Genomic DNA, 57,185 nt, shown 5'->3' with positions numbered 1-57,185 from the left:
GTGGAGAACCTTCACTTTGAACTTATAGAAGGCGCAGAACACCGCTATGAATTTTTTAGAAAGAGAATCCCATCAATGCTTTCCTATCTATATTCAGACCTCAACAAAACAGGTATGGCGGATTAATCGCCATACCTGTTTATTTAAAATGGTTTTAAAATCATCAGGATAATGATAATAATAAAAATTACATTTGCCACGTTTTCAGTTCGGAATAGGGCTTTGGATAAGCGCCAATATTCCTCAGGGATTTCATCACCCTTATGGGATTCTAACAGGGCTTTTACCGGTTTGGACCTCGGTGATAGCAGGAGCGGACCAGACGCAAGAGCTACCAAAAATAGAATAAGACTTATGACATACCAACCCATCCGAAACAGGCTTGGATTAAGAAAGCCCATGATTAGACCTGTCACAAGTAAAAGCGTACCGCCGATCATCACATAAATATGTAACTTGTGACGGATTCTATAGGAATGCCGTAATTCGGTCATGGTATTTCCAGATTTGACAACTGTCGTTAAAATAAAACCGGGCCCCATCCCGATGATAGCTGAAAAAATATGAATAAAAACAATGACTTTGTAGAATGTAATCATTTTTAAGACGACCTCCAATCTCTACAAAGACATTTTAACACATAATATCTCTTCTCATGAATCGACTTTGTTACATATTCATGATTTATAAATGCAAAACCATATGCTCATCTGCATAATACACACCATTTATTTTCACGGCCTTTTCCTCGTATCCATACTCTTTAAATCCAAGTTTTGTATAGAGCTTTTTGGCCTTTTCATTACTGGCAATAACAGATAAGTTTATTTTTTCAATGGCTTCGACCAATTTTGCTTTCTTTATTGCCTCGGTCATCAGTGCCTCGCCGACGCCCGTGCCGCGTTTTGAAGGTGTTACATACATAGCATAGATATTGGCCCGGTGCTTGATTTTTTCCGCCTGTTCTTGCAGTAATGTGACAACTCCAATCAGCTCCCCATTTTTAAACGCTCCAAATGTATAGTTTCCTGGTGCGCTGAAATTCCGGGCTGTCTGCTCAATCGGATTTTCTCTTTTTATCGCATCTTCATAGCTTGTTAAAAAGGCCTCTGGATTTTGTTTTAACGCTTCTAATCTTAGATCCCAATACTTTTCGGCATCAGTTGCGGCTAATTGTCTTATTTCCATGTGGGTTCCCCCTTTGTGTTAAACAATCTTTCCACTTCTATTTTTAATTCCTCTAACAAGGTAAAGGTGGATTGGATGCCTAGGCTTTCTACGATTTTCGTATAATACCACTTTTGCTGATCCTTCCCGGCATTAAATCTCTCCCATACTTCTTCGCCTACTTGTTCATAATCGTTTAAAATGGAACGGATATTGTGGAGTTTATCGGCACAGGCTACTGCACGGATACTTTTCGGAAGCGGTCTTTAAAAATTCTATCGTATGCTCCTTCCTAGCTTTCCAAGGCAGTGATTTATCTGGTTCGGAGCAGCCTGCCACAACTTCAGCAATTTTTGCCCCAAACTCCCGCTCGATGTCTTCTAATGTTAGTTCCGTATCTTCCACTGTATCATGCAGGATCGCCGCTGCGACAACGTCTTCACTGTACCCCGCCTTCAATACCAGCATCCCGACTGAAGCAGGGTGAGCGATATAAGGAATATCGGTATTTTTCCTGAATTGGTTTTGGTGTGCTTTACTAGCAACTTGAAGCGCTTTATCAATTACGTCCATTTGAATGACCTCCCTTACTGATATTTTACATCGCAAAGTGGAGAAATGGAAAAAACAAGCAGAACGCTGCTTGTTTTTAAATAGAAAAATCCTCCGGTATAAAAACCTTCAACTGTTTTGGTTTTACGTACACTTCTTCCCCCGTTTTTAGATTGAGGCTTCGAAAGTGTTCTTTTGTTAATTCCGCTTCTAAAAAATCACCATTATCATTTCGGATAAGTTCAAGCTGAACCACTGCTCCAACCAAATGGATATAGCTGATTTTTGCAGCAACTGAATCAAGGCTTTGTTCCCGTTCAATGCTGATATCATAGGGCCGGACATAGCCAACTGCATCCGTATTCATCGATTCCGCAAATTCAGGCGGTACGTCAACCTGAAAATTCCCATGGTGCAGTTTCCCATTATGCAAACGTCCCTTAAATAAATTGACATTACCTAAGAAGTGATAAACAAATGGACTATTTGGATTTTCATAGACTTCTTCAGGCGTGCCAATCTGCTCAATTTTCCCTTCATTCATAACGACAATCCGGTCCGCAACATCAAGTGCCTCTTCTTGATCATGCGTCACAAAAATACTAGTAATCTGGTAATCATCATGCAGCTTTCGAAGCCATCTGCGAAGATCTTTCCGAACCTTCGCATCCAGGGCACCAAAAGGTTCATCTAATAGAAGGACCTTAGGTTCAACAGCTAAGGCTCTTGCAAGAGCGACCCGCTGCCGCTGCCCTCCAGACAAATTTGATGGATAGCGGTCGGCATAAGCCTCGAGCTTTACTAGTCTCAGTAATTCATAGACCTTGTCTTTTATTTCTTGTTTGGAAGGTCTTATTTTTCTAGGGCGCACCTTTAACCCATAGGCAATATTATCAAAAACGGTCATATGGCGGAACAAGGCATAATGCTGGAAAACAAAGCCGACTTTACGCTCCTTCGTATGGATGTGGGTCATATCTTCATCCCCGAAAAGAATGCTTCCCTTATTTGCCGCTTCTAATCCAGCAATAATCCTTAGCAAGGAAGTTTTTCCCGATCCTGACGGGCCAAGAAGAGCAACGAGTTCTCCCGTTTGAATATCAATATTTATTTTTTCAAGGGCTGTAAAGGTGCCGAATGATTTTGAGATATTTTGAATTTGGATGCTCATTTTAGGAAGCTCCTTTCGCTTTCCATTCAATTACATTTTTTATGATCAAGGTAAAGATAGCGAATAACGACATTAACGATGCGACTGCGAAAGCTGCGGAAAATTGATATTCATTGTATAAAATTTCAATATGAAGCGGCATCGTATTGGTCATTCCGCGAATATGGCCTGAAACGACCGAAACGGCACCGAACTCTCCTATTGCTCGGGCTGTGCTCAAAATAATGCCATATAAAAGACCCCATTTGATATTCGGTAATGTCACGAGCCAAAACGTCTTCCAGCCGCTGGCACCTAATGTCATGGAAGCTTCCTCATCAGTGGTTCCTTGCGTTTGCATCAATGGTATCAGTTCCCTGGCGACAAAAGGCAGTGTCACCAATAGAGTCGCAAGTACAATCCCCGGTACGGCAAAAATGATTTTGATATTATGCTCCAGCAGCCACTGTCCAAACAGACCGTGAGCACTGAATAATAAAACAAATACCAGACCAGCGATGACGGGGGAGATGGCAAACGGCAGGTCTATAATTGTAATGAGAAGACTTTTGCCTTTGAACTGGAATTTGGTCACGACCCAGGCAGCCGTAACACCAAAGATGGCATTCAATGGAACGGTAATGATGGCTATTGTAGCAGTTAGCTTAATAGCCGCTAAGGCGTCAGGGTCGCTTATCGCATTTCCAAAAACCGCTATACCCTTTTCGAAGGCTTTTATAAAAATCGCTGCAAGCGGCAGCAGTAAAAACAAACATATAAATGCTAAGGCGATTGCGATTAGGAACCAGCGCACCCAGCGAGGTTCTGAATCTTGGATTTTGGTTTGGTTTTGTTGTGGAGCGGTTGAATATTGTAAAGAAACATGTCCGGCCATGGTAACCCTCCTTGCTAAATTTTTTTCTTTATTGTTTGCTATACGTTACCTTTTTCTTTGTTTTTAACCTTTTTTGTCACGTAGACCATTTCTACGTTACCTTTTCCTTGTTTGTAACTTTTTTTGGTCACGTAGACCCTTCCTACGTTACCCTTTTCCTTGTTTCTAACTCTTTTCGGTCATGTAGAATTCTTTCTTACCGAATTTCGCTAAATAAACTTCCGATTCGTCCACCACTGCAATAAATTAATAACAAATAACAATATAAAAGAAAAAATAAGCATAACGGCGGCGATAGCCGTAGCTCCCGCGTAATCATATTGTTCCAGCTTCGTCATGATTAACAGCGGGGTAATTTCTGTGCGCATTGGCATATTCCCAGCAATAAAAACTACAGAACCGTACTCGCCCAAGGCACGGGCAAATGCTAAAGCGAATCCTGTTAGTGCCGCCGGCAGCAGCTCTGGAAAGAGTACTTTCACAAACGTTTGCAAACGGTTCGCTCCTAAACTTGCGGAGGCCTCTTCAATTTCTTTGTCCAAGTTTTGCAAAACAGGCTGTACGGTTCGAACAACAAAGGGTAACCCTATAAAAGTTAAGGCAATGGTGATTCCTAGTGGTGTGAACGCCACTTTAAATCCTAAAAATTGCCCAATCCAGCCATTTTCGGTGTACAACGTCGTTAAGGCAATACCAGCGATCGCCGTCGGCAAGGCGAAGGGCAAATCCACCAGCCCATCAATGATTTCCCCCCCCGGAAAGCGATAGCGAACCAACACCCAGGCGATTAACACACCGAATACAACATTGATGACCGCTGCCAGTAAGGATGCACCAATACTGAGCTGATAGGAAGCCACGACCCTTGGTTCCGATATTGTCTGCCAAATTTTTGACCACGGGGCAGCAGCAGAATTAATAAATATCATCGATAATGGCAAAATGACAAGAAAACTAATGTAAAACATCGTAAATCCCAGAGAAAGACCAAATCCGGGAAGGACATGATTCCTTTTTAAAGAACGAAACATGAGGTTGACCCCTTCCGCATTAAACTTCTTGGGTAAATGAACCAATTCATTTACCCTTTAAGCACTTTTTTCCGTTTTTGGGGAAATGAAACACATTTTCATTTCCCTTATTAACTCTTTTTTTCCCGTTTGGGAAAATAAAGCGCCTCTTCATTTACCTTACTAGCTCCTTTTTTCCAGTTTGGGGCAATGAAGCGCCTCTTCATTTACCCTGCTAACTCCTTTTTTCCTGTTGAGGGAAATGAAATGCCTCTTCATTTACCTTATTAGCTCTTTTCTTCCCGTTTGGGGCAATGAAACACATTTTCATTGCCCCAAACAGGAAAATCTTTCTATAAACTCTTTTATTCAGTCCCAAAATTATTTCGGTTGATAAATTTGATCAAACGTTCCGCCATCATTAAAGTGCTTTTCCTGTGCTTTTTTCCAGCCGCCAAAATAGTCATCAATTGTTACAAGATTGATTTTTGGAAAAACATCCGCATACTTGGCGAGAATATCCTGATTACGCGGGCGATAATAATTTTTGGCTACAATCTCCTGCCCCTTATCAGTGTATAAGAATTTCAAATAAGCCTCTGCCGCTTCTCTTGTTCCCTTTTTATCTACCACTTTATCGACCACGGCAACAGGCGGTTCTGCAAGTATGCTTAGGGAAGGAACCACTATCTCAAACTTGTCCTTGCCTAACTCATTTAGTGTCAAGAAGGCCTCATTCTCCCAAGCTATTAAAACATCCCCAATACCGCGCTCAACAAATGTCGTCGTTGCCCCGCGTGCCCCGGAATCCAGCACTTCCACATTTTTATATAATTGGCTCATGAAGTTTTTGGTCTTTGCTTCATCTCCGCCGAATTTTTCCTGTGCAAATGCCCAGGCCGCTAAATAATTCCATCTCGCCCCACCTGAAGTCTTCGGGTTCGGTGTAATAACGGAAACTCCTTTTTTCGTTAGATCATCCCAATCCTTAATCCCCTTTGGATTTCCTTTTCTAACAAGAAAAACAATCGTAGACGTGTAAGGTGTAGAATTATCGTCCAGCTTCTTTTGCCAATCCTTCGATAATAAGCCGGCTGTATTAGCAATTTCATCGATATCATAAGCTAAGGCTAGCGTGACAACATCGGCTTCAAGGCCGTCGATGACTGCGCGCCCCTGTTTGCCTGAACCGCCATGGGACTGTTGAATCGTCACTTGCTGGCCGGTTTTCTTTTCCCATTCCTTCGCGAATTCCGCATTAACCTCTTCGTAAAGCTCTCGAGTTGGGTCATAGGAAACATTTAATAATTGAATTGGCGCTTTCTTTTTAGCCGCATCCTCCGTTTTCTTGGCAGGCTGACTACCCGCCTCATTGCTGCTGCATCCCGCAAGAACAAGAGCAAAAAGCATGAGAAAGAATGATAATTTGTAAGCAATTTTTCGACTTAATAACATTGTTAATCCCCCTTTTTTCTAATAAAAAAGGCTGCCTACTTTAGCTCAATGCATAAAAAAAGATTGCCTATTACCAGGCAGAAAACTCTCTTAGCATTGTCTAAAAATAAGCAGCCTTCAGTACGACTGATCGGCAACTTTCTTTGTAAAAATACGGTTTACATAGTGTGGTCACTTTTGGTTCTTTACACCCGCACTTTTAGAGGCAAAGCGCGTTTTTTCTGTCTTATCTATTTGTGTGATATTACCGTCATGGACGGTTATGATGACAGAACCATACTCCATATTTTTTAAAGTTGATAAAATAAAATTGGCTTTCGCTTGATCCACAATTGCCATTTAATCATCCTCCCCTTAAACTACATATTTCATATAAGTTTACTTGGTTTTAACAAAATAAAAATCCCTTTTAACTAACAACAATGTGGACTCCCCTTAATAATCGGGTAAATCATGATCAGCCACTCTCCCTTCTGAACAAAAAAAGGCCTACACCCAGCAAGTGAGTATAAGCCTTTGGTTATCCAATCAGCTTAATATTAAATTATCTTGCAAACTTTTAAATTATTACCATTTTATTCTGACTTTTCCGACCTGTCAAGTGTGTTTTCGAAAATTCTCTTATTCTTTAAAAGCTAACCGAAATGCCTTTACGACGATCCCATCATCAGCAGGCACAAAGTCCAATTGGGGCACACGTTGAAAGCCAAGGCGCTCATACAATCTCATCGCATCATCCATAAATTCTCCCGTATGAAGTCCGATTGCTTTATGTCCCTTTGCCTTCGACCGACCAATGCATTCATGAATCAAAGCTGTTGCTATCCCTTTGCCTCTTGCCTGAGGGTTAACCGCAAGCATACGGATTTCGGGATAATCCAGTTTTTCCACATATCCATCATAGGCATCCGTTTTGGCCGGAAACAAAACGACACTCCCCAGTATGGATCCATCTGAAACTGCCACAATCCGCTCAACATCTGGGTTAGTATCATTTTCTGATAAAATGCCCCGCTTCAATGCCTGCCAATGCCCATCAGGAATTTTTTTTGCATGTTCTTCGTAGGATATAACCCGCTGCTCCCGAATATACGGCATTTCCTCATCTTTAGCATCACGTATGATCATTTTTATGCCCGCCCCTCAATGGATTAAAAATTTTTCCGTTTTATTACTTAATACTTCACGGTTATGCTGCGAATGCAAACCTGACAAGTCCGGACCCTTCGGCAATATATGAAAGCTTTTTTGATCATCGCTAGCAATATGGTTGGATAAATGATAATGCACTTTAATAGCATGAAAATCTGTCGTATTCCCAAATCCAGGTGTTTGATAGAGATCACGCAAATAGCCCCATAGATTGGTAAAATCAACAATCCGATTCCGGTTTGTCTTGAAAGCCGAGTAATAGGCGGCATCGAAACGGACTAATGTGGCATATAGCCGAACATCTGAATCGGTAATATAATCACCAAATAAGAAGCGGCGAGTGGATAGACGTTCTTCCAATTCATCTAATCTCGCAAATAGAGTGTCATACGCCGCTTCATAGGCTTCTTGCGACTGGGCAAAGCCGCATTTATACACACCGTTGTTGACCTCATGGAAAATGATATCATTTAAAGCATCGATCTCCCCGCGCAAGTGTTCTGGATACAAATCAGGAGCATTTTCTTTATGTAATGGGGCCCATACGGTTTCCAGGTAATTGGTTAGTTTAAAATAATCATTGTTTACTACTTTTTGTTCCTTCACATCCACCATCACAGGTACTGTTGGGCGTCCAGAGTAATCAGGAGCTGTTTTTTGATAAATTTCACTCATGTATCGGATTCCAAGTAATGGATCTACTCCGCCCTTATCAAGTGAAAATTCCCAGTCTACATGAGGAACCTTCGGACGCATTGGACTGGCGGTTCCTAAACTGATGGCCTCTTCTAGGCCAAGGATGCTGCGAACGATTACCGAACGGTGCGCCCATGGACAGACAGCAGACCATAAAAGCCGATATCTTCCCGCCTCAATCGGAAGCTCTCCTTCTTTATTTCCGAACGGTGTCGTAAATCTATTTTTCTGGCGATTAAATGAACCATCCGAGTTGATTTCTTTTATTCCTTTTGACATAAGAAAAACACCTTCTTTAGCGATTTTATCCATTTTAGTATGATTAATTTTTATTCGTCAATAAATATCACTGACTATATGTAATATTCAGTTAAATATCCATTAATGATTTCTTCTTGGTGTAAAAATTGAAAAATTAATCCAATTTACTTAATTACTATTAATCTAAAAGTAGTTAAACTGTAAAAAAGCCTTTATTTTCGTTCCAGGAGAGTAGGTTGATTGAATGTCCATAGGAAAAGTGATTTATTATCACCGCAGAAAGCAAAATAAGACACAGGAACAGCTATGCCATGGCATTTGCTCGATTACACACTTAAGCAAAATAGAAAATAATACGAAAGACGCCAATCCCAAAACTCTGAAGCTGTTATGTGAAAGATTGCAGATTTCAATAGAGGAAGAAAACAAAAAGACCGAATTAATCAGGCAGAAGCTGGATATATTTTACGAGACAATTGAACGGATGCATCAGGAAAAGGCAGCTGCAATCTATAAGGAATTGCAGGAGGACAAGGAATACATCTATTGTACGGACATGCTTTATTTATTTGAGCTATATAAGCTTCGTTATTACCTCCTTTTGGAGGATCTTAAAGCTTTTGAAAAATCTTCATTAGGCATTCATCGGTACATCTCGAAGTTTTCTCCCTTTGAGGCTTTCTTATGGGACCTTCTTCAGGGAATCTATTATGGGAAAAAGGAACAATTCCCGAAAGCACTCCTCTTCCTGTCACGCGCGGAGGAACAGGAAGAGCAATATCAGTCAAAAATTACAGAGTATAATTATTTCCGGTCAGCCTTAGAAGGCCATTTATGCCACTATTCTTTATCCATTCATTATGCCTATAAGGCATTACGTGTGTTTCAAAATACAAATAACTTTTTACGGATTGTCTACGTGAAAATGATTCTTGCTGTTAATTTTATTTTTATTGGGGAATTTGATAAAGCTAAAGAAATGCTTCTTCATATTTTAAATGATGCAGAAATGCTTCAGGATACAGAGACGCGGTCCCTTTCCCTGCATAATCTTGGTTTTTTGCATTATAGACAAGGAAAAATAGAAGAATCGGTCAACTATTATTTGCTGGCCCTTCAACTCAGAGAAAAAAACACTCTTAATTATTACATAACGATATCCAGTCTGGCAGAGGCCCTGATTTCCGATTCACAACATGAAAAGGCAGCGGGTATCCTAAAAGAAGCGCTAGACTCCTTTCAGGATCAAAAGTCACCGCGTTTTATAGAATTGAAAATCCTTTATCATGAAGCAGTCGGCCCGAAAAAAACACTTATTCAATTTCTACTTAATCATGGATTATCTATCATTGAAAATCATATGTCTGCCGAGAGAGGAAGCAAATATCTTCAGATGATGGCCGCCTATTATGAGGAAAATCAAGACTTCCGTTCTGCCAACCATTATCTTCGGATTGCCAACCAGCATCTTAAGAATCGGCTTTTCAATATAGGGTCTCCCGTTGAACTTAAGAAAGCGAATATAATCGAGGAATACGTTCGTTAACTTAATAGATTGACAAAGGATAATTGCCCGCAGCAATTGTCCTTTTTTGTCGGCTAATTAGAATTGTCCCAAGTAAACCTGATGATAAGGCTTCGTTATTTTACACAAAGAACCCCTGCTTCTCAAAAAATCCTCCTTCATCCACCACCTAAAAGTGAGAATTGTCCCAATTAACAGTCAACTTAATTCACTCTATAATTTTTTTTTAGATAGATTGCAAGACAAATTTTTTTACAGAATAGGAGAATGCAAAATGGAAAAGCCTAGATTCAAGAAGTATTTTGCGGCGATGATGACTACTGCGCTTCTTACCGTCCCCACCCTTCAAGCGTTTGCGGATGACTCTAGTATAAATTTGGTAAAATCAGCAGACGGCTTTTCAGAAGTTCTACAGGGTATAAACGCAAAAGCAAGTACAGGAAAGCATGTCATCACGCTTATTACGGGGGATGTTGTCACTGTAACAGAGTTAGCCGATGGGCAAAGTGTCATTAGCGTGGAACCCGCTGATCATGCTGGCGGCGGGGCACGGATTATGACAATCAACAAGGATACATATGTCATACCCGACCAAGCAATGCCATATTTAGCCTCCGGATTCATGGATAAGGATTTATTCAATATTACTACGCTCATTGCTGATGGATATGATGATGCATCTCAAACTACTTTGCCTGTCATCGTCCAATATTCTGAGTCTAAAACTCGTTCCGCTGCTCCTAAACCTACACCAAAAGGAGCCAAGCAAACCCATGTGCTAGAAAGCATTAATGGTGTGGCACTTTCCACTGATAAAAAGGAAACGAAAACGTTCTGGCAAGACATCACGAAAGGAACGCAACAAGCCAAGGCTTCACGAGCAGCGTTGACTCCAGGAATTGAAAAAGTCTGGCTGGATGGCAAAGTCGAAGCCACCCTTGCAGAAAGTGTTCCACAAATCGGTGCACCAACGGCTTGGAATGCCGGTTATGACGGAAAGGGTGTAAAAGTAGCGGTGCTTGATACCGGAATCGATGCGGAACACCCGGATATTTCCGGTCAGCTGGATGAGTCAAAGAGCTTTGTTCCTGGTGAAAACGCAGAGGACCATCATGCACACGGTACCCATGTTGCCTCCACTGTACTTGGAACAGGAGCAGCATCACAAGGAAAGTATAAAGGGGTTGCCCCAGGAGCCCGTCTATTAGTAGGGAAGGTGCTTAATAATGAAGGCTTTGGCCAAGATTCCTGGATTATCGATGGCATGGAATGGGCTTCCCATAATGCCAAGATTGTCAGCATGAGTTTGGGAAGCAGCGAGACAAGTGACGGAACAGATCCAATGGCTCAAGCTGTCAATAACCTGAGTGCAGAGACAGGTTCTCTGTTTGTCATTGCAGCAGGAAATACTGGTGCTGAAGGTATTGGTTCACCGGGAGCAGCAGATGCAGCACTAACAGTTGGTGCGGTGGACAAGTCTGATCAGCTTGCTTGGTTCTCCTCCAGAGGACCCCGTAATGGAAATTCAGGACTAAAGCCAGACCTCACTGCCCCTGGCGTAGGGATCACGGCGGCACGGTCTCATTTTGCCACGAATGGACAGGGATCCTATCTCACAATGGACGGAACGTCAATGGCAACACCGCATGTTGCCGGAGCAGCGGCAATTCTTTCTCAGTGCCATCCTGATTGGACAGGCACAGAACTGAAGGATGCCCTGATGAGTACAACGAAGGAGCTGGGAGAAATTAAGCCTTTCGAGGGCGGAACAGGTCGTGTTGATGTTGCAGCCGCAGTATTAGGCAACGTGCGGGCCACTGGCTCCGTCGATTTTGGCTATTTCGACTGGCCGCATGATGGAGATGTTCCGGTTGAGAAAAAGGTTACCTACACGAATGACAGCGTCCAGCCGGTAACACTGAATCTCTCAGCAAAAGTAACAGATAACAGCGGTTCAGATGCCCCTTCAGGGTTCTTAAAGCTTTCAACAGATAAAGTTACGATTCCAGCAAAAAGTTCAGCTGACGTCACCGTCACTCTTGATCCTCAGCTAGGTGCACTTGGCGCCCGTTATCAAGGACAGCTTTCAGCAGCTGCAGACGGCAAAACAGTTGCCCATACTGCAATCGGCATGATTAAAGAAGAGGAAAGATATCCTCTTACGTTGACAGCAATCGATCGTGACGGAGCTCCTGCCCTAGCGTACATCAACCTCCTTGGTCCGGATGGAGTTCCACAGTTTATGGCCGTTGACGGTAGGAAGGAATTGCGACTGCCGCCTGGAACTTATTCAGTTATGTCCATGATGGATGTTGACGATAATACAGATCATGCCGGTGTTGCACTCGTCGGTAACCCCGAAATCGAACTAACTGGACCGAAAACAGTTGAACTGGATGCCCGTAAAGCGAACGAAATTACCGCTAATGTCCCAAAAAAGACCGAAGCGAATTTTAGAAAAATGGAATATCACCGCACGATTGATGGAAATAACGTCGAGGACATTTACGTTCTGCCCGTTTGGAAGGATCATATGTACGCTCAACCAACGAAGCAAGTAAAAAATGGTGAATTCACCATGAACACACGCTGGCGTCTTACAGAGCCGTTATTGATGATCAACTTCCACGGCCAGGAATTAGATGAAATCCCTCAAGCGGGAAGTACGCTTCTAAAAGGGAAATACAATTTGGATACTGTATATGCAGGCAAGGGTGTTGCAGCAGAATATAATGGACTGAATGTGAAGGACAAGGCCGTTGTCGTGGAACGCAGTAATGAAGTATCCGGTGCTGAGAGGGCTGCGGCAGCCAGTAAGGCCGGGGCAAAACTCTTGATTACTGTAAATGATGGACCGAAAGAGCTCAGCGAATATGTAGGAATTGAAAATGAAGATTTCTCACTTTCAGATAGTCCAATTGCAGTAGCTGCTATTAGTGGAACAGAGGGTAAAAATCTCATTGAAGCTGCCCGTTCTGGAAAATTGAAATTGAATGTTGAAGGTAATCCTGATAGTGAATTCGTTTATGATCTTGTCGATAACCATCCTAATGCGATACCAAAGGATTTAACCTATTCACCTAAAACAAAGGATCTTGTAAAAATTAATACTCAGTATAGATCAGACCGCAAGGCTCCAGGTGCGGAGTTCCGCTGGGATCTCCCGGCATACCGGCCAATTGGAGTAGGCTACCCTATGAGTCTATCCCTTCCAGCTGTCCGGACAGAATGGGTATCCGCCCAGGAGGGTACATCCTGGTATCACCAGGCAAGTGTGCTTGACGGCCAATGGGAAGTGCGTCAGTCTGTAGCCCAATACAAGCCAGGTCAACAGTTTGTAGAAGACTGGTTTGCTCCAGTAGTCCGCCCTCGCTTTGGTGATGGCTTCTGGGTACCTTACCGTTCAGGGAACAGCCTGATTATCAATGTTCCTGCATGGGCTGATTCTGGCCTAGGAAGCACTGGGGCAGAAATGACGTACCCTGGTCAGCAAACACTAAAGCTTTATCAAGGTTCTAAACTCGTGAAGGAGGGTATAGGACAAGCAATCTATTCTTTTGCAAACTATCCTGTTGAAAATACCCAATATCGAATAGTCAGTGATGCCTCCCGTGATGAGAAGCGCTGGCATACATCCGTTCGAACACATACAGAGTGGACGTTCTGGTCTAAACAGCAAGAGGAATTTAAAACAGATTTACCGCTGCTTTCGCTTGATTACCAAGTGGATACCGACATGAACGGAGACGCCATAGCCGGCCATTCAAGCAAAATTGGTTTGTCGGCAATTCAAATTTCAGGTGCCCCAGGAAATGGAAAAATCGGTGGCGCATCCCTTGAAGTTTCATTCGACGAAGGAAAATCATGGGAAAATGTTGGATTAGTTGCTGAAGGTAAAGGCTGGGCAGCCACGATCAAGCATCCAAATAAACCGGGAAGCTTTGTCTCCCTTCGGGCCAGTGCCTGGGATGATGCCGGAAATAGTATTAAACAAGAGATCATAAAGGCATACGGATTAAAATAGTGGAGATTTAAAAAATTGAATTAAGAATCTTTTAATATAAAAAAGTAAGCTTCCAATAGGAGCTTACTTTTTTAAGGTATTTTTCACATAAACACAAGAAACGTCTGCTTGATAAGCAAACGTTCTCAGGAGGTAAAAATTTTATTTAGATTTGGCTTTGGTGTAATAATATCTTATGTACAAGAAAGAAAAGTGAATAGACAAGTGCTGATAATGATAAAAAAAATTCAACAAAAAAAAGCCCTAACAGGCTTTTTTTGTTGAAAGTATTGTTTTCTTAGAAACAGATAACTGCTCCTACGATGATTAATAAAATAAACAATACAACGATTAAAGCAAAGCCGCCGCCGTAACCGAAACCGCCGTAGCCATAGCCGCCGCAACAACCACCAAATCCACCATAACCGAACATATATAGACCTCCCTTATACTTATTCCCTACAATTTATGTAAAGAAACTAAGATTGGGAAGGGCTCTTTACCTAGAAATTTTATGGAAAAAATACTTCGATTAGTATCTTTCAAGTAATTCGATGATTACTTTGTATGTAGCGGTCGTATCCATATATGCGTATCTGCCTTTGCCGTTCCAAAAATTCCCCCGTTGGATAACTGGATAGCCTAGATTCTCTAGCAATTTCACTTTTTCATCCATATCATGTACGACGAATGCAATATGGTGGACACCTTCTCCATGAGTTTCGAGATGCTTTTTCCATGTGCTTGGCGAATCATCCGGCTCAATTAATTCCAGCTGAAGTAAAGGCGTGTTAATAAACATATACCTCGACTTTGCATCGGTTGGCTGGCCTTCAAAAACAACCTGAGTCAGCTCGCTTGGACCTGAATGAATAATAGATGGTTTTTCCACACCCAATAATCTGCAGTACGCTTCAGCAGCTGCATCCAACTCTTTTACAACAAGCGCAAGCTGCTCTACTTTATTGGTTCCTAATAATGGAGTGAAGACATCGGCAGGTGGTGCGATGTCCCTTGGATCCGCACTTTCGAGCAATTCCACTAGTGTTTTATAATCGTTTAACGTATCCACATACACGTATCTGCCATCACTCGACGTAAATTCACCGCTCTGCAGGAGCGGATATCCGTTTTCCTCAAAAACTGGCAATCTATCTTTTATAGAATCAACGTCAAAAGCGATATGATGAATGCCTTCTCCGACTGTATCCAAAAACTCGCGCATGGTGCCATGCTCCTGGTTTGGTTCAATCAATTCAATTTGCACCGTCGGAGTGTTGATGAATACAAGTTTACTGCGGGAATCCGTTGGCTGGCCGCGAAAGACCACTTTTGATACTTCACGGTCTCCGGTTAAGAACCAATTGGGCTTCGGGATGCCAAGAAGTTTAGAAAATGCTTCTGATGCCTTCTCAATATCACAAACCACAAAAGCGATTTGATTAATGACGTTATTGCCAGCCAGCTGCTTTTTTTCCGTTAAGGATCCGGTCACGTCGATTCACCTCGGTTATAGATTTTTTTCAAAAAAATTGGGCGGTGGCACCCACCCCCCTATCCCAGACCGCGAACAGCCAGTCCTCCATCACTTGAAATTACTTCACCGGTAATCGCGCGTGCCTGATCGGATGCAAGCAGGATATAGGCGCCAACATGATCTTCAGATTTCATCGCAATTTGCAATGGGTTCCGCTTTCTAATGCTTTTCTCTTTTGTTTCGTTATCGACTATTTTGACAAAGGGCTGTAGAGGCGGAATGACATACAGTGCCGTTAGCGTTCCTCCTGGCGCCACCGCATTCACACGTATTTCTGGCGCTAATTCAAACGCCAATTGGCGCATTAATCCAATTTGAGCATGCTTGCTTGCGGTGTACCAAACCCCGCCGCCATCGGGATAGAAGCCTGCACCGGAAACGGTGAAAATCATATTCCCGGACGTTTTCTTCAGCTCTTCTACACTGGCTTTTGCACCGTTAAAATAACCCTTTACGTTGATATCCATCAACAGATCATATGCATCCGACATGGCATCTGGAGTGACATTCTCAAACTTGGCAAAGCCGTCGAATACGCCTGCATTGGCCACAAAAACATCCAATTTACCGTAAGTTTCAACCGCTCTTTGGACTGCCCTAACATGATCCTCATAGACCGTCACATCTCCTTCGATACATTGAACCTTGTCACCCAATTGTTGTTTAAGTTCATGTAATCCAGCTGCCGATTTATCGAGGATGGTGACGGTCGCGCCCTCCTTTACAAATGCCTCGGTGACTGCCTTTCCAATACCGGAGGCACCTCCAGTCAAATAAATTGATTTTCCGCTAAGCTGATCCATCAGGGCGCTCCTTTCTATTTAAAGCTGCTAATTTTTGAGTTTGGTATGCGAGAGTAAATACTGCTTATCCGAGAGTAAGTTTTGCTTTCGAGAGTAAACGCAGCATATTCGAGAGTTAACCCCGTTTATCCGAGAGTAATTGACTTCTATCCGAGAGTAAGTTTTGTTTTCGAGAGTAAACACAGCATATTCGAGAGTTAACCCCGTTTATCCAAGAGTAATCATCTTTTTATCCGAGAATCACGACAAATCAGTTTGACGTTAAACAAAAATAGCCAGGTTTCTTGTATTTAAAGTCGTTTGGTCGACGATGAAGACGCGCTTGGACAGCTTCCATTCCCCGTCTACGAATGTAAATTCATCCTGACGCTCCCCTGAAATTAAATCGTGGTGGATATCGGTGCTCCGGCTCCGATAAATGGTCAAATAACTGTTTACAACTGCTTTTTCATTTGGCGTATACTCAAGAAGGCGGACATTATTGACAGACCTTCGTGTCCTTGATGGCGGGATTTCAGCCCAAGCGTAATCCGTTTTTAAACGATCAACGCGTATTTTCAATAATTCAATGTCGTCATAAAATGCAAACATATCTAAGGAATAATCAGGTCGTTCGATCCCTTCCTTGTTGACCCTGACCGGCATGGAATAAGAAATATCAGGATGCAGCATGCTGAACCATCCATCAAAATCAATATCATCCAACAGTTTCGCTTCTAAATATAACCATTGCTCAAATTCATAGGTTGCAAGCATCTTCTCTAAACTCATCATGACTCCTCCTTACACTTTTTTTCTTTGCTCACTTCAAAAATCCTTAAGAAGTCATTAGATCAAGCCAGTAGCGATAAAAGTTTCTTTGATTGGCCTCTGTGAATTTATCATCATAAACAACCCCCGGCCCAATGAAATCCTCTACAGGCTTGCGATGTAAGCCCATCGTATAGTTAAAAGTCAGCTGTTTAACCAATGGCATTGTACCAGACGCGGCAGCGGTAATATCCGTAAATACCTCTGTGTCATCCTGTTCAAAAATTCCTGAAGGACTGAATGTTAAAATAAACGACTCACGGGAACGTCTTTTCCAGTCGCTTGAAGCGTTCTTCTCCACTAACAACCAAGTAATGACCTCCATCTTGTCGACACTAATCGGTCTCCATAGACGAACAGAAGTATTCGAAATCAACTGGCCTTTGACTTTTGTATGGGAAATTAAGAAAGATAAATTCGGAAAAATATTGCCAATCATATTTTTTAGATTGCACAAAACATCATACTGTTCATCTGTTAAATTAGATTTGTATTCTTCTTTTAATTCCTCCGGAAAAGCAAAATCAGGATTCGGAGTGCCCAGATTTAAGCCATGCCCATTGGTTGTATGGATTTGATAGCCTTTTTTGGAATAGGTGGCACTTGGGACCATTCCCAATTTAACAATGGAACCATGAGTAACCATCGTATGATACGAGTCCCCGACAAAATTATCTGCACCTATTTTCCAGTTCGAGTGAATAACGAATCGCTGGGGCGGCCCCACAACCTCCATTTCAGCCCGGCCCGCTAAAATATCGAGATACCATTTAAATTCACCCAAAAAGTCTTCTAAAGGTTCAGCCTGATCATTCCATGTTCCGAACAAAAGACCTTTGTAGGATTCGATTCTAATTTTATGAAGCCCTAATCCAGATTTATCGAAATCACCGCCATAAATATCCTTTTGCAGCGGTACCCCAATACAATCTCCATTGTTTTTAAAATTAAAGCCATGATATGGGCAGGTAAACGAAGATTTATTTCCTGCATCGGCCCGGCAAAGCTTCATCCCGCGGTGGGTACACATATTATATAGGCCGCGAATTTCACCATCTGAGCCTCGGGAAATAATCACCGAATAACCAGCAAGGTCCCTTGTAATGAAATCATTTTTGTTTGGAATTTCAGATTCATGACCGATAAACAACCATGTTTTTAAAAATACTTTTTTATGCTCAATGTCATAAATCTTTGGGTCACCTAGAAGTGAGGCAGGAATTGCGCCCATTTCTGGCTGAACGGATTCTTTTAAGTATTCAATCGCATCTTGCTGAGACATTTCTTCAAGATTTATGTTTGTTTTCATCATAGCCTATTCCCCCTAAGTACTAAATTCTTGTATCTTATTTTTACAGGAGAATGATTTCAAAAATCTTCGGGTTTCCCCTGTTTTCTTCTTTATTATAATTGAACATCCCCATCTTCATTCTAGCACTTATCCAACCTTGACCACTGCATCTTTGTTTTTCAAAACAGACAAAACACTGAGGGCAGCGAGGTAGCTTGTTCTTGGATTATTCGGCATTGGATCATTCTCGACAACCAGAGATAATTTTCCGAACGACCCGGCGGCCTCAATCGAGTGGCTGTTTTTCCGAGCAGCTGGATCCGATATTATTTTAACTACCGTTTTATCCGGACCCAAGCCCGCTAAGGACAAAATGATTGATACATTAATATTTTTCGGAAACAATTCAATCGCTTCATGAGCTGAGCCCTCGAACATCACTTGTTCGCAGTCGGCAGGAGCACCTGGCAGGGCTGCTGGCGGCTTCCTCGTTACAATCGAAACCGATTCCAGCTCGCCAATGGATTTAGCTGCCTTTAGGATATCCAATCCGCCGATCGCCCCTGATGGCAAATATATTTTTGTGCAGTTTTTTTTGCAAATTTCCTCAAGCTGCCGATAAAAATCCACATCGGCTAACGCCCCAACACTGCTAAGCACTAAATCCTTGCCGCTTGCAAGAATGTCGGCGCCATAATCCTTCACCACTTGTATTGTCGCCGCTTCAATCACAACGTCAATGTCAGGGGACTGGATCAACGAGTGCGTATCTAGAAAACTTTCTGTATCAAACTGTGCCGCAAGCTGCCCTGCCAATTGTTCGTTTCGAGTATGAAGGCCGACAATTTTACTTCCTGGAAGAAGACCATTGGTATTGATACTTTGGAGAAGAAACTTCCCAATATTTCCTCCGCCAATTAACCCTATTTTCATCTGGTTTCCTCCTTTTAGTTGGCCAAACCGTAAGAATCTGCGAAATATTCCAGCCCGCAATGCCTTGTTTCACGAGACAATCCGCTCTCCTTTAAACCTGGAAAATCAAGATGAAGGTCTTGGAACACGGTATGGTTATTATGGAATACGGCACCAGCCTCCAAGCGGTCCGCCAATTTGGCGGCAAGCGCTTCATCCTCTGTCCAAACAGACGCTCTTAAACCGAACTCGCTGTCATTGGCTTGCTTCACGACTTCATCGATATCAGAAAACGGGAGGATTGGAATAACAGGGCCGAATTGTTCCGCACGAACGATTTCACTTCTTTGCTCTACACCGGTAATGATAGTCGGCATAATAAAATAACCTTGTTCCCATGATTCCGGATCCAGCTGAATGCCTCCTGTAATGACGTTAGCTCCTGATTCGGCTGCTCGTTCGATTAGTCCTTTGACATAGTCATATTGAGATTTATTATTTAAAGGCCCCATTTCCACATCAGGCTGAATCCCATTTCCAACCCGAATACGGCTGAATTCTTTCTTTAATTTTTCAACCGCTTCCTCATATCTAGATTCGTGCACATAAATCCTTTTAATCGCTGAACACACCTGCCCTGCCGCACGAAGAACTCCAAAACGCAGACGCTTGATCGCTTCATCATCCAAATTTACATCCGGAAGAAGAATTGCAGCATCGTTCCCGCCAAGCTCCATGTACAGTTTCTTTACGGTGCCGCTGGCGGCGCGCATAATTTCCTTCCCCGTTTCCGTGCTCCCCACGAATGCAATCGTGCGAACCCTTGGGTCCGAACAAAGCGCATCCCCAATCACACCTCCGGAGCCTGAAACAACATTGATGACCCCATCCGGAAAATAGGAAGCGACGACTTTTAAAAACGTCATGATCGTTAATGGACAGCTGGTTGCCGGTTTCACAACGACCGTATTTCCAGTCAGAACAGCCGGGATGACCCGCTTAAAGGTCAGAATCATTGGTGAGTTCCAAGGCGAGATGATCGCGGCAACACCGCGCGGACGCTTGCGGATTTGCACCTTTTGATTCCCAGGCAGGCTTTCAGGCTGCCACCATTCTAGTAATTCCTCTGCCCCTTGCTTCATAATATCGACACATCGGAGTAAATCCTTTTTCGCTTCAACTAAGACCTTACCATTCTCGCGGACTAGCAGACTAACATTCTCTTCAGTGATGGCACGAATCTCCTCTGCTGCCAGCTGCATCCGGTTTGCCCGGTCCTCAATTTCACTTTGCGACCAGCTTTCATAGGCTTTAGCTGCTGTGGCCACCGCCTGGTCTACATCCTCCTTTGAACATAAAGCCACCTCGCCGACCACTTCACTTGTATGTGCTGGATTGATGACATTTGCTGTTTTTGCCGCTTGAATCCATTTTCCGCCAATCAGATATTTACCAGATACAGATGGATATGTTGAAATCACTGTCATTCCTCCTTATAACTTCTTTGGCTTGAAAGCATCAGCTGCACCCGGAGGACCACCAAATGGTTTCGCCATTGGTCCAACCGCATCCATGTCTACTACAATCATCGTTGGCTTTTTGTTTTCTACGGCCTTCTCGAGCTCTGTGACAAACGCTGCTGGTGATCCGATTCGTGATGCATCAAATCCCATCGATTGACTTAACTGCACAAAGTCAGGGCTCATCAAATCAACAGCAACTTGACGTCCATAAGCGGCACTTTGAATATTTCGAAGCACCCCGTAACCTGCATCATCAAACAGGACAATGATTAATGGCAGTTTTTCTTGAGCGGCGGTTGCCATTTCTCCGACATTGACCATAAACCCGCCATCACCTGCCATCAGGACAACCGGGCGATCCTTGTAACCCATTTGCGCACCAATCGCAGTTGGCAGCCCTTGACCAATTCCGCCGCCAGATGCGTGAATCGATGTCCTAGGTTCATAGATTTCAAAAAGGCGGCTGCCCCACACATTCGCTTGAACGGTGACATCGCGGACTAAAATCGTGTTTTGCGGCAGTACTTTTCGCATGCCATCAAGAATTTGTTCATATGGCCCAAGTGTGGCTCTTAACTGGGTACGCAATTCTTCGCGAACGGACTGTACTTCATCAAGATAAGCAGAATCCGGAACAATAGATGTATTAGATAATTCTTGATTTAACCCTTGTAAAATTTGTTTGGCATCCCCTACTAGCCCATAGCTTGCTTCATAGTTTCGATTGATCGCCAGCCAGTCGGCATCAATGGCGATGTGTTCTTTTGGAACAGTGACTTTCCAATTGGAGGTTTCATTCCCTCTAAAACGAACACCTATACTGATCAACAAGTCGGCCTTTTTCAGCAGGTCTTTCGTTAATTCATATGCGGCAAAGTGACCGATACACTGAGGATGGTCTTCTGGAATACTTCCTTTTCCAGACTGGCTTGTGATGACAGCCGCACCAATCTTTTCTGCCAGCGCTTGAACTTCATTTGATGCACCAGATGTAATCACTCCTCCTCCTGCCCAAATAACCGGACGGCGGGCTTGGGAGATTTTCATTAATGCCTCTTCAGGCAAATATGGAAGGGTTTGATTGGATGGACCTATTGTTCTGATTTCATCAATCGGATAATTAGGGATAATAGCAGATTGAAAATCAATGGGGATTTCAAGCGTTACAGGTCCTGCCGGATAGGCAAAGGCGTCCTGAATCGCTTGCCTGACAACTGCCGCTGCCTGCTCAGGCTTTCTTAAACGGACCGCTTTTTTACTGCACCCTTCCATCATCGACAGCTGGTCCTTACATTCATGGATATATCCTCTGCCAGTTCCTAGATAAGATGAAGCCACCTCACCAGTTAGATGAAGAACCGGCACCCCTGCTGCCCATGCTTCAATTAAAGAACCTGCGGCATTCCCTGATCCCGTTCCCGTACTTGTAATCACTACACCTAATTTCCCTGTCGCTCTAGCATAGCCGTCCGCCATATTGGCCGCGCCGCTCTCACCGCGGGAACAGACTAAATGAATGCTCCCTTCGCGAAGGATCGCATCATAGATTGGCATGTTGTGGATACTGACAATGCCGAAAGCTACTTCCACGCCGACACGAACAAGTTCCTTTACTACTGCATCTGCTGTTGTAAATTCCATTTGCATTTGTTCACTCATCATCTATTCCTGCCTTTACCCGAAAATTAAAGCGCTTTCCCTAGCGCTCCAGCTGTTTCAATCGTGGAACCCGATACATAACTTGCCTTCTCTGAAGCTAAAAATAAAATCACACTGGCTACTTCCTCTGCTTCCCCTACTCTTCCCAGCGGAATATTTCTCTTTTTCGCCAAGTCTGTATAATAATCTTCAGCATTCAACTCCGGCGCATTTTTCAATCTGCGTCGTTCCCATTGATCGGTCCGTATCAAACCTAAGCTAACAGAGTTAACTAAAATATTATCGGAAGCAAGCTCTTGGGAAAGGGTCTTGCTTAAATTCAGTAGACCTGCTCTTGTAGCTGCTGTAGCAATCATATGTCTTTCCGGCTCTTTGGCTAAGGTAGCATTGATATTAATGATTCTGCCGCCGCCCTGCTCGACCAAATAAGGATGAACCGCCTTCACCGCGTAAATGATGGCAAAGTATTTCAATTGGATTTGCTGCTCCCATTGTTCATCCGTCACATCAAAAAAGTATCCCATCACACTTTGTCCTGCTGCATTCACAAGGATATCAATCCCGCCAAAATGGGCTGCTGTCCCGTTGATGAACTCGTTGACATCCTCTTTACTCGTTACATCACATGTTGCCGCATAAATGGAATCTATGGAGCCAAATTGCAGAAGATGATCATAGGCTTTTTCCTTACGCTCGGTGTTTCTGCCGCAGACCGCTACTTTAGCCCCCTCCTGAAGGAACATTTCCGCTGTTTTTAATCCGACTCCGGAGGTTCCTCCCATTATGACAGCTACTTTATCTTTTAATCCTAAATCCATCGTAGCATCCCTCCGTTACACCAATTCTTTTGCATTGACCCAGCCTGGATCAGGCTGTCCAGCCATCGCTGCCCGTGTTTCCGGTTTAGGAGGTCCGGCAATTCCCCATTGATCCATCAGATGCGGAACCCGTTTCCAAACACGCGCTACCCATTCAGCCTCATCTTCAACGGTTTCCAAATAACACGTATACTCCATGACAAACTTCGCCGGATCCTGGAAGTAGCAGAAAACATTATTGCCGGGACCATGGCGCCCAGGGCCCCAAATTTCTAGATAGCCTGCTTTTCTTACATTGGCGATTCCTCTCATCACCTCATCGACCGTGTCCACTTCATAAGCGATATGGTTAACAGAAGCGTGCTGGTCCTGATTAAAAGCAATCGAGTGGTGCTTTCGGTTGCATCTCAGGAACGCCATTTGATGCTCACTCCAGTCGGTTACCTTAAACCCAAGGACATTTGTATAAAAATCGACAATCATGTCGAGATCTTTCGTATTCATCACCACATGGTTCAATTTAACCGGGTCGACGTTTTTCTTATTCCAAATCGTCGTATGCATTTCCACATAGGCCGATAATTCGATGCAGCGATTTTCCGGATCAACAAAGCGCAGGCCGTAGCCTCTTCCTTCTTCATCCAGGTAGCCCGGTTCGGAAACAATTTTGACACCCTTTGAAGCCAGGATTTCCGCTGCCCGGTCGACTGCATTTTTATCAACCATGCCAAACGCGATATGGTGTAAGCCGCTATTTTCACCGGCTTGGAGACTTAAAATATGATTTTCAGGACCTGCCCCGCGGAAGTAAACCGAGTGATCATCCTGAGATACTTTATCCAATCCCCAGATTTTTTCATAAAAATCAGCCTGTTCATTCAGTACCGGAGTGATTAAGCTGATATGCCGTAAATGTGTAATACCTAACATCTCGCCACCTCCAAAGTCTTTTGAAAGTCAACAGGGATGATCCCGCCTATAAGGTAAGTGGACCATCCCTGTCAACGAAGAAATTCCTAGGTAATCAGGGAGTTTGAGTATGGAAACCCTGCCTAATCTTACTTTCCGTTAATAATTGCTTCTCTTTCTTTTGCACGCTGGATGCGAAGCTCTTCTAATGCGCTTCCCTTTGGATAAGTAGGAAGGTTCGGCTTCACGGCTCCAAGCATAACAAGCATGAGAGCCTCTTCATCGCTGTCGTTGCGGATTCCGCGGTAAACGCCAGGAGGTGAGCTGATGCAGTCTCTTTCGTTTAAAACGATTTCATGAACTTCCTCTTTGCCCTCTTCCTGAATAAGAGCGGTTACACTTCCTTTTAAGATAAAGAACACTTCTTCTACATCATCATGTAAATGAAGCGGACCTTCACAGCCAGCAGGCAATACCATGGTGCTTAGCGTAAAGTGTTCTCCAGTAATCACATTGCTGTCATTGTTAGCGGTTGCACCGCGGCCGATATAGCGCATTTGTGCTCTCTTATATTTTGGGTCGATTTCTTCCTGGAACTTTAAGACGTTCCAATCAAGGCTGCGATCCTTTAGTCTCGCCACATATTTTTTCTCAAATGCTTCTACTGAAAATTTTTCTTCAGACATTTTCCAACACTCCTTTTGTTTGATTTGTTTTATATATAAAACAATGTTTTCTTTATAAACCAATAATAAATCCCAATATTATAATTGTCAATTAAAAATATTGAGAAAATTATACTTTTTAAAACTATGTTTTATATACGTAACGTTTTAATCACATTTAAACGGTTACACGATTAGGTGGTACATTTTCAAGTTTGAGCTCTGAAGCTTCTTTCTTTAAGGTAAACAGATAGGCAATGAATCCAAGCGAAGCAGCGATAATTAACATGACGATTGAAGGTCCGAAATCCCCTCCAGAAATATCAACCATCCATCCCATGATATAGCTTGAAAATCCGCCAAGAATGTTGGTAAAGCCCATCAAACCAGCAGCACGTCCCGCTGTTTCAGGAGTAGAGAATTTAACAATAAATAAATTACTTAAATGGAATACACCGCCCTGTGCTCCCATTGCTAACCCCATACATACTCCTGCCATAACCGGTTGAGGTGAAAGAATTGCCGCTGTTAAAAATAACGTCGTCAAAAGAAACAGAATAGTCGCAAGTAAACCTGGACGCTTTGTTTTATCTGATAAGTACCCACAAATTAAGACGAATCCTAAAGCAAAAAGCCAAGATAAAGAGGTAATTCCTGTCATTGCTTCTCTTGTGAACCCTTTCGCGCCGACTAAATAAGTTGGGAGCCAAATACTAATACCGAAAAATAAAAATGATGCCACTAACATACCAAACCAGACAATCCAATAACGGAAATCCTGCACAAAACTTTGTTTTTTCGTTGATCCTTTTGAATCTGACTGGCGAATATAAGCTAATTCTTCTTTATCTAGTCGTGGATGTTCTTCAGGAGTATCACGAGTAAGGAAAATAAACATTGGAAGTACAATCAAAACATTAAACGCCGCTAAAATGAAAAAAGCAGCTTGCCAATGGAAGGTAGCAATCACAAGTGTCAAAATAATCGCTCCGCATGCAGGTCCTAAATAGTTTCCTGCCAGCCAGGAAGATTGCGCTCTGCCCAGTTCACGCTGATGGAACCAGTTAGAGATAAACTTTCCGCAAATCGGGATCATCATTCCTTCACCGATACCTAGGATGATACGGCTCACGATAAACATCTCATACGAAGTAGATAATCCTCCAATTACCATAGTAATCGCCCAAGCAGTCAGACCCAGGATACCGGTCTTTCTTGCTCCAAGCTTGTCGATAATAAAGCCCCAAAAAATATTGGATAAGGCATAAGAAATGGTAAAGACAAAAGTAATCATTCCAATTTTGGCATTCTTATCTGCACCTGTTATTCCAAGATCATTTAAGAAGCCTTGATCCGTCTGGATAATAGAAATACCTAATTTATCAATTTGTCCAAAAAACCAAAAGAAGAAGATTGGTAAAGCAATATAAATCCACCTTTTGTTACCTTTTAGCATCAAATAGCCCCCTTTAGTTTTAAATGTTCATGAACGCGCTTTCAAAAATTTTATTAATAGTATACAGCATTTCAGCGGACCTAAACGGACGTATATTCCTCCTTTATTATTATTCGCAGTGCACTTTATGTTTTATATACAAAACGAAGTTTCCTGCTAAGTTCATTTTAAAATTTTGAGAAAATTGTGTCAACACTAATTATGAATTTTGTTTTACAATTTAAAAATCGTTTTATATACAAAACATTAAATGAAATTGAGATAATAAAAAGGCTTGCGAAATTTCGCGAGCCTTTTAGTTTATTTTGGCGTGGTAACCCATAAAGCCTGATAATTGATCCGAGACTTCAAGCACTTTTGGTAACGCAATTTTTTCAATAAATTCACTATTGAATGTTTTCTCGGTTGCCACGACATTGATCGCAGCCATGACTTGACCTGTGCGTTCAAATATAGGAGCAGCCACCGATTGAATTCCATGGTGAAATTCACCCTTTGTAATCGCATATCCCTCTTTCCGAATTGTCGCTAATTCCTGTTGAAATTCCAAGAAATCAGTTTGCGTTCTTTCCGTATAAGGTTGTAAATTAGAGCCAAATAATATCTGGTTTAATCGATCTTGAGGCTGAAAGGCAAGCTGCACTTTTCCATTAGCAATCGCATGTGCGGGCAGTCTCAGCCCTATATTCACATTCACTGCCGAAACACCTCTAACAGGTGCGCTCCCAACATAGACAACTTCATTACCATCCAAGATTGATAAATGACAAGAGGCCCCTGTTTCATCCCTTAATTTTTCTAAATAGGGCTGAGCAATTTCAGGGAGCTTTAGTGTACTTAAATAAGCAAACCCTAATTCCAACACCTTTGGAGTTAAACTATAGCGCTTAGTATGTTCATCCTGGTACAGATATCCTAATGTTTGGAGCGTATACAATAATCGGAACGGAACCGTCCTGCTGACATCCAGTTCTTTCGCAATTTCAACTAGGGATAATGTTGGGCGCTCCTCACTGAATAGCTTTAAAATTTCCAATCCTCTCACCAAAGCATTGGCATTATATCGTTCCTTTTCTTCTTTTGCCATAAGCATTTCACCATCTTATCGTTATTAATTACTATTCTACAATTTTACCAAATTTTAAGCAAAGCCTCTGGGAACTTTTATTTGGCCGCGGCTGAATTTAGAAAATTCAGGACGATAGAATTAAAACGAATGGGATCTTCTTGATAACACAAATGACCGGTACCAGGGATGGTAACGAATTTTGAATCCTTTATGGACTCGTGGAAAATCTGGGACTCACTTATGGGTGTTACGATATCAAATTCACCACAAATAACAAGAGTTGGAGCAGAGATAGAAGCTAGAATATCCATTTGATTCAAATGAAATAGAGAATACGCAACAGAGCGGAATCCCATTGGCCTGATTTGAGAATAGATTCTTTCTGCTTCCTTCTTAATTTCTGGATCCGGATTTGGGGAAAGAAGTTCCTTTACTCTTAGTGCTGCAAGCTCTTTCGGTTCCAAAGATTCAATGTTATTCAATCGATTTTTCAATTTCCGATCATTCTCTTCTCCGCTCAGGGCAGCTGCCCCTCTTGTCGCATCAGAAATAATTAATGCATCCACCTTTTCCGGAAAGCGGTAACAAAAATCAAGAGCAATGGCCGAGCCCATAGAATGTCCTAGCAGCGTAACAGATTCATAGTTTAAATTTTCGATAAATCCTTTTAATACATCAGCAAATTGCCTAAACTCCCTTAATTCCTCTTTTGGATCAGAACTCTTTCCATAACCGGGGGCATCCCACGCAATCACCGTGTATTGCTTCGATAACCCACTTAATTGTTTTTTCCACGATTGAGAATTGTTTCCCATTCCATGTAAAATAATTAATGGGTCCCCCTCACCTTCAATTTCATAATGAATTTGTAAATCTCCTACTTGTAAAAAAGCCATATTCACCCTCCTTGTGTTTTATAAGCAAAACATTGTTTTATATTTTTCATATTAAAACAATTACAGGATAAGTCAACAGAATTTTTAGAAAGTTAACGGATTTCACTAAAAAAGATTCACACAAATAAATAAGGCGTGCAACCTGTGCACGCCTTATTTAATCATGAAATATGATCTTATATAAATCCTTGATTCGATGTAATATCCTTTCTGCGATACACACTTAACACCACACCAATTAAAATCGAATTTAGCAGCGTGGGCATTAATCCATAGCTTATGAATGGCAAGGACATAGAAATCAAAGGAACAACGCCCAATGACATTCCGACATTAGTCCCCAGTTGGACGCCATAAAGAGCAACCGCACCAATCAGAAGCAATTTGCCAAAAGGATCATGGATTTTGTTCATAACTACAATGATTCTTGCAACAAATAAGGATAAGATTACAACCAGGGCAATGGCGAAAAGCCAGCCGTAATAGTAGGTAAAGCTTACAAAAACAAAATTGGTATGAGCCTCGGGAATAAAAACTTGTTTGTCCAGATGGTTTCCGAACCATCCTGCTTTTGACAGCAAGTCCTTAGCGCGCAATATTAAATAACCTGCACCATCATAATATTTTTCAGGATTTAAAAAGGCAAGGAACCTGACTAACTGATAATCCTTAAGAGTATTCCATGAAATGACTCCTAGGAGTATGAGGATACTGAATGAAAACGACCAGATGAATAGAACCGTTTTTCGAGTAAATGTGCTCCACCATAGCATCACAAAAACCATGACGGTATAAATATAGGCATTTGAAACACTTGGGAGAGCCAAGAAGAAAAACAAAGGAATGAGTAAAAGAATTCCAAACTGCCAAACCTTAAATCGATTGTTACTAAAAAACGAAGCCCACGCAAGAAAGAAAAAAGGCACAGCCATAAGGCTTTCAAACGTGATAGGAGGAATTCTTAAGAGCGGCAGCCCATTGACCGTCGTATTTGAAAAAAACCTTAACAGAAAAAGAATCAGCATTCCGATGGTGTAAAACACCCATCCATGCTTTTTCCACTTCCGATAATCAATCAGCATGATTCCTAGAGCAGCCGTACCACTGATAAGGGCAATGATCATCTTAAAGGTTGAAAAATGCCCTTCATTCATATAACCAAGTGAGAACAATGGCAAAAATCCGAGACCCAGCGTGGTAACGAACAGGATGACCAGCAGCCAGTCAATCTTCGGCCGATGGAGCTTGTTCAGCTGCTGTCCTAATTTAACAGGGCTTCCCATCTGCTCAACCGCTTTTATTTCCGCTTCTGATTCTGAAAGCCCCTTCTCAATCCAGACTTTCTTTGTTTCCTTCAAATGATACCCTAATTCCACGGCAACAAATTTCTTAGCTTCCTTGGACTTGATTTGATCGGTGACTTCATTTAAAAAGATATGTTTAATATTCTTCACTTTGGCCTCACCACTCTAATAGTTCTTTTAACACAAACTGTTTCTTTGACTGCTTCTTTTCAGCTTTCCTTAGAGCTTTTCTCCCTTTATCCGTTAGCTGATAATATTTAGCTTCAGTTTCAAGGCACCAGCTTGATTGTAAATAACCGGTCTGTTCCAGTCGATGCAAAAGCGTATATAAAAAACCTTCATTTTCTTCGAACTTTTGTATGCCCCTTCCCCTAAGAAGCTTCGTTAATTCAAAGCCTGTTCTATCCTGAGCAAGCAGCTGCATGACCGCTAAAAGGATCGTTTCTTCACTTTCATCTTGTCGCTTGATTTTTTCCAGAATGTTTTTTCGATGCTCTTCGGAGAAGTTCAACTCAGAAAATGTCTTCCGATCCATCGCTTTTTTTAAATTTCTCAATCGATTTTCCATCTTCAACCCTCCAATTGTACCTTCAGTAGTTCTTTTGCACGTCTGAGCCTGGTTTTAACGGTGTTATCACCGACTTCGGTTAACTGGGCGATTTCTTTGATTGGCAGTTCCTCATAATAGTAAAGATAAATGGCTTCCCTATATTTGATTGGCAGCTTCATGATGGCTGCAATCAATTGATCATCCTCTTCCTTTTGGATTATGGTTTGCTCGACCAATTCTTTTTGTGTTGTATTGTTTATCGGTTCTTCTTCTGTGATAACAACGTTCTTGTTATACCAGCTTTTCAGAAAGTCCTTGCAATGGTTAATGGCAATCCGCCATAACCATGTTCTTAGTTTCGCTTTACCGCTGTATGTATGAAGACTTTGATAACACTTAACAAATATATCTTGAGTCAAGTCCTCTGCTACGGCTCGATTATTCACGTAGGAAAAAACAAGCTTCAGGACCTCCTGGCCATATCTGTTCATAATTTCATCGATAAGTGCTTCCTTATCTTCTGTATCTAACATTTCCAAAATTAATTCTTCCACGGATCCGTCCCTCCTTCTTTAACTATAGACGATATACTCCCTGAGGAAGTTCTTAAATTGAATTAATAAATTAAAAAACGTTAGGTACTCACCCAACGTTTCAACTCATTTACTTATCATTCGGATTGATAATCGCTAATACCTGATGGTCTTCCCATCTTCCGTTTATCTTTACATTTTTGATGGCAATGCCCTCTTTGTGAAAGCCGGATTTCTCCAGCACACGAATGGATCCAATATTATGTGGCATTACCCCTGCTTCAATCCTGTGCAATTTTAATTCATTAAATGCATAATCGACCAATAGCTGCACAGCTTCTGTCGTATAGCCTTTGCCATTTTGCTTTTTATCTAAAAAATAACCAATAAAGGCACTTTGGAGAGAGAATCGCCAAACTTGAAAAAGATTTATGGTGCCGATTAATGTACCGTCATTTTTAAAAATGCCATAATTATAGGCTAGATCGTTTTGACGATCTTCTTCATATTGCTTAATTCTTCTAATCTGAGAATCTAATGTATAAAACTCCTCTTTACGTTCCATTGAAAATTTCTCAAAGAAACTACGGTTTTCTAGAAGTAATCCTAATAAATCTTCCGCATCCTCTGTTGAAAAAGGTCTTATGCAAATATTTTCAGCAATAAGCATACAATCTTCCTTTCCTTCGTAAAAACTGCGATACCCCGTATCGAAGTATCGCAGCTCCATACATTCTATTATACTAAAAACGCTCCAAGTGCTACCATTGCCTTTTTTAGAGCCTGTTCATAGGCTTTATCTTTACCAACCACAGCACGAAAATCTTTTACATCACGCACTGTCGAGCGTCCTTCTATCTCATAGCCATTATTAAAAATAAGCAGACAGATGGTTGATTTATCACTCATCCGGTGAAACTTTTTCTCGACGATCATTTCTTCCAATTTTTCGAGCTTATCGTCCTTAATCGAATGTGTCCGGGAATATGGGATTACGATATGATCATAAATGTGGTGATTTTTACAAGTTACAAACAGAATATTTTCGCCTTTATGCTCGACATGATTGATCTCTCCACATTTTGGGCAAATACTATCTATGAACATAATTTTCGCTCTCCCCTTAAATAATTTTTTAAATAAAAAAAAAACGATTTTGGCTAGCCTGCTGTGTTCTTTTATATATTTCAATTTCATTAAAAAAATACCTTCCAACATGGGAAGGTACGTTAAATTTAATCTTATTTTAATGTTTTCTAATTTAAATTTTAAAATAGTAATAGCGGAATTCCTCATCCAGCTTAAACTCTTGTTTTTCCCAAAATTCCCATGCCTTCTGATTAGTATGTTCGACAGAAAGTTCAATCCCTTTCGACTTCGTTAACGTGCCAAATTCCTTCACTTTGGCAAAAAGCTGCTTTCCCACTCCTTGATGACGAAAAGATTCAATGATAAAAAAATCATTTAGCAGCCATACACGCTTTAGTGATAAGGAAGAAAAAACGGGATAAAGCTGCGCAAATCCAATGACCTCACCCTCCCGCTCTACGATAAAGATAACGGATTCCAAGTGTTCAAATCTTTCAAACAGGAAATTTTCAACGTTCACCGGACTTCTTTGTTGGTTAAAATACTCACGATAAGAATCGAAGATAGGTACTATTTTATCTAAGTCCTTTATAGTTGCTTGTCTAATAATTAGGTTGTCATTCATTGCTGAATCCACTTTTCAGTCCCCACCATTAACAACTCAGAGACAAACTCTTTACTATCACCAACCAATACCCCTCCATGTCCTGTGCACATAGCGATGGATTCAAATGATTGAATCGTCTTTAAACCCTCAAGAAACGCTGGCAAATGTTCTTTCGCTACTCCCCCATCCTTCAAATAGTCTAACCATGCTTCCCGAAGCTCTTTTCCCTCCGAGACTAAACCACCTGCTGATAAAGGATCTCCGAAAAAGCAAAGAAAATCGCCAGTAAACAAAACTTGTGTTGGTCTATGATAAAAAATGACAGAACCTGGAGTATGATAGCCTACAAGTTGACAATCAAAATCACGGAAAATACCTTGGTCAGGCAATTCATAATGGAATTGTTCCGGATCAGGGTACTCAATCATCTCTTTTTCATTCAGATGAATAAACTTTTTTGCATTCGAAAAAAGTGTGGCTGCCTGCACATGATCTTCATGTCCATGGGTTGCGATAAACAGGGCAACATCATCAACTGATTTACCGATGCTATGCAAGGCATCTTCTACATATTTGGCGTGTTGTAATTTCCCAGAATCAATAACCGTCACACCATGGTCTTCGACTATAAAGTAGCAGTTATTATAGGAATTCCAACTCGAATCCCACACGGCTAACACAAAAACGTTTTTAGTTACATTTTCAAAAATATAATTCATCTAAATTTCCCCCTAGTATCTCTATGCTGTATTATTCGCTTTCGAAGATACTCTCCCCTGCAATAAATAAAATCTAGCCATGGTGACTAGATTTTTTTCGAGACATCTTCTCTTATTGATTCAATCATTTGATCTGATAAATTGGCTGGCAGCGAGGTACCCTCCTTAAAAACCCAGGAATTAACGAGTTCAAGATCTTCTTTTTTAAAAGTAATGCTGTAAACTTGATTCTCATATGTAATTTCCGCGGTGACAAATTCCTCATTGTAAAAATCATCATCAATGATCATATTAGTTATTTCATAAGGCTTCACGAGTACTCTCCTTTTATCTTTTATGAATATAGGGTTAGCCTTATATTGTTGATTATTCACTTGGTTTTGACAATATCCTTATTCTTGCGGTTCCTGACTTCTTCCATCTTGGCATAAAAACTTTCCTCAGCATCGATTCCGAAAAAGTTGTAAAACTTAAGCATATAAGCTAGGCAGTCAGCTAGCTCTTTCCCCAGATCTTCTTTAATCTGTTCCTTTGCCAGCTCAAAAGCCTTTTCTTCCGGTCTTCCTTCTTTGACGTATGAAGCAGTCATGTTAAATGCCTTCCTGAGCTCTTCTGCTACCTCTGCAACTTCTGTTGTCAAAAGCATGTAATTATTCAAAAGAGAAGCCCTGCTTTTTTCATAGTTCTCCTCGCTAATTTCCCATCCCATTTCTTTTTGATACTGTTTTGAGAAAGTTTGAATATCCTTCATCCAAAAATCACCCTCCTGATTTCATCCTTAGCATTATTTAATCAGACGATGGATTAGTTTTTCAAATCCCTTGAATACATATTTACACTAAACGTGGATAGGTTATAGGAAGGAGGCTGATGGCTATGAAAAAGGAAGATAAGCTGCAAAATTCAAGTCAGACGAGTACCAAAAGTAATCAAAATCAGGCAAGCCAGACTGTAAATCAAAATGACAATATCAAAGATTATAACAGAGCATGGGAAGATGACCGCCTTTAATATAGGCATCTTCCCTTTATTTTGTTTCATCACGGCCTCGGAGTAATAACCCATATTTACATAAGCTTTTGTGTTAAAAGCCATAATAAAAGCAAAAAAAAGAGGGTAATTTTATGAAAAAGATTCTAATTAGTTTAATTGTTTTAACGGCCCTTTTCAGTGAAAGTGTGAACCCGCTCAATTCTTCCAATAGAGCTGCGGCACAACATAAACCCATTCCACCGTATGCAAAATGGGGCGTTATGGCTATGGAGAAAACCCATGAGCGGTATCCAAAAGCAAATATCGTTGATTATCTTCATATTGGCAGAGTTACAGGTACAAAAACCTCAACCGAAAAATTCAAATTATGGTTAAAAGATAATAAAAAGGAATTCGGTGTATTTATAGATATTGAATTTAACAATGAAACACAGAAGGTTATTAAAATAACATTCAGGGAGTCATCGAAATAAAATGCTCAAGAAATTCACTATAAAAACCAACCAACGTGATCAAATGATTGAAGTTACGTATCAAGTTCGAGAGTTTATAAAGGAAATGAACTACCAAGAAGGTGCCGTCATTGTTTATTGCCCTCACACAACCGCGGGAATAACGATTAATGAAAACGCTGATCCCGATGTAAAAAGCGACATGATTCGCCGCTTCGACGAAGTGTATCCCTGGAATCATGAACTCGATCGCCATATGGAAGGCAATACCGCTGCGCATATGAAAGCCAGTACGGTAGGGTCATCGCAGCATGTCATTGTAACAAATGGACGTTTGCTGTTGGGGACATGGCAAGGAATTTATTTCTGTGAGTTTGACGGCCCGCGAGATCGGAACTTTTATGTGAAGATTCACTAAAATAAACTCATTTGTACTAATCCTCCAAATTCCCCAATAGAAAAATTTTCTAAAAAACACGATAAAATAGTAGTCGATTCCCACCACCTGTTATATAATATAATAAATAAATTATATCTGTTATATAATAATCGAACATGATATGGGGGATATGGAAATGAATAAAACAGACTCAATAGCTCGGAGAATATTAGGTTGGAAGTTAAATAGATGGGACCGATGGTATGACTATGAAAAAAATTTATTCATTCATGATTCTGAATTTCAACCAGAACATAACCTTGATCATGCCATGCTCATCGTGGAAAAGCTAGGGATGTTTGGATACACCTATACAACAAATGGTCATTCAGAGGTCAGCTTTAATGATGTCAGGGCAACTGGCGCCACGTTATCACAAGCCATTACAAATGCTGCCTACTCCATCATTGAAAAACACTCATCAGTTGACAGCGCAAGATTATGGCAGCAACTGTGCTAAAAACCCAATACAAAATCATAAATGAAAAAGAACCTGGAATCTCCAAGTTCTTTTTTTGTTGGCTCTGTTAAAGAGATTTTTTAACACTGTTTTTTTTAACACTGTTGATTGTAGCGGAAGGTGCGAAGACTCCTGCGGGAGTACGGGGCTGGGGAGACCCCGCAGGCGCCAAAGCGCCGAGGAGGCTCCCCGGCACGTCCGCGGAAAGCGAAGCACCTGGAGCGCAAATCAACAACTGAGTTTAACAGTGCCTTCTTAGTTATAGATGCCTTAAAAATCTCTCTGGATTATTTAAAAAATCTTTTGTGAGCCTGACATGCTCGACATCTTCATAATTAATCTGCTGAAGAACTCCATCCTCGATGGAGTATATTTCTGCATTTGGAAGGGCCATTAGTATTGGAGAATGCGTAGCGATAATGAACTGGGCGTCTTCCTTAACCATATCATTGATCATCGAAATTAACGTGAGCTGTTTTAGCGGCGATAACGGCGCTTCCGGTTCATCCAAAATATATAAACCATTCGGTTGAAAGCGCGCTTGAAACAAATCTAAAAAACTCTCCCCATGCGAACGTACCTCAAGCCCTTCACCGTAAAAATGCTGTAAATCGTACAATGTATGGGCATAAGGCAGTACTTCGAGACTAAAAGGATCCTTCGCTTTAATCTCTTTTAGAGTTTGTCGGGATTCTTCTTTTATCGTTGCTAGTCTATGGGTGAAATTGATAAAATCATTGGCCCTGAAAAAGAAGCCTTTTTTTGTTCTGACTTTCCAGGTTAACTTCAATTTTTCCCCAAGCACTCTTGCAGGTGCAAGTGTGGGATCGGAGTCAATGTTTTCGCCGCCGATTAAAATACTGCCAAAATTCGCTGCGATAGCTTCGAGTAAGGTCGATTTCCCTGAGCCATTATCCCCGACAAGAATCGTAACAGGCTTAGTAAAAAGTAATTCTGTAAATTTTCTTATAAGAGGAAGATTAAATGGGTACTCATCTTCTTCAATTTCACTTGTTAAAAAAACTGATTTTAGATGCACCATTACGACCTCCAATTCTACTCTTTACTAGATTTTATTTCTGATAATAAATTCTTGGATGAAAGCAATCACTTCATTTGCCGCATGAATCGAGGCGATAATATCTCCAGGGATTTCTAAACTATGGTCAGCTTTAGGAGTTACCAAGGTGTTCACAAGCTCGTTATTTTTCAAAGAAGCAATTTTCTCCTCGATATAGTGATGATCAGCATCCCCTATAACACAAAGAGACGGACGTTCCGTTTTCATTATGGCCTGGTACACAGTATCCACTTTTAGCAAAGGTGTTAACCAGATTCCCAGCGCATTGGGAAAGAGATTTTTCTGCGTCCATTCCTTCGCCATCGGAATCGTCCCAATGGATTTACTCAATAGAAACGATTGTTCATAGTGGGTGTCCCTCAGGACTTCCTTTATAACAGCCTTAACATCTTCATACATCCAACTCTCTTGTTCCGCTTCGTTTTGCTTTTTGAAGTGTTCATTTTTTGCAAAGGTATAATTGATATGGAGAACATCCACGTGATTGTTTAAGCACATACTTGTTGCATAATAAAATATTGGTCTGTCAGTTGAATATCCAAGCCCTGGAAGCATAATACAAATGTTTTTACTAGGTTGTTCATGCCGAATCCATGTATAGGGAATGGTTGAATGTTCGTTTCTCACCACTTGGTCTGCACTTATTTGATGCATGCCATTCACCTCTTATTCATTTGGTCCGAAAACCATTAAAAACGGATTTTAATAGAATGCCCACTGTCAGTTTCCCCGTAGATTTACTTGTTCAAAATGTTCAACCGTTGGGAATGGATCATAAAAATGATGCAATAGCTGTTTCCATTCCTGATATTCCTCTGATTGCCTGAATCCAACCGTATGATCCTCTAACGTTTCCCACTTTACCAACAGCAGGTATTTTCCGTCTGCTTCGATGCAGCGATGTAATTCGTGAGATTGATAGCCATTCATCGATGAAATAATGGTTGAGGCCATTCGAAAAACTTCTTCAAATTCTTGTTCCATTCCCTGTTTAACCTGCAGCATGGCCGCTTCTAGTATCATTTTCACTCCCCCTATATATCATAAATTTTGGTAATCTAAGTCTATCACACGCAGACCCTTAATTGGAAACCAACAACTAGGTATTTTTAAAGTGATTCTTGATATAATGGTATATTCAAGGAGTGATTTTTTTGAAAATAATCAAATACCTTTTGATATTTATACTTTTTATTGGTGTTGGGGTCGGGGCATGGCTTTATTACCCGCAATATCAAATTCATAAAATGAAAAAGCAAACCGTTGAAGCTAGCAAAGATTATGCTACTGTTTCTTATTTAGATTACTTTCGGGATTCTAACGCTTCTCAAATAAATCATCTTGCTCTTGGCGATTCTATCATTCGCGGAGTGGGAGCTAGGGAGAATGAAAATCTCGTTTCGCAATTCTCTAGCAAGTTGGAAAAGCAAATTCAAAAGCCAATTGTCTTTCAAAATGAAGGTATAAATGGGATTACAAGCGGGGAATTAGTTGCAATTGTTCAAGAAGGCCGGTTTGATGAAGAAATCAAAAAAGCTAACATTGTGACGATTAATGTTGGCGGAAATGACGTTCTTAGGATGGCAAAAGAGCAAAACTTCCAAAACGTCTTCCAATCGTTTAGTCAATTACAAACCTCTTTTTCGAAAAATTTGTCTGGCATTGCTGATAGAATTCACATGCTGAATCCTGACGCTACAATCGTCTTTTTAGAATTGTATAATCCTTTGTCTCCTGATAACGATATGTATTCTTTGGCGGACAAATTGCTTCCAAAATGGAATCTGCAAATTTATCAGGTAGCTAGTCATTATTCATCATCCATGGTGGTGGAGACGACTCAGGCTATTAACGGGGAAAAGCAGCAAAATTTATCACCTGATGGAGTTCACCCCAATTCAGCTGGCTATACGGCCATATCGGAGCTTATGATTGATCAGTTTAAGCACCAATATCGGAAAGAACCGGTATAAAACCGAAGGAAATAATTCCTTTGGTTTTTTTTAATATTCTTACTTCACGAATTGGAGCATATAATGTATTACATTGCATTCACCTGCTTTAAAACGGAAAAGATTAAAGGTGGGTTTCATCATGAAATGCAAAATACATCGGTGTAATTGTCGAAAGGTATGGTCGATTCAAAATAGAAAGACAAAAACCATTGCAAATACCGTACTTTTGAATGGGGAATGGTTTGCAGAATTAAAGCATGAGAGAAAGTGTAACCCAAAAGGATTTGTGATATCGAATAAAATCCAAGATATCATTTTCAACCCTGATTACGAACTAGTGAATCAATTTCACAAGGTTACAAAACTAATTTACGACAAAGAAAATGTAGATTTTAATATTTTAAAAGGGAAATATTTATATTTTGCGGAAGATGGATCCTGTTATATATTAAAAAAAATTGGCTGCCGGCATAGCCGGCAACCCGAAACAGCCACTTAGGCTGTTTTTTATTTTCCAATAAACTCCTGTGTCCAGTAATTCCCTTGTGACACATAACCTACACCAATATAGTTGTAGTTTGGACTTAAAATATTTTTTCGGTGTCCTTCACTATTCATCCAGGCATTCACAACTTCCTCTGGAGTGCGTTGGCCCATAGCAATGTTTTCACCTGCATAACGGTAGGTAATACCGTATTTTTTCATCATATCAAATGGTGAACCATATGTCGGGCTCGTATGGCTGAAATAACCATTAGCAGACATATCGCGTGATTTTTCATGAGCCATTTTGCTAAGCGTCAAATCAACCTTAAGCGCAGGCAAACCGTTTTTTGCCCGTTCTTGGTTAGTAAGATCAACGACTTTTTGTTCATATGCACTTAAGGTGCTGGTTGTTTGATTTGTAGTTGTTGGTGTTGTCTGCTGCTTTACTGATTTCGGTGCCGGTGTCTGGGTAGACTGCTGAGCTTGCACCGTTTGATTGCTTGGTGCCTGAACCTGCTGTTTTTGAGTTAATGTGATTCCAAAGCTGGCAAGATATTTTTCTATTATGCTATTAATCTCGTTCATATTGGAGCCTTGAAAAACATGTACCGCCTCTTGTGTTGTTGCGGTATTTGAGGCTGCGTGTGCCTTATTTAGTACTGGATTGGCTAAAGCTAATGCCGCCGCTGCAGCCACTGTTAGAATTGCTTTTTTCTTAAACATGATAAAATCCTCCTGTTATGAAAAATTGCCGTTCATTAGCAAACTCATCATAACATGCGTTTTTTGTCATATTTTAGGAAGGATTTTACAGTTTTTCATCATAAACTATTCCTAAAGCTTTTTTAAATGGGTACTCTATTAATTATTTGAAAAACTCCCAGAAATTATAGTAAAAATGAGGGTTGACAGCCTTTAATATAGCGGGTGTTTATGACAAACATTTCAGAAAAATATCTATGCTTACAGGAAGGTGACTGTGCTAGTTTGTTAGAACACGGCTATGTGACCAGAGCCTCCTCTTTTCCACCTTTTTGGTCACCTAGAACCCGGCAACGTGACCGAACCCCTGCTCCATCTCCATTTCGAGCACGTAGAGCAACTTTAAAGTTATTTATGAGCAATCTCCTTCGCAACGGCTACCTTTTCTTCCTAAAGTAATCGATAATGGCTCAGGCATGGACGATCAAACTCTATTAACTCTCCAAAAACGTCTTCTGGAGGACGAACATACCCTGGGCGGCAAAAATATTGGCATTAAAAATGTCCATGATCGGATTCGTCTTCACTTTGGTGCGAAATACGGGCTGCAAGTCGAAAGTAAACTTGGAGAGGGAACGGCTGTGACAATTTGTCTGCCGATTGTATAATCAACTGAAAAGGTTGTTATGGCTGACGGCCTCTTCAGTTGATATTAATCCGAACGGTTAATTAATTTATCTCGATCGTGAACTTGAGGCGGCTTTTCCAGCCACCTTTCTTTGATCATCATTTTGGCTCCATCTTCTGCATAACTGGCTAATTCAGCGATTAATTTTGCATATTCTAGCCCAATGTCTTTTCTAACACTTCCACCAATAGCGGTCCCAAAATCAGCAATGGCAATAGCACTTAAAAGATTGGCTTGAAACAGCATTAATTTATCGGAAAATGGCGGTTCAATCGATCCGGTGATTAAGGAATCCCAAGTAGATGGATAGGAAGTATTGCTGTCTTGTAAAATTTCAAAAAAGGTTTTGATCTGTTTTTTCCCAATCTTAGACCCCCGTTGCAGGAAGGTCCTTAACTCTTGTGACTTAGCCACTTGGCTAAATCCCAATAACACGGTTTGGCCTACATGGCAAACTTCGATATTGGTCCCTAAATGGGCAATTTCAATCGCTAACAAGGGGCGCTTCTTGCCCAAAAATTGTCCTAAAAAATCATTGTCCTCCACGAATAAAACCTCATGCGGATAATCCAAATAGGGCGACCTTACATAGAAACCATATTCCAGAGATAAATCAACCGCTAAATCATACATCGTTTCTGTTTGGCTGTACCACAGTTTATAAAATTCACGAATGTCCTTTCTTGAAGCAATGGCTTTCGCTAATGAATAAGTGCTCAAGCCTGTTCGGCCCATATGCTCTAGATACCGCAAGTAAAATTCATCGGAAAACAATCTTGGGGCATTTTTATGTATGTCGTGTTCGCCAAAGCCTTGAGGTATAGCAATTTCCTCTTTTTGAAATAACTCAGTGAGTGATTCAAGGTGATTTTCTGCAATTTTCAAACCGAAATCGATAATTTTTTCCGTTTTTTTATCTTCGACGGTATTTTTAAAGTGGAGGAGCATGCATTTGCCCATCGTGTCAGCCATATAAGTATTCCATAAGGTTGCAAGCTCAGAGGCTGTAAGACGCGGGTGGCGATTGGTACTCATTCATTCATCTCCCCTTTTTTGAATAAATTTCCCTAAGTAAGGCATTTTTATAAATGAAAAAATATAGCGCAAATAAAAAAAACACTCCCGCTTACTGCGAAAGTGTCGTTTCATGTTATTATGCTATATTCTCTATTTTATCATCATGAAGTTTATGGCCTTCCCATTTGGTAATGACAATGGCAGCAAGGGAGTTTCCAACAATATTGACGCATGTACGTGCCATATCCAAAATTCGGTCAATTCCCGCAATAAACGCCAGTCCTTCAACTGGGATTCCAACACTTCCCAGAGTAGCAAGGAGGACGACAAATGATACGCCAGGAACTCCGGCAATTCCTTTTGAAGTTAACATCAATACAAGTACTAATGTAATTTGGTGTCCTATGCTCATATGAATACCATACATTTGGGCAATGAACAACGCCGCAATCGCTTGATATAACGTTGACCCATCAAGATTAAAAGAATATCCCGTAGGAATGACAAATGAGGTAATTGCTTTTGGACAACCGATTCTCTCCATTTTTTCCATGATTCTTGGGAGAACGGTTTCTGAACTTGCTGTAGAGTACCCCAGAATAAGTTCGTCTTTCAAGTAACGAATTAGTTTAAAAATACTGTAACCAGCAATTTTTGCTACTAAACCAAGAACAACTAAAATAAAGAAAATCATAGCTCCATAAACAACGAGTACTAATTTACCTAATGGAATCAATGAAGTAATTCCAAACTTTGAAACGGTAACACCAATTAAGGCAAAAACACCAAGTGGAGCCAGTTTCATGATTTGATTCGTGACATAGAACATCGCATCAGCTGTTCCTCTAAAGAACTTGAGGATAGGCTCCCCTTTTTCCCCAATAGCCGCTATACCAATTCCGAACATGACGGAAAAGAAAATGATCGCAAGCATATCTCCATTTGCTAATGATTGGATAATATTGGTCGGTACAATATTGATAAAGGTATCAGCCATTGAATGTGACTCTGTTTGTTCCGCAGTTTGAACATAAGTATTAATATCAGTTTTCGTTAAGTGGGAGCGGTCAACCCCAGACCCAGGCTGGAACACATTAGCCGCAAGAAGGCCCACAAAAATAGCAATTGTCGTAATGATTTCGAAATAAAGAAGGGTCTTACCTCCAAGCTTCCCCAGCGATTTCATATCACCCGCGCCGGCAACCCCAACGATTAGACTTGAAACCACAATCGGCACAACAATCATCTTAATTAGTCGAATAAATATCGTTCCGATAGGCTGAAGCCAAGTTACTACCCCTTCGTTTCCATAAAAAATTGCTCCGACAATAATACCAAGTGCCAGACCAATGAATATTTGCCACGCTAAACTAATTCTCTTCAATACAATTCCTCCTCTTCAACAGCTAAATTGTTAGTTATTTTTTACTATATAAAAATTAATATGTAGAGATATATTCCACAGCTCAACATTCAAAATAACTATATATACCAAGGATAGCGCTTACTTGATAACTGTTTGATTTTTAAAAATCATTTTTTTAGAATAGCATGAAATTCATTATTGAGGAAGAGATATTTTTACCATTACTTTCTTCTAGGTTCGATTCATTGGACATTCAAGCATAAACCGTCAACAATGGAATAACTAGGAAACCTGTTCAAACAAAGCAAAAATTGACAGGAAGTCCATTTGGATGGCTGTTAATATACACTCAAGGAGTGAGCGATATGGGTTGGGTCGAATCACTGCAAAGGGCCATTAATTATATCGAAGAAAATTTATTAGAACCTATTTCAATTGAAAGCATTGCTAAACAGGCAAATGTCTCAGAATTTCACTTTCAGCGTACTTTTGCCATCTTAACCGATATTACAGTAGGAGACTATATAAGACGGCGACGGTTAACACTTGCTGCACAGGAGCTATCCCATTCAAGCAGCAAGATCATTGATATCGCCCTTAAATATGGTTACGACACTCCTGAGGCCTTTGCTAAAGCCTTTCGCCGTCAGCACGGCATCACACCAAGTCAGGCAAGAAATTATAGTGGAAAACTGAAATCTTATAACCGCCTGGCCATCCAGGTAAATCTGAAAGGAGTCGAACCTATGAACTACAAAATTATTGAAAGAGATGGATTTCAAGTGGTCGGAGTTAAACGAGAGTTTTCCTGCCAAAATGGAGAGAATTTAGAAGGAATCCCGAAAATGTGGGGAGATGTACATCGAGATGGAACAAATGATTTATTATTTAATTTGAATCATGGGGAAATTAAAGGTGTTCTTGGGGTATGCGTCGATAAGCGCGGCGAACAGCCCGAATTAATGGATTACTGGATTGCTGCTGAATTTTCCGGTGACACTCCAGCAGAATTGATGCAGCTTGAAATACCTGCTTCCAAATGGGGAGTATTTGAAGTGCACGGGGCCATGCCAGAAGCGATGCAGAAAGCGTGGAAACAAATTTTTTCAGAATGGTTTCCATCCAGTCATTATAAGCATGCAGGTACACCTGACTTAGAAGTTTATCCTGCTGGAGACCCTTGGAGCCTTAGTTATTATTCGGAAATTTGGATTCCGTTAAAATAAATTTGCAAAACGAAAATATTGCCATTTCTCTATACGTTGTCACTCCCATTTTCTGTGTTATAATATTTTTCGGCATAAGTTGAATATAAATTATTTACTTAATGCGGGTGGGAGAGGGCAACACGAGAGTGTGTGATTAAAATATGAGAGGAGTTTTCAAACTTAAGCAGAACAAAACAAATTTGAAAAAGGAGGTTATAGCAGGGTTAACATCGTTTTTTTCCATTGTCTACATTATAGCCGTGAATGGAAATATCCTTCAGGATGCCGGAATACCACTTGAAGCTGGGATTATCGCAACCGTACTTTCTTCGCTGATTGGCTGTTTACTTGTCGCCTTTATGGCCAATGCACCATTGATCATCGTCCCTGGAATGGGCATTAATGCCTTATTCACCTATACCATAGTGGGTTCGATGGGGCTGAATTATATGGAAGCGTTAGGAGCCGTTGTCGTATCTGGAATCCTTTTTGTGATTGTAGCCTTTACAAAATTATCAACGATTTTGTCTAAGGCGATACCTTCGTCCTTAAAAGAATCGATTTCAGTGGGAATTGGCTTATTCATTGCCTTTATAGGCTTGCAAAAAAGCGGAATTATTGTGGGGAACCCCACTAACTTCGTTGCTATGGGGAATTTATCTGCCCCGATGGTTCTGGCATCGATCATTAATCTGATTATCACGTTATTTTTATTTTTGAAAAAAGTACCGGGGAATTTCTTAATCAGTATTATTTTGGGGACTATCATTTCCTACTTTTTTGGTATCGTTCATTTTTCGAAAATGGATACCAGCTTTATTTCCTTCGCAGACTATAAAAATGTTTTATTAAGCGCAGACTTTGGAAATATGGCCACCATTCCGTTTTGGACGGCTGCCTTTTCACTGGTTTTAGTTCTCGTTTTTGAAAATATCGGTCTGCTTCATTCGCAGGTGAACGGAATGCTTGAAGCACCGGAAAAGAATGAAAAATCACTTAAAGCCATTTCAATTTCTACAATTGTTTGTGGATTATTAGGCACAAGTCCATCTGTTTCCACGGTGGAAACAGCAGCGGGAATCACGGCTGGCGGAAGAACGGGGTTAACCTCTGTTGTAACAGGTTTACTCATTTTATCATCACTTTTCTTCATGCCTTTTATCAAACTCGTACCAAGTTCGGCAATCGCACCAATCCTCATCATCATTGGAGGATTGATGCTGACAAATATTGTAAATATCGATTTTACCGACTTTACCGAAGCGTTTCCGGCATTTCTTGTTATTATCATGATCCCGTTAACCTACAGTATTGTCGATGGTATTGCATTTGGATTTATCGCTTACCCATTGGTTAAGCTTTTTACAAACAAACAAAAGCAGCTTTCTCTCTCGATTTATATTATTTCGATGCTGTTTTTGACCAATTTCCTGTTGCACACAGTTTAATTAAGCGCAAAAAGGAGCCGTTTGGCTCCTTTTTGCTATTTTTATACTTGTATTTTAAAGTGTTGGCTTTCGGTTTCAAACGGATTTTCTTCAATTTCGAATCCAAGGTCTTCAATCAACTGGTAATCTTCCTTTGCCGCTTGCCCATCGGTTGTGAGATAATCACCCACGAAGATGGAGTTCGCAATAAACAGCCCCAAGTTCTGTAAGGAGCGTAAATTGAATTCCCGTCCCCCAGAAATCCGAATTTCTTTAGTTGGATTCACAAATCGGAAAAGGGCCAGGATTTTCAGGCACCGAATTGGCGTTAAATCATCCAAATCCTCTAGCTTTGTTCCTTTTATCGGATGCAGGAAATTAACCGGGATGGAATCTGCATCAAGCTCTTTAAGTGCAAATGCCATTTCGACAATATCATCATCCGTTTCACCCATGCCGCAAATCACACCAGAGCATGGTGAAATCCCTGCTTTTTTCAAGTTTTCAATCGTATGGATTCGATCATCATAATCGTGGGTAGTCGTAATATTGGCATGATGATTGGCACTAGTATTGATGTTGTGATTAAAGCGGTCGACACCTGCCGCTTTCAGCTTTACCGCCTGATCTTCAGTCACCAGCCCCAAACAGGCGCATACTTTAATTTGTTCTACCTCTTGTTTGATTTGTTCGACAGCTGTAATCACTGTATCGACTTCATTGTTGGTGGGTCTTCTCCCGCTCATGACAATACAATATGTACCGATTCTGTTCTTTTTCGCTTCTTTTGCCCCTTCGACTATCGTTTGTTTGCTGATTAACGTGTAACGGTCAATTTCTGTTTTTGCTTTAATCGATTGGGAACAGTAGCCGCAGTCCTCCGGGCAAAGCCCGCTTTTCGCATTAATAATCAAATTCAGTTTTACTTTTTTCCCATAAAAATGTCTGCGAATCTCATAGGCAGCATGGACAAGTGCCAAGACTTCGTCATCATTTACTGCCAAAATCTCCTTAGCTTCTTCTTTCGTTAATGAATACCCTTCGATTACTCTCCGTGCCAGCTTTAGCCACTCCACTTGATCACCTCGTTATTATTTGTTAACCATTTTAAACTTTTAGTTTACATATAAAATTATAAAACATTTAATCTTCTAATCAAGTATTATTTGTTAACCAAATTAAAAAGTAGTTGACATAAATTTATCGATGCTTTTAAAATCATTAATATACAAATAAAAAAGTGGGGATGAATTATGAAAATTTTAGATATTACATACGTTGCTCTGCTTGCGGCATTTATGGGAGTATTGGGGTTTATTCCGCCAATTATGCTTTCGTTCACACCGGTTCCGATTACGATTCAAACCTTAGGCGTTCTACTAGCCGGCGGCGTTTTAGGGCCACGGCTCGGCGCCTTAAGCATGACGGTATTTTTATTGGTTGTTGCAGCTGGGGCACCACTATTGTCAGGAGGCCGGGGAGGAATTGCTGTTTTCGTTGGACCAAGTGCCGGTTACCTATTCGCCTATCCTTTAGCCGCTTTTTGTGTAGGTTACCTAATTACTCGATTTAGTAAATTGAAATTGCGAAATATTTTACTTGTCAATTTAACAGTGGGCATTTTCCTGCTTTACCTCATCGGTATTCCGGTTCAGGCTTTTGTAATGGATATTCCGATTGAAAAAGCCATCTTAACAAGCATGGCCTATATTCCTGGAGATATTTTAAAAGCAATACTTGCTTCTTATTTAGTTTATAGACTAGTTAAATCTCCTGCTATAAAACGCAATTTGCATAAAAATGTAGAGACACTTTAATGTGTCTTCTTTTTTTGGTGATGGTTTTCCGCTGATTGGAGTATGCTATCCGCCAATTGATTTGCTTCTCGCTGATTGGATTACGTTATCCGCTGATTGGAGGACGCTATCCGCCAATTGATTTGCTTTTCGCTAATTGGAGTGCGTTATCCGCTAATTGGCTCCACTTATCCGCTGATTGGCTCACGCTATCCGATAATAACTTTACCTAAACTTATGTTAGTATGTAAAAAGAGGTGATAAATATGGGATCCATTACGGAATCATACATAAACCATGCTCAATCCTACCCTGAAAAAATCGCTATTCAAACTAACAATAAACAAATAAACTATCACACCTGGCACAAGATGGTGTGCAAAACGGCAAACTGGCTGGATTCTCTTAATCTTGAACATCGAACAATAGGAATCTTACTTCCGAACGGAATCCCCTTCCTGCAGCTTTTTGCTGGGGCAGCCACTGCCGGCTGGACTGCCGTTCTCTTTGATTTGAAATGGACCGAGACCGAGCTGCAACAACGGCTAACATTAGCTCGGCCATCCATCCTTATCACAACAGGTGAGTTTTATTCAAAAGTCCAGCATCTCCCTGTACACATCCTCATATGGGAGAATGTTCTTTCAGCAGTCACAAACGCTGCCTCAAGCAGAGCCATAGAGATAGACGGAAAGACCCCGTTTTATATGGGATTTACATCTGGGACAACCGGGAATCCAAAAGCCTTTATTCGGGCACATGACTCATGGGTGGCAAGCTTCGATTGCAGCCAATATGATTTTCAGCTCAATGAAAATGATCATGTAATCGTGCCTGGGGCATTGATCCATTCCCATTTCCTCTATGGCGCCATTAGCACCTTATTTATAGGAGGAACAGTCTATCTACTCGAAAAATTTTCTTCTAGCATTTCCTTAGAATTAATGAAATCGCAGCCTATTACAGCTGTCTATGTCGTACCAACCATGGTCGCTGCCTTTTTAAAAGAAGAGCGTCGCATTGAAAAACACATTAAATTCCTCTCCTCTGGTGCAAAATGGGAAGAGAATTCCAAGCAGCGAATCCAGCAGATGTTCCCGTCTCTCTCCATGTACGAATTTTATGGAGCCAGCGAATTAAGCTTTGTTACCGTATTAAATGATAATGATAGAAAACCTGGCTCCGTCGGCAAGCCCTGTCATAATGTCCAAATCCAAATTCGCCGCCCGAACATGGAGACCGCTAAACCAAACGAACCGGGGAAAATTTTTGTAAAAAGTAACATGCTTTTCATTGGGTATCTCCAAACAGAGGAGACATCCGATCATCAACGCATTCGGCCGATCCACGACGAAAATGGCTGGATTACGGTTGACGATATGGGGTATCTAGATGAAGACGGCTACCTTTACATCTCGGGCCGTGAAAAAAATATGATTTTATACGGAGCAATTAATATTTTTCCAGAAGAAATTGAAAAGGTAATTGGGTTGCATCCTTCTGTCGAAGAAGTAGCCGTTATCGGCATCCAAGACTCATATTGGGGGCAAATTGCCGCCGCAGTCGTAAAAGGTAACGCAACGATTATGGACTTAAAAAAATTATGCAAGCAGCATTTATCATCCTATAAAATCCCGCGGAAATGGTTTTTCATCGAAGAAATGCCGCATACAACCAGCGGAAAAATTGCCCGCCCGGAAGTGAAGGAATTAATCGAAAGCGGGGTGACGAGCCATTAAACGAGCAGTCATTGTCCGTGCGAAACGAACACCTGTTGGAAAAAAGAATGGGATGCTGCATCGCCTCGAACTACAGGAATTGGCGGCTCCAGTCCTCAGCCATTTAGCTGTCGGACTTGGTGAAAACATTGATGACGTGATATTAGGAAATGTAACGGGGCCTGGAGGAAATATCGGCCGGTTATCTGCGCTGGAAGCAGGTCTTCCTCTTTCAATCCCAGGTTTGATGCTCGACCGACAATGCAGCGCTGGACTTGAGGCCATCCGGCTAGCCTGTTATTTCATTCAAGGCGGGGCAGGATCGTGCTATATCGCTGGCGGTGTCGAAAGCTCCAGTACCTCCCATTTTGAAAAAAGGGCGCGCTTTTCTCCTGACAGCATTGGAGACCCTGACATGCTGGAGGCGGCGGAAATGGTCGCCAAAAAATATGGAATATCGAAAGAACTCCAGGATGAATATGCCTTTCTAAGCTATGAACGCAGCTGGGAAGCGTTTGAGAGAGGACTTTTTGTGGAGGAAATCGTCCCCGTTGAACAATGGAACAATGATGAAGAGTTTTTTAAAAAGAGGAACATGGAAGCTTTGCTTAGAAGGGCCAAACCAATTTCTGAGAATGGTACCGTTACAGCGGCCAACAGCTGTGGAATTAATGACGGGGCGGCTGCTGTGGTGGTAATGGAGGAGGAAACCGCTCGTTCTAGCGGCTTCATGCCCGTTCTTCGCTTTGTTGACAGTCAGGTTGCCGGGGTCCATCCCTTTTATCCAGGGGCGGCACCCATACCAGCAATCCAAACATTATTAAAAAGAAATGGGCTCACTGTCGAAGACATTGACTTGTTTGAAATCAATGAAGCTTTTGCTTCAAAAATGGTTGCCTGTTCACAAGAACTCTCCATTCCCTATGAAAAATTGAATCTGGGCGGCGGCGCGTTAACGGTCGGCCACCCCTACGGCGCCTCTGGTGCTATTTTGGTCACTAGGCTTTTCTATGAAGTCCAAAGAAGACATGGAGTAAAATATGTTCTCGCTGCAATCGGAAGCGGCGGCGGAATTGGAGTTGCCGTGTTATTTGAAACGGTTCAGGAAAATGGTTTATAAAATACAAATGATGATAGTCAGTTCATTGCCCGCAATGAGGTAAAAAGTACTCTCACGAGCAATGAACTGACGTTTCATTTACCGTAATGACTACAAACTCACTCCCTCGGGCAATGAAACCCCTTTTCATTTACCCTAATGACTACAAACTCACTCCCTCGGGCAATGAAGCGCCTTTTCATTTACCCTAATGACTAAAAACTCACTCCCTCGGGCAATGAAATGCCTTTTCATTTACCGTAATCGCAAAATACACACTCTCTCGGTAATTGAAAGTCGATTAAAGCACGACATGTTCCTCGGAAATTTGCCTTTCCAGCCAAGCAATAAGGTCTTCCAAGAACTGTTCCCGTCCTACGTCATCAAACGGACGGTGCCGCATTGCTGGGTATTCTAATTTCTGTTTGTTCTGGGAAGCGACAGATCCAAAGAATTGTTTCAGCTTATCGGGAGGAGTTATTTCATCTTCCAGCCCAAACTGCAGCAGAAAAGGCAGCTTTATATAGCTTGCTTCCTTTGTTAAGCGCTCTACTGTCAGCATTAATCCCCGGCCTAGTCCAGGTGTTACCGTATCATGGCGCAATCCGTCAGAATTAAGTTTGTCGATCATATCCGGGTCTCGAGTTAACCTATTAATATCCCCAGGTTTTCCAATACTAAAATCCGGTTTAAGCTTCCCCATTAGAGATATCAGCAGCTTTTCCGATCTAGTCGCTTCGTAGGAAATCGCCGGAGCAATGGCAATAACACCTGCAAGATCGGTACCATGATCTATTACATAATCAAGTGTTACAACCCCGCCAAGGCTATGGCCAAGAATAAACAATGGCAGAGTAGGAAACTCGGAAACTACCATCCTGCGGAAATTATCTAAATCAGCTCTGTATTCCTCCCAGGTCCGAATAAAGCCTCGCTTACCCGAACTTTTTCCATGGCCGCGCTGATCATAGGCATAAACAATATAATCATTTTCCACCAATCTAGTACTTAAGTTTTCCAGGCCCCCACTATGGTCACCATGCCCATGTACTAAAATCATGGCTGCTTTTGGGATCGACTTCGGCTTCAAAACCCAATAATAAAGCTCCACTCCATTATGGCCAGTAAAAGTCCCCTCTATCATCGATTGAATCTCTCCTTTTTTATAAAAAAATCCGTGCCTGTCCATTACAAACCACGTAGTTCAGCATATGATGTACTACCTCGTAAAAAAGGAGGTGGATTCCATATGTCAGACGGACATCGCTCAAACTTTGCTTTAATCGTTGTGCTTTTCATCCTCTTAATTATTGTTGGTACAAGTTTCATGAGAGGATTCGGGTACTAATCAAATAAAATGATTGTACAAAAAAGCAGCAGGAAGCGTGAATGCCACGCTTCTTTTATTTTACAACCACAACCTTTTGAATAATTGGATGCAGCAGATAGCCAATCCCCACCCCGAGTACATTTAGAATAAAATCATCAATATCCATACTTCCCCGCTTTGTAAAGTATTGCGCCGTTTCAATAAGAAGAATGGCAATGATAGGAAGGAAAAACAATTTCACCTTCGCAGGACGTTTGTTTAGTAAGTACGCTGCAACTCCGTAAGGGACGAATAACAATATATTCGCGGTAATATTGTAGAAGGCAACTAGGAAATTTACATCTCCTGAAAAAAATCCTAGGATTGTTCTAAAGGGAATCAAGTTAAATTGGTTATATTCCTGATTTGAGGGCCGGAAAAATAACAATATGAATAAGCCCAAGCTATACAAAAACATGACAGACTTGATAAGTAGACTGGGAACGGCTATTGTCCCTTTCCCTATTAAATAAACTAAGAAAAATACAACCAATGTCAGGCAGGCCCATACAACCACTAAAACAACAGGGTGAAGATAGGCCAAGAGTTTTAACCAAACCGGCAATAAAACCAAAAAGAGAATCTGAGATATTCCTAGCGATAACCATAGCAACCTGTTTTTCATTTTTGGATAACCCTATTCATAGTATTGGATTAATCGGTTTAATAATTGATTTAATGATATAAAGTTATACCCTAGTGAACGGGCAAAACTAGTATCGACAGACCATGAACCAGACAAATTGTATGGTGATGGATCTCCATCCTGTTGTAAAATTGCCTTTGTTGAAGTCAGGTCTTCAATTAACGTCACCAATTCTCTTAAACTTATATCCTCACTGGACCCAGGGTTTATGCCTCCATGAAAATCAGACCTTGCCATATTGAATAAAAACGTTGCCGCTTCTTTTGAATCTATAAAACTATAGCGCAAATCTGGATTCTCGATGAGCATCGCTTTCCCCTCTTTAACATGGTCCACATGGAATTTTAAACGATTGGTATAATCATCTTTTCCGATAATAATAGGAAAGCGGACGGCTGCAACGGGAACTTCTGCATTTTGAAAAAGAACGGCTTCGGCTGCCCGCTTTGCCTCCTGGTAACCTACATAACCGATATACTCGCCTCTAGTTTTTAACAATGGGTTAAACTCTAGAGGATTAAAGTTTTCTTCCTTATGCTTGATCCCAAAATCATAGACTGCCTGGCTGGATGTAAATATGTATTTTTGAATTTTCCCAGATAATGCTTGCAGCGTATCGGAAGCCTCCTGGGAAGAATAGCATGTTTGATCAAAGACAACATCCCATTTCTTGCCTTGAAAAGCGTTGTGTAAAGAACCGGCATCCTCACGGCTAATTTTCAACCTCGATACTTGATCACCAAAGGAATCGGGTGTCTTTCCCCTTGTCGCAATGGTTACCTCAATTCCATCATCTAACAATAATTGGACTAATCTTTTCCCTACAAACTGTGTTCCCCCAAGAATTAACGCAGATTTCACAAAGAATCTCCCCCTGCTTATTTTTTCAGCGATAGCCCCTTTAAAGCGTTTTCATTCTTTAATTATAACAGGGTTAGGGATCGTTTCGAAAATCAAAAACAAAAAGAGACATTAGACTGACGAATGTCCCAAACTCTCATTATCTTTTCTTTCATTTAATATATCCTTAATGATTTCCATATGAAAGGCGGCCCATGCCTTTTCACGAAAATGAAGAATGACGCTGGCAGCCACAGCAAAAATATAAAGGAAACTGAAGACAAGCCATAGCAAACTGCCATCATGAAAAAGATATTCCGATAATTGTTTTGAAAATAAAAGCATTAACCATGGTACCGAGGAAACAAGGATAGGAATAAAACCGGAACCGTTCTTTTCTTTTGTCATGCGGTAAAAAATTAATTTTAATGCACTGCTATCAAGCGCCCTGTATAGCTTTTGAATTTCTTCTATTTCAATAAGTTCCTTCATGTCTTGGACAGAATGCCCATGATCCATTGTTTTTTTCAAGCGAAGAAAAACTTTATGCGCATCCCCTCGTAATGAAAACATATTTTTTCCCTGCCTCAAAAAAATAAAATCTTTAGCACTTAATTAGATTACCCTGATACAATTTCAAATAAACGAAAAAGAACCTTGATTCGTGATCAAGGTTCTAAAAAGGAAATGCTTAACTTGATAATTTTTCTGTCATCAATCCTTGTGATGCATTTTCGGATTTCTTTGGCCTTACAGCAAGCCAAACCAGACCGCCGAACACAAGAAGAATCAAACCACAAACCTGGAAGGAATGGTGGAATCCTGCCGCTGGATTAGATGAATGTTGAACAAGATAACCTGTTACATAGGGTCCAACAATCCCGCCAAAGGAAGTCAACGCCATAAACCAACCTTGAATTTTACCTTGATGCTTTTTGGAAACTAACTCCGCCAAAATGGCTGGCCCAAGCACTAAGGTAATACATCCAAAGGTTAATCCCAAAGATAGTAATACGATCGCCATGATGTTCGAGCTTGCAAAGGTTCCTAAAGTGTAGCAAACTGCACCTGCCAGCATAACTGGCCCTAAAACAAATACCCGCCCCTTGACCACACTTTTCGTTTTATGAAAAAGTCGGTCCGAAACTGTAGAAAAAACAATCTGAGAAATGGTGATCATGATCCACGGTAAAGAAACAACAATCTTTAATGTGTCCGGACTTAATTTGCGAACATTCTGAAGGTAGTTCGGCAGCCAGTTTAGTCCAATTGTGAATGACCAATAGGTGGCAAATCCACATAATGCGATTAGGATGAAATTTTTTGAAAACAACACGGAAGTAAATTTTGACTCAGGAACAGCATCTGTCACTACAGCATCACTTTTAGAGTCAGATTGTCCCACAGGTGAAACCGCTTTCTCTTTTGCAAGCCATAACCACATGACAATCCAGATTCCACCGACAATTCCCGTTGCAATAAAGGCAGAGCGCCATCCATAGTTTAAGATTAGGTGCATTAAGATTGGTGCCGATATCGCTACGCCAAGAGGGCCGCCGATAGATACTAATGTTAAGCCGATACCCAATTTTTCCTTTGGCAGCCACTTTGATGCAGCCGTCATCGCTAATGAATAGGAAGGTCCTTCCCCTGCCCCTAAAATGATTCTCGTAATCAATAAATAAGTAAAGCTTGAAACAAAAACAGTGGAAAACTGAACAAGGGCCCAAATAGCTGCCATCCCGGCGATTACTTTTCGGGTTCCAATCTTATCGGCAAGTGCTCCAACGAGGACGGCGGAAAGAGAATAAAGTAAAAAGAATACACTGCCGACAACACCCCATTGCTCGGGATTCAGTCCTAATTCCTTCATAATTGGAACAGAGGCAAAGCCGATAATTGCCTTGTCGGCATTACTGATGACCGTTAATAAGAATAAAAGTAAAATAATGACCCACGCTTTTTTCGAGATTTTCGCACTATTGGTTTTCTTTTGATCCATATAAGGACCCCCTTTATTTAAATGTAACTTCCACTTTTCCTAAACCGGTAAAACCGGCCGTGAACCGATCTCCTTTATCAGCCGCAATAGCTGCTGATAATGCTCCAGATAAAATAACTTCGCCGGCCTTTAAAATGACATTATATTCTGATAATTTATTCGCCAGCCAGGCGACACAAGCGGCCGGGTGCCCTAAAACGTCAGAGCCATAGCCTGTATTCATCAACTCTCCATTTCGAAAAAGTTTCATTTCGATTTGGGTTAAATCCAAATCTGCCACCGAAAACTTTTCATCCCCCAAAACATAGAGACCGCAGGAAGCATTGTCCGCAATCGTATCCTGCAATTTAATTCTCCAGTCTATAATGCGGCTGTCGACTATTTCTAAGGCAGGTACAATATAGTCTGTTGCTTCTAACACATCCTCCATCGTGAGGGATGGACCTTGCAAATCTTTCCGAAGGACGAAAGCAATTTCCGCTTCTACCTTTGGCTGAAAGAGCTGATCCAGTGCAATAATGCCATTATTCGCCACTTCCATCCGATCCAATAAATGTCCATAATCCGGCTGATCTACGCCTAAAAGCTTCTGCATAGCAAATGAAGTTAGGCCAATTTTTTTGCCGACGATCTGCTGTCCATCCAGGACTTTCTCATCTATTGCTTTGATTTGGACATGATATGCCTCCTCAACAGTCATATCCGGATACAAATCCGTAAGCGGAGTAACCATTTTCTTTTCCGCTTCTGCCTCAAGCAAATGCTTATATGCCTGTTCTACTCGAGATGCTACATGGTTAGTCATTGAAAAAACCTCTCTCTATAAAAGTGTACAAAAAGAGCACTATTCAAAGATTCAGTGATTATTAAAGCCAATTGAATCAATTAAATAGTGCTTTTTCTTTAACTGCGAGATTTGCAGTTTGGTTGTCAGAACAAAGTCGGTCAGCCTTATTTATTCGTTACAAGATTAGCTTCTTCCTTATTGTTCGCCTGATTTTTTAAAAGGAAGTCTATTAAAATGCGGTTAAACTCTTCTGGCTTTTCCCATTGCGGCCAGTGTCCGGCATCTTTGATGACAACTAATTCGCTATTTGGAATCATGTCCTGAATTGGTTTAGCTTCCTCAACGGTTGACGTCGGATCATGGTCAGTCCAAGCCAATAAAGTAGGAACATTGATTTTGCCGCACCATGATGGGTCCCAACTGTATTGCTTTCGTACTTCGATATCCTGCAAGCAGACGATATGGTGTACCGCTTTTTGGTAAGACGGCTGGGTATAAATTTTATAGCGGGTGTCAATTAATTCTTCTGTAACTTGGCTCTTGTCATACATTAGCCACTCAAGCCGCGTTTTTACATTTTCATAGTTTGCTTCAAGAACGGCTTTTAAAGTCGAATCTTTTAATCTTTGCATCACTTCAGGCTTGTTGTTCACATTTCCAGGAGTATTCAGGACCATCGCTTTCACATATTCCGGATGCTCAGCCGCAAACCAAGCGGCCACCCAGCCTCCTAATGATTCACCAGAAAGATAGACTTTCTTTAAATCCAGGGCCTGAATCACCCATAATAAATGATCACTATAATAGTCAATTCCATACTGACGATCTGGTTTGTCGGTAAAGCCATGTCCCACCATATCAATGTTGATAACACGGAAATGTTCACTAAGACCCTTCATATTTTTAGCATAAGCCTCGATATGTCCCCCAGTGCCATGAAGTAGAATCAGAGGTTCACCAGTGCCTGCTTCCATTACTCTTGTTTTGATTCCATTGGCATCTAAATAATAGAGTTTATATTCAACATCCGCTAAATCCGTCCAAATTGTCATTCCAAATCGCTCCTTATTAAATATTCACTTCATATTCTGATGATTTACTAGACTTTTGATTTACTGGCTGTGAGAACTGAACAATCGCCATGCCTGTCACCCATTCCGGAATTGGCTCATAGCAGGCCACGGCCGCTTCAAACCCTTGCAGCACCCCGAGCAGGACAAGCCAATTGCGGATTTCCTGCCCGCCATTTCCTAGATGCTCTTCAATAAATTCAGCACTCCAGCTTCGTAAACCGGAATAATCTTTTTCTGTCACTAAGCGTAAAAATTCTCGGTCAATTTGCTCATTAACTGGACCTGATTTAATTCGAGTTACATTGGTTTCCCGTAATTGTAAATATTCATCCAGCTGGTCTATTTCCTGGCGGCCATTCTTTAAAACATTAATCAAAAATTGATCTTCTGGTTTTTCACTCTCAATCTTTGGAATCGGCACCCAATGAGATAATCCGCCTGAAGCAACAATCGCAACCTTTTTATCGGAATCCCATGATTCGATCGCACTACGGATAACTTCTCCCAGCTGGAAACAGCGGTCCATCGTCGGCAGCGGCGGTGCAGAGGTATTCACGGCAATAGG

The 57,185-nt window shown here is 41.1% G+C and carries 65 protein-coding genes (1 of these 65 only partly in view); 17 read left to right on the top strand and 48 right to left on the bottom strand.

The window, feature by feature from the left end; genetic code table 11:
- Positions 1-126 carry the final stretch of an alpha/beta hydrolase gene (locus V7161_RS14715; protein WP_335713744.1) on the top strand. 672 nt of this gene lie to the left of the window's left edge, so 126 of the gene's 798 nt are visible here — the last part of the coding sequence; its start codon lies beyond the left edge, outside the window; the stop codon is at positions 124-126.
- A 17-nt stretch (positions 127-143) separates the two neighbouring features.
- Here V7161_RS14715 and V7161_RS14710 read toward each other — a convergent pair whose 3' ends face one another.
- The 10 genes from V7161_RS14710 to V7161_RS14665 form a co-directional block, all read right to left on the bottom strand.
- The gene (locus V7161_RS14710) at positions 144-599 is read right to left on the bottom strand and encodes a DUF2269 family protein (RefSeq protein ID WP_335713743.1); all 456 of its coding nucleotides are present in this window, start codon (positions 597-599) and stop codon (positions 144-146) included.
- Positions 600-684: 85 nt separating this feature from the next.
- Positions 685-1,188, bottom strand: coding sequence for a GNAT family N-acetyltransferase (locus V7161_RS14705; RefSeq protein WP_335713742.1), 504 nt, complete (start codon positions 1,186-1,188; stop codon positions 685-687).
- Between the two features lie 201 nt (positions 1,189-1,389).
- Positions 1,390-1,740 carry an HD domain-containing protein gene (locus tag V7161_RS14700; protein ID WP_335713741.1) on the bottom strand — a complete coding sequence of 117 codons (351 nt, stop codon included), beginning with the start codon at positions 1,738-1,740 and terminating at the stop codon, positions 1,390-1,392.
- 76 nt (positions 1,741-1,816) lie between these two features.
- A complete protein-coding gene (locus tag V7161_RS14695; protein ID WP_335713740.1) occupies positions 1,817-2,890 on the bottom strand; it encodes a sulfate/molybdate ABC transporter ATP-binding protein in 1,074 nt (357 codons plus the stop codon).
- Between the two features lies 1 nt (position 2,891).
- On the bottom strand, positions 2,892-3,764 hold the full coding sequence (gene cysW, locus V7161_RS14690) for a sulfate ABC transporter permease subunit CysW (RefSeq protein WP_335713739.1): 873 nt from the start codon (positions 3,762-3,764) through the stop codon (positions 2,892-2,894).
- A 209-nt stretch (positions 3,765-3,973) separates the two neighbouring features.
- Entirely contained in the window at positions 3,974-4,795 is an 822-nt protein-coding gene (gene cysT / locus V7161_RS14685; RefSeq protein ID WP_335713738.1) for a sulfate ABC transporter permease subunit CysT, read from the bottom strand.
- 360 nt (positions 4,796-5,155) lie between these two features.
- Complete coding sequence (locus V7161_RS14680) at positions 5,156-6,229, bottom strand: sulfate ABC transporter substrate-binding protein (RefSeq protein ID WP_335713737.1); 1,074 nt, start codon at positions 6,227-6,229, stop codon at positions 5,156-5,158.
- 171 nt (positions 6,230-6,400) lie between these two features.
- The gene (locus V7161_RS14675; protein ID WP_289987812.1) at positions 6,401-6,568 is read right to left on the bottom strand and encodes a YezD family protein; all 168 of its coding nucleotides are present in this window, start codon (positions 6,566-6,568) and stop codon (positions 6,401-6,403) included.
- A 282-nt stretch (positions 6,569-6,850) separates the two neighbouring features.
- Complete coding sequence (locus tag V7161_RS14670; RefSeq protein ID WP_335713736.1) at positions 6,851-7,357, bottom strand: GNAT family N-acetyltransferase; 507 nt, start codon at positions 7,355-7,357, stop codon at positions 6,851-6,853.
- A 15-nt stretch (positions 7,358-7,372) separates the two neighbouring features.
- A complete protein-coding gene (locus V7161_RS14665) occupies positions 7,373-8,356 on the bottom strand; it encodes a glutathione S-transferase family protein (RefSeq protein ID WP_335713735.1) in 984 nt (327 codons plus the stop codon).
- A 226-nt stretch (positions 8,357-8,582) separates the two neighbouring features.
- Here V7161_RS14665 and V7161_RS14660 point away from each other — a divergent pair, with 226 nt between their 5' ends.
- Complete coding sequence (locus V7161_RS14660) at positions 8,583-9,884, top strand: helix-turn-helix domain-containing protein (RefSeq protein ID WP_335713734.1); 1,302 nt, start codon at positions 8,583-8,585, stop codon at positions 9,882-9,884.
- 253 nt (positions 9,885-10,137) lie between these two features.
- Positions 10,138-13,887, top strand: coding sequence for a S8 family serine peptidase (locus tag V7161_RS14655; RefSeq protein WP_335713733.1), 3,750 nt, complete (start codon positions 10,138-10,140; stop codon positions 13,885-13,887).
- Positions 13,888-14,164: 277 nt separating this feature from the next.
- Here V7161_RS14655 and V7161_RS14650 read toward each other — a convergent pair whose 3' ends face one another.
- The 23 genes from V7161_RS14650 to V7161_RS14540 form a co-directional block, all read right to left on the bottom strand.
- Complete coding sequence (locus V7161_RS14650) at positions 14,165-14,299, bottom strand: YjcZ family sporulation protein (RefSeq protein WP_263297696.1); 135 nt, start codon at positions 14,297-14,299, stop codon at positions 14,165-14,167.
- A gap of 99 nt (positions 14,300-14,398) precedes the next feature.
- Positions 14,399-15,361 (bottom strand): VOC family protein, encoded by a 963-nt coding sequence (locus tag V7161_RS14645; RefSeq protein WP_335713732.1) that lies wholly within the window; start codon positions 15,359-15,361, stop codon positions 14,399-14,401.
- 59 nt (positions 15,362-15,420) lie between these two features.
- The gene (locus V7161_RS14640) at positions 15,421-16,206 is read right to left on the bottom strand and encodes an SDR family NAD(P)-dependent oxidoreductase (protein ID WP_335713731.1); all 786 of its coding nucleotides are present in this window, start codon (positions 16,204-16,206) and stop codon (positions 15,421-15,423) included.
- Positions 16,207-16,467: 261 nt separating this feature from the next.
- Positions 16,468-16,977, bottom strand: a complete 510-nt coding sequence (locus V7161_RS14635; protein WP_335713730.1) for an aromatic-ring-hydroxylating dioxygenase subunit beta — start codon at positions 16,975-16,977, stop codon at positions 16,468-16,470.
- 46 nt (positions 16,978-17,023) lie between these two features.
- Positions 17,024-18,328 carry an aromatic ring-hydroxylating oxygenase subunit alpha gene (locus V7161_RS14630; protein ID WP_335713729.1) on the bottom strand — a complete coding sequence of 435 codons (1,305 nt, stop codon included), beginning with the start codon at positions 18,326-18,328 and terminating at the stop codon, positions 17,024-17,026.
- Between the two features lie 126 nt (positions 18,329-18,454).
- The gene (gene nadX, locus V7161_RS14625; protein WP_335713728.1) at positions 18,455-19,240 is read right to left on the bottom strand and encodes an aspartate dehydrogenase; all 786 of its coding nucleotides are present in this window, start codon (positions 19,238-19,240) and stop codon (positions 18,455-18,457) included.
- A gap of 14 nt (positions 19,241-19,254) precedes the next feature.
- The gene (locus V7161_RS14620) at positions 19,255-20,706 is read right to left on the bottom strand and encodes an aldehyde dehydrogenase family protein (RefSeq protein ID WP_335713727.1); all 1,452 of its coding nucleotides are present in this window, start codon (positions 20,704-20,706) and stop codon (positions 19,255-19,257) included.
- Between the two features lie 6 nt (positions 20,707-20,712).
- Positions 20,713-22,401 carry a thiamine pyrophosphate-binding protein gene (locus tag V7161_RS14615; protein ID WP_335713726.1) on the bottom strand — a complete coding sequence of 563 codons (1,689 nt, stop codon included), beginning with the start codon at positions 22,399-22,401 and terminating at the stop codon, positions 20,713-20,715.
- Positions 22,402-22,427: 26 nt separating this feature from the next.
- The gene (locus tag V7161_RS14610; RefSeq protein ID WP_335713725.1) at positions 22,428-23,219 is read right to left on the bottom strand and encodes an SDR family oxidoreductase; all 792 of its coding nucleotides are present in this window, start codon (positions 23,217-23,219) and stop codon (positions 22,428-22,430) included.
- A 15-nt stretch (positions 23,220-23,234) separates the two neighbouring features.
- Positions 23,235-24,149, bottom strand: a complete 915-nt coding sequence (locus V7161_RS14605; protein ID WP_335713724.1) for a VOC family protein — start codon at positions 24,147-24,149, stop codon at positions 23,235-23,237.
- 128 nt (positions 24,150-24,277) lie between these two features.
- A complete protein-coding gene (locus V7161_RS14600; RefSeq protein WP_335713723.1) occupies positions 24,278-24,814 on the bottom strand; it encodes a cupin domain-containing protein in 537 nt (178 codons plus the stop codon).
- 157 nt (positions 24,815-24,971) lie between these two features.
- Complete coding sequence (locus V7161_RS14595) at positions 24,972-26,249, bottom strand: MFS transporter (protein WP_335713722.1); 1,278 nt, start codon at positions 26,247-26,249, stop codon at positions 24,972-24,974.
- Positions 26,250-26,544: 295 nt separating this feature from the next.
- Entirely contained in the window at positions 26,545-27,336 is a 792-nt protein-coding gene (locus V7161_RS14590) for an IclR family transcriptional regulator (RefSeq protein WP_335713721.1), read from the bottom strand.
- 77 nt (positions 27,337-27,413) lie between these two features.
- Positions 27,414-28,214: an alpha/beta fold hydrolase gene (locus tag V7161_RS14585; protein WP_335713720.1), complete on the bottom strand. Its 801-nt coding sequence runs from the start codon at positions 28,212-28,214 to the stop codon at positions 27,414-27,416.
- A 176-nt stretch (positions 28,215-28,390) separates the two neighbouring features.
- On the bottom strand, positions 28,391-29,668 hold the full coding sequence (locus tag V7161_RS14580; RefSeq protein ID WP_335713719.1) for an FtsW/RodA/SpoVE family cell cycle protein: 1,278 nt from the start codon (positions 29,666-29,668) through the stop codon (positions 28,391-28,393).
- 7 nt (positions 29,669-29,675) lie between these two features.
- The gene (locus V7161_RS14575; protein WP_335713718.1) at positions 29,676-30,086 is read right to left on the bottom strand and encodes a PadR family transcriptional regulator; all 411 of its coding nucleotides are present in this window, start codon (positions 30,084-30,086) and stop codon (positions 29,676-29,678) included.
- Between the two features lie 2 nt (positions 30,087-30,088).
- On the bottom strand, positions 30,089-30,622 hold the full coding sequence (locus V7161_RS14570; protein WP_335713717.1) for a sigma-70 family RNA polymerase sigma factor: 534 nt from the start codon (positions 30,620-30,622) through the stop codon (positions 30,089-30,091).
- 109 nt (positions 30,623-30,731) lie between these two features.
- The gene (locus V7161_RS14565; protein ID WP_335713716.1) at positions 30,732-31,271 is read right to left on the bottom strand and encodes a GNAT family N-acetyltransferase; all 540 of its coding nucleotides are present in this window, start codon (positions 31,269-31,271) and stop codon (positions 30,732-30,734) included.
- Between the two features lie 68 nt (positions 31,272-31,339).
- A complete protein-coding gene (locus tag V7161_RS14560) occupies positions 31,340-31,708 on the bottom strand; it encodes a Gp49 family protein (protein ID WP_289987836.1) in 369 nt (122 codons plus the stop codon).
- Positions 31,709-31,862: 154 nt separating this feature from the next.
- Positions 31,863-32,327 (bottom strand): GNAT family N-acetyltransferase, encoded by a 465-nt coding sequence (locus V7161_RS14555; RefSeq protein WP_335713715.1) that lies wholly within the window; start codon positions 32,325-32,327, stop codon positions 31,863-31,865.
- Positions 32,312-33,016 (bottom strand): MBL fold metallo-hydrolase, encoded by a 705-nt coding sequence (locus V7161_RS14550; protein WP_335713714.1) that lies wholly within the window; start codon positions 33,014-33,016, stop codon positions 32,312-32,314. Before V7161_RS14550 ends, V7161_RS14555 begins: the two co-directional genes overlap by 16 nt.
- An 86-nt stretch (positions 33,017-33,102) precedes the next feature.
- The gene (locus V7161_RS14545; protein WP_335713713.1) at positions 33,103-33,330 is read right to left on the bottom strand and encodes a hypothetical protein; all 228 of its coding nucleotides are present in this window, start codon (positions 33,328-33,330) and stop codon (positions 33,103-33,105) included.
- 56 nt (positions 33,331-33,386) lie between these two features.
- Positions 33,387-33,767 carry a MazG nucleotide pyrophosphohydrolase domain-containing protein gene (locus tag V7161_RS14540; RefSeq protein ID WP_335713712.1) on the bottom strand — a complete coding sequence of 127 codons (381 nt, stop codon included), beginning with the start codon at positions 33,765-33,767 and terminating at the stop codon, positions 33,387-33,389.
- 125 nt (positions 33,768-33,892) lie between these two features.
- On the opposite strand from V7161_RS14540, the gene V7161_RS14535 reads away from it, so the two are divergent.
- The 4 genes from V7161_RS14535 (at position 33,893) to V7161_RS14520 (ending at position 35,360) form a co-directional block, all read left to right on the top strand.
- Positions 33,893-34,027, top strand: a complete 135-nt coding sequence (locus V7161_RS14535) for a hypothetical protein (protein ID WP_335713711.1) — start codon at positions 33,893-33,895, stop codon at positions 34,025-34,027.
- Between the two features lie 113 nt (positions 34,028-34,140).
- Complete coding sequence (locus tag V7161_RS14530; RefSeq protein WP_335713710.1) at positions 34,141-34,482, top strand: DUF3889 domain-containing protein; 342 nt, start codon at positions 34,141-34,143, stop codon at positions 34,480-34,482.
- A gap of 1 nt (position 34,483) precedes the next feature.
- Positions 34,484-34,879: a secondary thiamine-phosphate synthase enzyme YjbQ gene (locus V7161_RS14525; protein ID WP_335713709.1), complete on the top strand. Its 396-nt coding sequence runs from the start codon at positions 34,484-34,486 to the stop codon at positions 34,877-34,879.
- A gap of 157 nt (positions 34,880-35,036) precedes the next feature.
- Positions 35,037-35,360, top strand: coding sequence for a BC1872 family protein (locus V7161_RS14520; RefSeq protein WP_335713708.1), 324 nt, complete (start codon positions 35,037-35,039; stop codon positions 35,358-35,360).
- Positions 35,361-35,619: 259 nt separating this feature from the next.
- Here V7161_RS14520 and V7161_RS14515 read toward each other — a convergent pair whose 3' ends face one another.
- The 3 genes from V7161_RS14515 to V7161_RS14505 form a co-directional block, all read right to left on the bottom strand.
- Complete coding sequence (locus V7161_RS14515) at positions 35,620-36,402, bottom strand: AAA family ATPase (protein ID WP_335713707.1); 783 nt, start codon at positions 36,400-36,402, stop codon at positions 35,620-35,622.
- 24 nt (positions 36,403-36,426) lie between these two features.
- Positions 36,427-37,095: an alpha/beta family hydrolase gene (locus V7161_RS14510; RefSeq protein WP_335713706.1), complete on the bottom strand. Its 669-nt coding sequence runs from the start codon at positions 37,093-37,095 to the stop codon at positions 36,427-36,429.
- 66 nt (positions 37,096-37,161) lie between these two features.
- A complete protein-coding gene (locus V7161_RS14505) occupies positions 37,162-37,464 on the bottom strand; it encodes an antibiotic biosynthesis monooxygenase family protein (RefSeq protein WP_335713705.1) in 303 nt (100 codons plus the stop codon).
- A 131-nt stretch (positions 37,465-37,595) separates the two neighbouring features.
- Between V7161_RS14505 and V7161_RS14500 the strand changes: the two genes are divergently transcribed.
- The gene (locus tag V7161_RS14500; RefSeq protein WP_335713704.1) at positions 37,596-38,414 is read left to right on the top strand and encodes a GDSL-type esterase/lipase family protein; all 819 of its coding nucleotides are present in this window, start codon (positions 37,596-37,598) and stop codon (positions 38,412-38,414) included.
- Positions 38,415-38,535: 121 nt separating this feature from the next.
- Positions 38,536-38,895 (top strand): hypothetical protein, encoded by a 360-nt coding sequence (locus tag V7161_RS14495; RefSeq protein WP_335713703.1) that lies wholly within the window; start codon positions 38,536-38,538, stop codon positions 38,893-38,895.
- Positions 38,896-38,903: 8 nt separating this feature from the next.
- Here V7161_RS14495 and V7161_RS14490 read toward each other — a convergent pair whose 3' ends face one another.
- Positions 38,904-39,605: a CAP domain-containing protein gene (locus V7161_RS14490; RefSeq protein ID WP_335713702.1), complete on the bottom strand. Its 702-nt coding sequence runs from the start codon at positions 39,603-39,605 to the stop codon at positions 38,904-38,906.
- Positions 39,606-40,060: 455 nt separating this feature from the next.
- On the opposite strand from V7161_RS14490, the gene V7161_RS14485 reads away from it, so the two are divergent.
- A complete protein-coding gene (locus tag V7161_RS14485) occupies positions 40,061-40,252 on the top strand; it encodes a sensor histidine kinase (RefSeq protein WP_335713701.1) in 192 nt (63 codons plus the stop codon).
- A gap of 44 nt (positions 40,253-40,296) precedes the next feature.
- Here the strand turns inward: V7161_RS14485 and V7161_RS14480 are convergent, their stop codons facing one another.
- Positions 40,297-41,307: a DUF3231 family protein gene (locus V7161_RS14480; RefSeq protein WP_335713700.1), complete on the bottom strand. Its 1,011-nt coding sequence runs from the start codon at positions 41,305-41,307 to the stop codon at positions 40,297-40,299.
- A gap of 118 nt (positions 41,308-41,425) precedes the next feature.
- Positions 41,426-42,673, bottom strand: a complete 1,248-nt coding sequence (locus tag V7161_RS14475) for a cation:dicarboxylate symporter family transporter (RefSeq protein ID WP_335713699.1) — start codon at positions 42,671-42,673, stop codon at positions 41,426-41,428.
- Between the two features lie 347 nt (positions 42,674-43,020).
- Between V7161_RS14475 and V7161_RS14470 the strand changes: the two genes are divergently transcribed.
- Positions 43,021-43,881, top strand: coding sequence for an AraC family transcriptional regulator (locus V7161_RS14470; RefSeq protein ID WP_335713698.1), 861 nt, complete (start codon positions 43,021-43,023; stop codon positions 43,879-43,881).
- Positions 43,882-44,024: 143 nt separating this feature from the next.
- Positions 44,025-45,311: an NCS2 family permease gene (locus tag V7161_RS14465; RefSeq protein ID WP_335713697.1), complete on the top strand. Its 1,287-nt coding sequence runs from the start codon at positions 44,025-44,027 to the stop codon at positions 45,309-45,311.
- Between the two features lie 41 nt (positions 45,312-45,352).
- On the opposite strand, the gene bioB is transcribed toward V7161_RS14465, so the two are convergent.
- Positions 45,353-46,366 carry a biotin synthase BioB gene (gene bioB / locus V7161_RS14460; RefSeq protein ID WP_335713696.1) on the bottom strand — a complete coding sequence of 338 codons (1,014 nt, stop codon included), beginning with the start codon at positions 46,364-46,366 and terminating at the stop codon, positions 45,353-45,355.
- 177 nt (positions 46,367-46,543) lie between these two features.
- Here bioB and V7161_RS14455 point away from each other — a divergent pair, with 177 nt between their 5' ends.
- Genes V7161_RS14455 through V7161_RS14440 form a run of 4 tightly spaced genes read left to right on the top strand, consistent with a single transcriptional unit; the run spans position 46,544 to position 49,924 of the window.
- Complete coding sequence (locus tag V7161_RS14455; protein WP_335713695.1) at positions 46,544-47,107, top strand: biotin transporter BioY; 564 nt, start codon at positions 46,544-46,546, stop codon at positions 47,105-47,107.
- 35 nt (positions 47,108-47,142) lie between these two features.
- Positions 47,143-47,319, top strand: a complete 177-nt coding sequence (locus V7161_RS14450) for a hypothetical protein (RefSeq protein ID WP_335713694.1) — start codon at positions 47,143-47,145, stop codon at positions 47,317-47,319.
- 33 nt (positions 47,320-47,352) lie between these two features.
- Complete coding sequence (locus V7161_RS14445; protein ID WP_335713693.1) at positions 47,353-48,825, top strand: AMP-binding protein; 1,473 nt, start codon at positions 47,353-47,355, stop codon at positions 48,823-48,825.
- Positions 48,821-49,924: an acetyl-CoA C-acyltransferase gene (locus V7161_RS14440; protein WP_335713784.1), complete on the top strand. Its 1,104-nt coding sequence runs from the start codon at positions 48,821-48,823 to the stop codon at positions 49,922-49,924. Before V7161_RS14445 ends, V7161_RS14440 begins: the two co-directional genes overlap by 5 nt.
- 280 nt (positions 49,925-50,204) lie before the next feature.
- On the opposite strand, the gene V7161_RS14435 is transcribed toward V7161_RS14440, so the two are convergent.
- Positions 50,205-51,047 (bottom strand): alpha/beta hydrolase, encoded by an 843-nt coding sequence (locus V7161_RS14435; RefSeq protein WP_335713692.1) that lies wholly within the window; start codon positions 51,045-51,047, stop codon positions 50,205-50,207.
- Between the two features lie 105 nt (positions 51,048-51,152).
- Between V7161_RS14435 and V7161_RS14430 the strand changes: the two genes are divergently transcribed.
- Complete coding sequence (locus tag V7161_RS14430) at positions 51,153-51,251, top strand: YjcZ family sporulation protein (protein ID WP_335713691.1); 99 nt, start codon at positions 51,153-51,155, stop codon at positions 51,249-51,251.
- Positions 51,252-51,306: 55 nt separating this feature from the next.
- Here the strand turns inward: V7161_RS14430 and V7161_RS14425 are convergent, their stop codons facing one another.
- The 7 genes from V7161_RS14425 to V7161_RS14395 form a co-directional block, all read right to left on the bottom strand.
- On the bottom strand, positions 51,307-51,897 hold the full coding sequence (locus V7161_RS14425; RefSeq protein ID WP_335713690.1) for a VanZ family protein: 591 nt from the start codon (positions 51,895-51,897) through the stop codon (positions 51,307-51,309).
- 12 nt (positions 51,898-51,909) lie between these two features.
- Positions 51,910-52,779 carry an NAD-dependent epimerase/dehydratase family protein gene (locus tag V7161_RS14420; protein ID WP_335713689.1) on the bottom strand — a complete coding sequence of 290 codons (870 nt, stop codon included), beginning with the start codon at positions 52,777-52,779 and terminating at the stop codon, positions 51,910-51,912.
- 111 nt (positions 52,780-52,890) lie between these two features.
- Positions 52,891-53,331: a hypothetical protein gene (locus V7161_RS14415; protein ID WP_335713688.1), complete on the bottom strand. Its 441-nt coding sequence runs from the start codon at positions 53,329-53,331 to the stop codon at positions 52,891-52,893.
- Between the two features lie 118 nt (positions 53,332-53,449).
- Positions 53,450-54,760 (bottom strand): MFS transporter, encoded by a 1,311-nt coding sequence (locus tag V7161_RS14410; RefSeq protein WP_335713687.1) that lies wholly within the window; start codon positions 54,758-54,760, stop codon positions 53,450-53,452.
- A 13-nt stretch (positions 54,761-54,773) separates the two neighbouring features.
- The gene (locus tag V7161_RS14405) at positions 54,774-55,565 is read right to left on the bottom strand and encodes a 2-keto-4-pentenoate hydratase (protein WP_335713686.1); all 792 of its coding nucleotides are present in this window, start codon (positions 55,563-55,565) and stop codon (positions 54,774-54,776) included.
- Between the two features lie 146 nt (positions 55,566-55,711).
- Positions 55,712-56,599: an alpha/beta fold hydrolase gene (locus tag V7161_RS14400; protein ID WP_335713685.1), complete on the bottom strand. Its 888-nt coding sequence runs from the start codon at positions 56,597-56,599 to the stop codon at positions 55,712-55,714.
- 16 nt (positions 56,600-56,615) lie between these two features.
- On the bottom strand, positions 56,616-57,185 hold a 570-nt coding region (locus V7161_RS14395; RefSeq protein ID WP_335713684.1), incomplete at its 5' end, for a hypothetical protein.

The sequence above is a fragment of the Neobacillus drentensis genome, from assembly GCF_036965425.1.
Taxonomy (GTDB): domain Bacteria; phylum Bacillota; class Bacilli; order Bacillales; family Cytobacillaceae; genus Neobacillus; species Neobacillus drentensis_F.
The sequence above is the reverse complement of the archived record's forward strand: the minus strand, read 5'-3'. Positions and strand labels throughout refer to the sequence as shown.

Excerpts from the sequence above, each read along its gene's own strand:
- V7161_RS14565 (WP_335713716.1), bottom strand. The coding sequence starts at position 31,271 with ATGCTTATTGCTGAAAATATTTGCATAAGACCTTTTTCAACAGAGGAT.
- V7161_RS14445 (WP_335713693.1), top strand. The coding sequence starts at position 47,353 with ATGGGATCCATTACGGAATCATACATAAACCATGCTCAATCCTACCCT.
- V7161_RS14680 (WP_335713737.1), bottom strand. The coding sequence starts at position 6,229 with ATGTTATTAAGTCGAAAAATTGCTTACAAATTATCATTCTTTCTCATG.
- V7161_RS14430 (WP_335713691.1), top strand. The coding sequence starts at position 51,153 with ATGTCAGACGGACATCGCTCAAACTTTGCTTTAATCGTTGTGCTTTTC.
- V7161_RS14425 (WP_335713690.1), bottom strand. The coding sequence starts at position 51,897 with ATGAAAAACAGGTTGCTATGGTTATCGCTAGGAATATCTCAGATTCTC.
- V7161_RS14575 (WP_335713718.1), bottom strand. The coding sequence starts at position 30,086 with ATGGAAAATCGATTGAGAAATTTAAAAAAAGCGATGGATCGGAAGACA.
- V7161_RS14665 (WP_335713735.1), bottom strand. The coding sequence starts at position 8,356 with ATGTCAAAAGGAATAAAAGAAATCAACTCGGATGGTTCATTTAATCGC.
- V7161_RS14535 (WP_335713711.1), top strand. The coding sequence starts at position 33,893 with ATGAAAAAGGAAGATAAGCTGCAAAATTCAAGTCAGACGAGTACCAAA.
- V7161_RS14600 (WP_335713723.1), bottom strand. The coding sequence starts at position 24,814 with ATGTCTGAAGAAAAATTTTCAGTAGAAGCATTTGAGAAAAAATATGTG.
- V7161_RS14490 (WP_335713702.1), bottom strand. The coding sequence starts at position 39,605 with ATGTTTAAGAAAAAAGCAATTCTAACAGTGGCTGCAGCGGCGGCATTA.
- V7161_RS14560 (WP_289987836.1), bottom strand. The coding sequence starts at position 31,708 with ATGTTCATAGATAGTATTTGCCCAAAATGTGGAGAGATCAATCATGTC.
- V7161_RS14605 (WP_335713724.1), bottom strand. The coding sequence starts at position 24,149 with ATGTTAGGTATTACACATTTACGGCATATCAGCTTAATCACTCCGGTA.
- V7161_RS14595 (WP_335713722.1), bottom strand. The coding sequence starts at position 26,249 with ATGCTAAAAGGTAACAAAAGGTGGATTTATATTGCTTTACCAATCTTC.
- cysT (WP_335713738.1), bottom strand. The coding sequence starts at position 4,795 with ATGTTTCGTTCTTTAAAAAGGAATCATGTCCTTCCCGGATTTGGTCTT.
- V7161_RS14540 (WP_335713712.1), bottom strand. The coding sequence starts at position 33,767 with ATGAAGGATATTCAAACTTTCTCAAAACAGTATCAAAAAGAAATGGGA.
- V7161_RS14465 (WP_335713697.1), top strand. The coding sequence starts at position 44,025 with ATGAGAGGAGTTTTCAAACTTAAGCAGAACAAAACAAATTTGAAAAAG.
- V7161_RS14495 (WP_335713703.1), top strand. The coding sequence starts at position 38,536 with ATGAAATGCAAAATACATCGGTGTAATTGTCGAAAGGTATGGTCGATT.
- nadX (WP_335713728.1), bottom strand. The coding sequence starts at position 19,240 with ATGAAAATAGGGTTAATTGGCGGAGGAAATATTGGGAAGTTTCTTCTC.
- V7161_RS14400 (WP_335713685.1), bottom strand. The coding sequence starts at position 56,599 with ATGACAATTTGGACGGATTTAGCGGATGTTGAATATAAACTCTATTAT.
- V7161_RS14615 (WP_335713726.1), bottom strand. The coding sequence starts at position 22,401 with ATGAGTGAACAAATGCAAATGGAATTTACAACAGCAGATGCAGTAGTA.
- V7161_RS14410 (WP_335713687.1), bottom strand. The coding sequence starts at position 54,760 with ATGGATCAAAAGAAAACCAATAGTGCGAAAATCTCGAAAAAAGCGTGG.
- V7161_RS14630 (WP_335713729.1), bottom strand. The coding sequence starts at position 18,328 with ATGATGAAAACAAACATAAATCTTGAAGAAATGTCTCAGCAAGATGCG.
- V7161_RS14530 (WP_335713710.1), top strand. The coding sequence starts at position 34,141 with ATGAAAAAGATTCTAATTAGTTTAATTGTTTTAACGGCCCTTTTCAGT.
- V7161_RS14435 (WP_335713692.1), bottom strand. The coding sequence starts at position 51,047 with ATGATAGAGGGGACTTTTACTGGCCATAATGGAGTGGAGCTTTATTAT.
- V7161_RS14620 (WP_335713727.1), bottom strand. The coding sequence starts at position 20,706 with ATGACAGTGATTTCAACATATCCATCTGTATCTGGTAAATATCTGATT.
- V7161_RS14550 (WP_335713714.1), bottom strand. The coding sequence starts at position 33,016 with ATGAATTATATTTTTGAAAATGTAACTAAAAACGTTTTTGTGTTAGCC.
- V7161_RS14485 (WP_335713701.1), top strand. The coding sequence starts at position 40,061 with ATGGACGATCAAACTCTATTAACTCTCCAAAAACGTCTTCTGGAGGAC.
- V7161_RS14695 (WP_335713740.1), bottom strand. The coding sequence starts at position 2,890 with ATGAGCATCCAAATTCAAAATATCTCAAAATCATTCGGCACCTTTACA.
- V7161_RS14640 (WP_335713731.1), bottom strand. The coding sequence starts at position 16,206 with ATGGATCAGCTTAGCGGAAAATCAATTTATTTGACTGGAGGTGCCTCC.
- V7161_RS14585 (WP_335713720.1), bottom strand. The coding sequence starts at position 28,214 with ATGGCTTTTTTACAAGTAGGAGATTTACAAATTCATTATGAAATTGAA.
- V7161_RS14510 (WP_335713706.1), bottom strand. The coding sequence starts at position 37,095 with ATGCATCAAATAAGTGCAGACCAAGTGGTGAGAAACGAACATTCAACC.
- V7161_RS14415 (WP_335713688.1), bottom strand. The coding sequence starts at position 53,331 with ATGTTTTCATTACGAGGGGATGCGCATAAAGTTTTTCTTCGCTTGAAA.
- cysW (WP_335713739.1), bottom strand. The coding sequence starts at position 3,764 with ATGGCCGGACATGTTTCTTTACAATATTCAACCGCTCCACAACAAAAC.
- V7161_RS14515 (WP_335713707.1), bottom strand. The coding sequence starts at position 36,402 with ATGGTGCATCTAAAATCAGTTTTTTTAACAAGTGAAATTGAAGAAGAT.
- V7161_RS14470 (WP_335713698.1), top strand. The coding sequence starts at position 43,021 with ATGGGTTGGGTCGAATCACTGCAAAGGGCCATTAATTATATCGAAGAA.
- V7161_RS14655 (WP_335713733.1), top strand. The coding sequence starts at position 10,138 with ATGGAAAAGCCTAGATTCAAGAAGTATTTTGCGGCGATGATGACTACT.
- V7161_RS14525 (WP_335713709.1), top strand. The coding sequence starts at position 34,484 with ATGCTCAAGAAATTCACTATAAAAACCAACCAACGTGATCAAATGATT.
- V7161_RS14705 (WP_335713742.1), bottom strand. The coding sequence starts at position 1,188 with ATGGAAATAAGACAATTAGCCGCAACTGATGCCGAAAAGTATTGGGAT.
- V7161_RS14660 (WP_335713734.1), top strand. The coding sequence starts at position 8,583 with ATGTCCATAGGAAAAGTGATTTATTATCACCGCAGAAAGCAAAATAAG.
- V7161_RS14635 (WP_335713730.1), bottom strand. The coding sequence starts at position 16,977 with ATGAGTTTAGAGAAGATGCTTGCAACCTATGAATTTGAGCAATGGTTA.
- V7161_RS14480 (WP_335713700.1), bottom strand. The coding sequence starts at position 41,307 with ATGAGTACCAATCGCCACCCGCGTCTTACAGCCTCTGAGCTTGCAACC.
- V7161_RS14505 (WP_335713705.1), bottom strand. The coding sequence starts at position 37,464 with ATGATACTAGAAGCGGCCATGCTGCAGGTTAAACAGGGAATGGAACAA.
- V7161_RS14590 (WP_335713721.1), bottom strand. The coding sequence starts at position 27,336 with ATGGCAAAAGAAGAAAAGGAACGATATAATGCCAATGCTTTGGTGAGA.
- V7161_RS14675 (WP_289987812.1), bottom strand. The coding sequence starts at position 6,568 with ATGGCAATTGTGGATCAAGCGAAAGCCAATTTTATTTTATCAACTTTA.
- V7161_RS14650 (WP_263297696.1), bottom strand. The coding sequence starts at position 14,299 with ATGTTCGGTTATGGTGGATTTGGTGGTTGTTGCGGCGGCTATGGCTAC.
- V7161_RS14520 (WP_335713708.1), top strand. The coding sequence starts at position 35,037 with ATGAATAAAACAGACTCAATAGCTCGGAGAATATTAGGTTGGAAGTTA.
- V7161_RS14670 (WP_335713736.1), bottom strand. The coding sequence starts at position 7,357 with ATGATCATACGTGATGCTAAAGATGAGGAAATGCCGTATATTCGGGAG.
- V7161_RS14700 (WP_335713741.1), bottom strand. The coding sequence starts at position 1,740 with ATGGACGTAATTGATAAAGCGCTTCAAGTTGCTAGTAAAGCACACCAA.
- V7161_RS14405 (WP_335713686.1), bottom strand. The coding sequence starts at position 55,565 with ATGACTAACCATGTAGCATCTCGAGTAGAACAGGCATATAAGCATTTG.
- V7161_RS14710 (WP_335713743.1), bottom strand. The coding sequence starts at position 599 with ATGATTACATTCTACAAAGTCATTGTTTTTATTCATATTTTTTCAGCT.
- V7161_RS14610 (WP_335713725.1), bottom strand. The coding sequence starts at position 23,219 with ATGGATTTAGGATTAAAAGATAAAGTAGCTGTCATAATGGGAGGAACC.
- V7161_RS14455 (WP_335713695.1), top strand. The coding sequence starts at position 46,544 with ATGAAAATTTTAGATATTACATACGTTGCTCTGCTTGCGGCATTTATG.